This window comes from Variovorax sp. GW821-FHT10D07, assembly GCF_059415325.1.
Genome location: NZ_JBWKMZ010000020.1, coordinates 1 through 54,896, shown reverse-complemented (window position 1 = coordinate 54,896; position 54,896 = coordinate 1). Strand labels below are relative to the sequence as shown.

The following is a 54,896-nucleotide window of genomic DNA, read 5'->3' as shown; positions in this document are numbered from 1 at the left end:
CTTCTACGAGGCGCTGGGCCGCAAGACCCGCGCGCTGGTCGACGGTCTGAAGGCCGCGGCCGCCGCCGAGGGCCAGCCCTTCAGCGCCGACAGCGAGGGCGGCATGTTCGGCTTCTTCCTGATGAACGAGCTGCCGCAGAACTACGCCAAGGTGATGACCACCGACAACGCGCAGTTCAACGCGCTGTTCCACGGCCTGCTCGAGCGTGGCGTGTACATCGCGCCCGCGCTCTACGAAGCCGGCTTCGTGAGCGCCGCGCACAGCGACGCGGACATCGCGGCCACCGTCGAGGCGGCGCGCGAGATCTTCAGCAAGCGCTGAGCGGGAGGCTCAGGCCGGGTCGATGGGCATCACCGGCCCGGCCTCGGCCTCGAGCACCTCGGCCGCCGCCAGGCACAGGTCCTCGCGGAAGCGATCGCTCACGAGCTGCACGCCCGTGGGCAGGCCCTGGCGCAACCCCATCGGCACCGACAGCCCAGGCAGGCCCAGGATCGCGGTCGCCAGCAGCGGGCTCTGCGCATCGAGCAGGTCGCGCATCGCGGCCGCGCCGCGCTGGTCGGCATCGACCGGGAACGGGTGGCGCCACGACACCGGCATCAGCAGCAGCGGATGGCGCTGCAGGAACAGCGCCCAGTCGCGCATCAGCCCGGTGCGCGCGGCCAGCGCGCGCATGTAGGCCTCGGTGTCGAACGACGGCGCATGCGCGTCCATCGCGCGGTAGGCCTGGCGGATGGTTTCGTCGCCGTCGCGCAGCAGCGCCGGTTCCACCAGCAGCCGGCTGTCGGCCATGGTCAGCGCGAGCCACAGCTCGGCCGCCTCGCGCAGCCGCGGCGGTTCCACCGGCTCGACGCGGTAGCCCGCGCCTTCGAGCCGGCGCGCGGCGCGCTGCAGGGCATCGGTCACCTCCGGATCGCAGGCGTAGCCGGGCAGCGCGGTGCACAGCGCCACGCGCAGCGGGCCGGCCGGCGGCGCGCCCTCGAGCGGCGCGGGCACCCACCACGGGTCGCGCACGTCGCGCGCGGCCATCGCGGCGAAGGCCAGCCGCAGGTCGCGCACGCTGCGCGCCAGCGGCCCCTGGACCGAGCTGAGCTGCACCACCGGCGGCCGCTCGCCGGTGCCCGACGGGTTGAAGGCCGGCACGCGGCCGAAGCTCGGGCGCAGGCCGTAGACACCGCAGGCATAGGCCGGGTAGCGGATCGAGCCGCCCTGGTCGTTGCCGTGCGCGATGGCGCCGATGCCGACCGCGACCGCGGCCGCCGCGCCGCCGCTCGAACCGCCGGGCGTCAGCGCCGCGTCGTGCGGATTGAGGGTGCGCCCATGGGCCGCGTTGTCGGTGAACCAGCGCATCGAGAACGCGGGCGTGTTGGTGCGGCCGATCAGGATCGCGCCCGCGCGCCGCAGGTTCGCGACCACCGGGCTGTCCTCGGCGGCCACGACCTGGCGGTAGGCCGCCACGCCGTTGGTGGTGGCATGCCCGCGCTGGTCGACATTGACCTTGATGGTGACCGGCACGCCGTGCAACGGCCCGGTCGCCTCGCCGCCGGCCAGCGCGGCGTCGGCCTGCCGCGCGGCCTGCAGCGCTTCCTCGGCGCCGCCGTCGACGACAGCATTGAGGCGCGGATTGACGGCCTCGAGCCGTTCCAGGCTGCTGCGTAACGCCTCCACGCACGAGAGCTCGCGTGCCGCGATGCGCCGCGCGAGTTCGGCGGCCTCCAGTTGCCAGGGATGCATGGCTTGTCTCCTCGAAAAAGATGGATGGATCAGTCGCCCTTGACGCCCGCGCGCCGCACCGCCTCGGCCCAACGCGGCTTCTCGCGCTTCATCAGCGCGCTGAGCTCCTCGGGGCTCGAGGGCAATGCCTCGATCGACAGCGCGGCATTGGCGCGCACCACGGCCGGGTCGGCCAGCGCGGCGCGCAGCGCGGTGTTGAGCCGGTCGACGGTCTTGCGCGAGGTGCCCGCGGGCGCCATCAGCGCGCCCCAGGCCACCACCTCGAAGCCCGGCACGCCGCTCTCGGCCACGGTCGGCACCTCGGGCAGCACCGCGGCGCGCTTGGCGCTGGTCACGGCGATCGCCTTGACCCGGCCCTGCTGCACGAAGGGCAGCACCGCCGAGATGTTCTCGATGGTCACGTCGAGCTGGCCGTTGACCATGTCGGCGACCGCCTGGGTGCCGGTCTTGTAGGGCACCTGCACCATCGTGAGCCCGGTCTCGGTCTTCAGCAGCTCGCCGGTCAGGTGGCCCGCGCTGCCGATGCCGGGCGTGCCGACCGAGAGCTTGCCCGGGTGCTCGCGGCCGTAGGCGACCAGCTCCTGCAGGCTGCGCACCGGCAGGTCCTTGCGCACGATCAGCACGTAGGCGTTGCTCGAGATCAGGCCGACCGGCACCAGGTCCTTCTCGGGCACGTACGACAGCTTCGAGAAGAAGGCCGGGTTGATGCTCAGGGTCACGAGGTTGCCGTAGCCGACCGTGTAGCCGTCGTTCGCCGAGCTCACCAGGGCCTGCGTGCCGACGATGCCGCCCGCGCTGGGCCGGTTGTCGACGATCATGGCCTGGCCCAGTTCGCGCGCCATCGCGTCGGCCACCGGGCGCATCGCGACGTCGACGCCGGAACCGGCGGCATAGGGCACGATGAATTTCACCGGGCGCTCGGGGTACTGGGCCGAGGCGGCCAGCGCGGCGGCGGCCAGGGCGGCCAGGACGGCCACAGCGGCGCGGCGGGTCCATGCGAATGACAGGGCGGGCACGAAGCATCTCCTCTTGGGGAATCCCGCCGTTCACCACGAGCCGGCTGGTGGCCGAAGTCTAGGAACGGGGCCCGCGCCGCAAAAGACAATCGCTTGTCGCGATGACAACCTGCGTTTGTCGGTAGATTCCCGCGCACGGCCGGGCGGCAGAATGCCCGCATGAAGGATCACCAGCTCAAGGCCTGGCTGCGGCTGGCCGACACCGGCAGCATCCGCGCCGCCGCGCGCAGCCTGCACCTGAGCCAGGCGGCGGTGACCAAGGCGATCCGCGAGCTCGAGGCCGAGGTCGATGCGCAGCTGGTGCTGCGCAGCTCGCGCGGCATCGAGTTCACCGAGTCCGGGCGCCAGCTCACGGTGCGCGCGCGGCTCGCGCACCAGCAGCTCGAGCTCGCGCGCCAGGACATCCGCATCCTGCAGGGCAGCCAGCACGGCCGCGTGGCGGTGGCGGTTACGCCGATGGTGTTCCTCGGCGTGCTGCCCGAGGTGGTGCGCGCCTTCCGCAAGGCCATGCCGCAGGCGCAGCTCAAGCTGTTCGACGGCCTGATCCCGCAGGTGCTGCCGCTGCTGCGCGAGGGCGCGGTCGACTTCGCGGTGGCGGGCCCGGTGGCCTCGGCCCTCGATGCCGACTTCGCGTTCGAGCGGCTCGACATGATCGAGATGGCCGTGCTGTGCCGGCGCGGCCATCCGCTGCGCCACGCCACGCGCTGGGAGGAGATCGCGGGCGCCGAATGGCTGATGCACCTGGCACCCGGCAGCCAGCACAGCTTCCTGCTCGAGCAGTACGCCGCGCAGGGACTGCCGCTGCCCGAGCACCGCATCGAGGTTGCCTCCTTCGGCGTGAGCTGGGGCCTGTTGACGCGCAGCGACGCGCTGATGGTGGGCCCTGCGGGCATGCTCACGATGCCGCCCTACGACGCGCTGGTGGAGCGCGTGCCGCTCGCGATGCCGGTGCCGCCGCTCGAGCTGGGCATCGTCTCGCCGCGCGGCAAGCCGCTGTCGCTGGCCGCGCTGCGGCTGGCCGAGCTGTTTCGCAAGTACCTGGCGCGGCCGGCCTGAGCAGCGGCCCCTCGCTTGCGCACGGCCGTGTGCCACGGCGATGACAGCAGGCCCAGAAAAATCGTCGCGTGCGCTCGCGCTTCGGACCGTGCCCGCGTGTATATTGCGCCCGCGTCCGGCAAAGCCGGCGCCAACGATCACAGGGTAGAAGCCATCGCGGCCAGACTCGAGCCGCACGAGATCTCCAGAACATCCAGCCATGAAATCCCTGCGCCTGCTGCCGGTCCTGAGTGCCGCCCTCCTCCTCTGTGGTCCGGCGCTCGCGCAGTCGGTGGACTTCACGCTGCCGACCTTCGACCAGCCCTTCGAGATCCAGAAGACCTGGATCAACGTCGGCTTCTACTCGGCCCACTTCGACCGCGACAAGGGCCTCGAGAACAAGAACCCCGGCCTGGGTTTCGAGTACCCGCTCAACGACGTCTACCGCGTCACGCTCGGCACGTTCCACAACAGCGACCGGCGCCAGTCGCACTACCTCGGCCTCTACGTGCTGCCCTTCGAATTCCACGGCGTGCGCTTCGGCGCCGTGGTCGGCGGCTTCGACGGCTACCCCAACTACCGCAACGGCAACTGGTTCCCGGCGCTGATCCCCACCGCGGCGATCGAGGGCAAGAACTGGGGCCTCAACATCGCCTACGTGCCGACGATCAAGAACCGGCTTTATGGCGCGCTGAGCTTCCAGCTCAAGTACCGCTTCGAATGAGCGGCCGTCGGGGCCCATGAAAAAAGGCGGCCGAGGCCGCCTTTGCTTTTCGAACCGCGCCCGGCTCAGTGCCGGAAGTGGCGCACGCCCGACAACACCATCACCACGCCGCGCTCGTCGGCCGCGTCGATCACTTCCTGGTCGCGCATCGAGCCGCCCGGCTGGATCACGCAACCCGCGCCCGCGTCGACCACCACGTCGAGGCCGTCGCGGAACGGGAAGAAGGCATCGCTGGCCACCGCCGTGCCCTGCAGCGACAGGCCCGCATGCTCGGCCTTGATGCTCGCGATGCGCGCCGAGTCGAGGCGGCTCATCTGGCCCGCGCCCACGCCCATGGTCATGCCGTCGGCGCAGAACACGATCGCGTTGCTCTTCACGTACTTGGCGACCTTCCAGGCGAACAGCAGGTCCTGCAGCTGCTGCGGCGTGGGCTGCTTCTTGCTCACGACCTTGAGGTCGGACAGCGCGAGCTCGTGGTTGTCGGCGGTCTGGATCAGCAGGCCCGAGCCGACGCGCTTCACGTCCGTCGCGTTGCGGCCGTTGTCCCAGTCGGTGGCACCGCCCGGCGGCAGCGCGATCTCGAGCACGCGCACGTTGAGCTTGGCCTTGCTGGCCTGGAACACCTCGAGCGCCTCGTGCGTGTAGCCCGGGGCCATCAGCACCTCGACGAACTGCTTGGCCACGGCCTGCGCGGTGGCGGCATCGACGGTGCGGTTGAAGGCGATGATGCCGCCGAAGGCCGAGGTCGGGTCGGTCTTGAAGGCCTTGGCATAAGCCTCGGCCGCGTCCTTGCCGACCGCCACGCCGCAGGGGTTGGCGTGCTTGACGATCACGCAGGCCGGCACGTCGAAGCTCTTCACGCATTCCCACGCCGCATCGGCGTCGGCGATGTTGTTGTAGCTGAGCTCCTTGCCCTGCAGCTGCTTCGCCGACACCAGCGAACCGGGCGCCGGATGCAGGTCGCGGTAGAACGCGGCCTGCTGGTGCGGGTTCTCGCCGTAGCGCAGGTCCTGCACCTTCACGAAGCGGCCGTTGCTCTGCGCCGGGAACAGCGAGCGCGTGGGCGTCGATTGACCCTGGCTGGTCTCGAAGTCGATCGCCGAGAGGTAGTCGCTGATCGCGCCGTCGTAGTCGGCGATGCGGTTGAAGGCGGCCACCGAGAACGCGAACTTGGTCTTGTCGCTGAGCTTGCCGTCGGCCTTGAGTTCGGCCAGTGCCGTCGCGTACTGCGAGGCATCGGTCAGCACGCCCACGTCCTTCCAGTTCTTGGCGGCGCTGCGCACCATGGCCGGGCCGCCGATGTCGATGTTCTCGATCGCGTCTTCGAGCGAGCAACCGGGCTTGGCCACGGTGGCTTCGAACGGATAGAGGTTGACGATCAGCAGGTCGATGGTGTCGATGCCGTGCTGCTCGATGGCCGCCACGTGCGCCGGCAGGTCGCGCCGCGCGAGCAGGCCGCCGTGGATCTTCGGATGCAGCGTCTTCACGCGGCCGTCGAGCATCTCGGGAAAGCCGGTGTGGTCGGCCACCTCGGTGACCGGCAGGCCGGCATCGGCCAGCAGCTTGGCGGTGCCGCCGGTGGACAGCAGCTTGATGCCCAGCGCATGCAGCGCCTGCGCGAATTCGAGGATGCCGGTCTTGTCGGAGACGGAAATCAGTGCGGTCTTGGCCATGGTGTCGTTACGCCGTGCGTTCTCGTTCATTTCAAAAGTTTGTGTTCGACCAGCTTCTTGCGCAGCGTGTTGCGGTTCAGGCCCAGCCACTGGGCGGCCTTCGACTGGTTGCCCTCGGCGCGCGTCATCACGACATCGAGCAGGGGTTTCTCGACCACGCGCACGAGCATCTCGTACATGCCGTCGGGTTCGGTGCCGCGCAGGTCGCGGAAGTAGCTCTCCAGACTGGTGCGCACGCAGTCCTCGATGTGTTTCTTGCTCATGCTTTTCTTCTCTTCTCTCAATCGGCGGCGCAGGCCGCCTCCTCTTCGCCGGACAGCTCTTCGGCCGCCTGGTGCTGCGGGATGCGGTCCATCTGGTCCGCGAGCCCGTCGAAATACTCGCCGACCGCGCGCAGCTGCGCCTCGCAGTCCTCGATGGCGTTCATGCGCGAACGGAATTCCTCGCCGCCGGGCAGCGCGCGCACGTACCAGCCGATGTGCTTGCGCGCGGTGCGCACGCCGCTGTAGTCGCCGTACAGCGCGTAGTGCTCCACCAGGTGGTCGAGCAGCAGCCGGCGCACTTCGGCCACCAGCGGCGGCGCGCGGTGCGTGCCGGTGTCGAGGAAGTGAGCGATCTCGCGGAAGATCCACGGCCGGCCCTGGGCCGCGCGGCCGATCATCACCGCGTCGGCGCCGGTGGCCGCGAGCACCTCGCGCGCCTTCTCGGGCGAACGCACGTCGCCGTTGGCCACCACCGGCACGCGCACCGCGGCCTTCACGGCGGCGATGGTGTCGTACTCGGCCTGGCCCTTGTAACCCTGCTCGCGCGTGCGGCCGTGCACCGTGAGCATCTGCACGCCGGCCGATTCGAAATCGCGCGCGAGCTTGACCGCGTTGCGATGCTCCATGCTCCAGCCGGTGCGCATCTTGAGCGTGACCGGCACGCCATGCGGCTGCGCCGCATCGACCACCGCACTCACGATCTCGAGCGCCAGCGGCTCGTCGCGCATCAGCGCCGAACCGGCCCACTTGTTGCAGACCTTCTTGGCCGGGCAACCCATGTTGATGTCGATGATCTGCGCGCCGCGCTCGATGTTGTAGACCGCGGCCTCGGCCATCATGGCCGCGTCGGTGCCCGCGATCTGCACCGCGATGGGGCCCGGCTCGCCGTCGTGGTTGGCACGGCGCGAGGTCTTGAGCGAATTCCAGAGGTCCTTGCGCGAGGTCACCATCTCGCTGACCGCGTAGCCCGCGCCGAGCGCGCGGCACAGCATGCGGAAGGGCCGGTCCGTCACGCCGGCCATGGGCGCGACGAACAGGCGGTTCTCCAGCGTGTGGTTGCCGATCTGCAAGGTCATGACGGAGGAAGGCTGTGCGCGTCGGCTGCTGAAAAATGAGGCACGATTGTAGCCACCTGCCATTTCAGTGACTGAAACGATTTGCGCCGATTCGCGCCGCTGGTACGGGTGTAAACACGGGTGGAAATCCCATGCGCGGCGGCGCCTTTTCCGACTCGGCATCGCGAACCCGCTGCCTATACTGCGCCGACCTTATGCAAGCCTGGCTCGACGCACTCCTCGCGCTTCTCGCGCTGCCGCAATACGGCCTCTCCACGCTGTTCATCGCCGCCTTCATCTCGGCGACGCTGCTGCCCGTGGGCTCGGAGCCGGTGCTGTTCGGCCTGCTCAAGCTCAATCCCGAGCTGTTCTGGCCCGCGATCGCGGTCGCCACCGTGGGCAACACGCTCGGCGGCGCGGTCGACTGGTGGATGGGCTACGGCGCGCACAAGGTGGCCGACAAGTACTCGCACTCGAAGCACCACGTGCGCGTGCTCGGCTGGCTCGAGCGGCTCGGCCCGAAGGCCTGCCTGCTGAGCTGGCTGCCGCTGGTCGGCGATCCGCTGTGCGCGGTCGCGGGCTGGCTGCGGCTGCCGTTCTGGCCCTGCCTGGCCTACATGGCGATCGGCAAGTTCCTGCGCTACGTCACGATGACGGTGGCGCTGCTCTACATCTTTCCGTCCTGAGCGAGGGACTCAGTTCAGCAGTTCGTACGGGCCACCGCGCTCGAGCGCCTGCTGGTAGGCGGGGCGTGCATGGATGCGCGCGAGCCAGTCCATGAGCTTCGGGCGTTTCGCATCGAGCCCGCCGCGCGCATGCGCGGCCTCGACCACGAAGCTCATCTGGATGTCGGCGCCGCTGAACGCATCGCCCGCGAACCATTCGCTCTTGCCGAGTTCGGCCTCCATGTAGTTGAGGTGGCTCGCGATGTTCGGCAGGATGAATGCCGACTTGGCCTTGGCGGCGATGGCCTTGGCCACCGGCTTGGCGAAGAAGGGCATCTTGCTGCTCTCGATGCGGTCGAACACCAGCTTGAGCAGCAGCGGCGACATCGCCGTGCCCTCGGCGAAGTGCAGCCAGTAGCGGTAGCGCAGCGCCTCGGGCGTGAGCGGCGCGGGCGCGAGGCGGCCCTGGCCGTAGCGCTCGATCACGGTCTCGATGATCGCGCCCGATTCCGCGAGCACCAGTCCATCGTCGGTGGTCACCACCGGCGACTTGCCCAGCGGATGCACCGCGCGCAGCGAAGCGGGCGCCAACATGGTGTTCGGATCGCGCTGGTAGTGGACGATCTCGTAGGGCAGGCCCAGTTCTTCGAGCAGCCAGAGCACGCGCTGCGAGCGCGAGTTGTTGAGATGGTGGACGGTGAGCATGGCGAGGTTGGAATGAAGCGAGGGCGACGGGGCGCGGCAGTCTAGCGTGACGCGCGGCAAAGCGCAGCCCTGTCAGCGCGGTCGCCTACAGGCGCGGGCGAAGCCGCTTCCTACACTGGCCGCATGACACCGACCACCACGCCGACCCCGCCGCGCCGCATGCACGGGGGCTGGCGCGGCGCGATGTTCGCGCTGTTCTTCACGGCCGCCGCCGTGGCCCACCGTCCCGCGCAGGCCGCGCTCGATCCCGAGGCGCTCTACCAGCACGCCTCGCCCGCGGTCTGGACCGTCAAGGGCGACCGCGGCGACAACCAGGTGACCGTGGGCAGCGCCGTGGCGGTCACGCCCACCGCGCTGGCCACCGCCTGCCACGTGGTCGACGGTGCCGCGGCCGTGACCGTGATGCAGGGGCAGACCACGATCAAGATCGGCAGCATCCTGCGCGACCCCGATGCGACGCGCGACCTCTGCGTGCTGATGACCGAGACACCGTTGCAATTGCACGCCGTCGAGATCGCGCCGGCCGACAGCCTGCGCGTGGGCCAGCGCGTGTTCGCCATCGGCAGTCCGCACGGCCTCGAGCGCACGCTCAGCGAGGGCCTGATCTCGGCGCTGCGGCCGCGCGCGCCGGGGCAGTTGCCGATCGTCCAGACCTCGGCGCCCGTGTCCTCGGGCTCGAGCGGCGGCGGCCTCTTCGACACCGACGGCCGGCTGATCGGCGTCACCGACCGCATCTCGCCCGGCGGCTCGAACCTGGGCTTCGCCTATCCGGCGCAATGGGTGATGGAACTGCCGCAGCGCGTGATGGCCGAGCGCGAGACCTGGCGCGAACTGCTCAAGACCGTGGGCGTGGTGCTGCAATCGAACGGCGAGCCCACGCCCTCGGGCCATGCCGACATCGCCGACGAGTCCGCGCTGCCGGCGGTCGGCGCCGATCCGCAGCAGATCCGCGTCGCCTACCGCCAGTTCCTGCTGCAGGCGCGGCCGCGCGCCTTCCTGATTACCAGCGACAGCCGCTTCGGCACCGCCACCAGCTCGGCCGCGCTGACCGAGCATCTCAAGGGCTGCACGCAGCGCAAGGTGGTGTGCGCGGCCTATGCGGTGGACAACACGGTGGTGTGGGGCAAGCAGCAGGCGGCGCGCTGAACCGCCCGCCCTCGACTCAGCTCAGCGCGCGAAGAGGGGGGCCGCGATCAGGCGGTGGAACGACTCCCAGCTGTCCGAGACGGTCCACACGCCATTCACCCGCGCCACGGCAAAGACCAGCGGCTGCATCACCGCTTCGGGCAGTTCGACCTGGACATAGATCCGCCCTCGTCCCCGCTGGTACAGGACGGTCGACACGGCGACCACATCGTCGCGCTGCCCGACGATGGCGCGAAGACGCTCGTGCACCCGCTCCTGGAGCCGCTCGCCATCGAGGTTCTTCGCCCGGTCTTCTTCCTGCGGATTGACCAGCAGGACATCGGCGCCCTCGCGCAGGAACGCGAGACCCAGCGGAGGCAGCGCCCCGTCCCTGCGCATGAGCTTCTCGCCCGCCTGGGTCGAGGCGAACACGGCCTGGGCGAAGAGTTCGTCGTTCGACATCGAGGCCATGGCCGTTCGCGGCGAGCTCAGCCGCCGCTGCTTTCCCTGCGGATCAGCCACTGGCCGCCCGAGCGCTGCAACTCGAGCGTCTTGCGGCTCACCTCCCTCAAGGTGTCCGCACGGTAGTTCTGCCGGAACCGGACGCTCGCGTTCTCGCCATCGACGCTGATCACCAGATCGTCGAGCGTGACGCCGATGCTCGACTTGCTCGTGATGCGGGCCCGGCGCTCTTCTTCCCACCGGAAGCGGCTCTGGCCGCGAGCCGGCGTGAAGTCCGGCGCGTAGGCCGCCAGGTAGCGATCCACGTCCCGCGCCGACCAGGCCTGGGCCCAGGCGCGCACCGCGGTCTCGACCTCGGCGGCGCCGGCTTGACGCACCGCAGGCGCCGCCGGCTGAGTTGCGGGCTGGGTTGCGGGCTGAGTTGCGGGCTGAGTTGCGGGCTGGGTTGCGGGCTTGGCGGGCGCCGCCGACGTGTCCTGCGTCGCGGAGGTATCCGGTGCCTCCCGCGCTATCGCATAGCCCGTGAAGATCCAGCGGTTGTTCTCCCGCGCGAAGCTGATTCTTTCGGAGGCTTTCCTGCCGCTGTCCAGTTGGGTGGAGAACACGACATTGGCATAGAGGCCCGCGGGAAAACCGGACTCGTTGTCGGCCTGGTACTTGAGGCGCGTCACGCTCGACCACTCGCGATCCGTGACGGGCCCCATCGACAGCCGCGCCTTTCGCGTGGCCCGCACGAAGGCGGTCTTGCCCATGCGGCTCTTCAGCACGCTCGAGCCCGAATCCCAGAGCTCGCTCACCTGGTCGGCGTCGGCCTTGCGAAGGATGTCGGTCGCGGCGCGCAGCAATTCGTCGGACGCCGCATCCGACACCGGTGGCGCCGCGGCGGCGATCTGCAAGCCCGCGGCCACGAGGCAGGCGGCAAGCAGGCGCGTGAATATCCGGTTCATTGAATTCCCTCCCCTTTTTTATTCCTGGATGTTTGAGCATCCCTCGAGAATTCCAAATCGAGCCCGGCTCAAATCAATGGAATGATTTGGCTTGGATTTCAATCAGAATTTGTCGGATTCCAAAGAGAATTCACCTCGCAGGAATCCAAAAACGCCCGGGATAATACACACGCAGGATTTCATCAATTGCCACTCAATTCGGAGACATCCGAATTTCCGAGAAGCAAATCACGCTCTCCTGTCGAACCGGTTTTGAAATGAACAGGAATGGGCCGGATGCGCCGGCGCGAGCAGAAGGCTGCGCCGCTGGCAAGCGTGAAGCGGGGGAGGTGGAGACGGCGCCGGACCCGTGACGCTGCGGATCACGGCGCTCTTTTCATCGCGCAGGGCGCGAAAGGTTCAGGAGCTGAACAGGAAGTTCATCACGTCGCCATCCTTGACGACGTATTCCTTGCCTTCCGAGCGCATCTTCCCCGCGTCCTTCGCGCCCTGCTCGCCCTTCAGCGCGATGTAGTCGTCGAAGCCGATGGTCTGGGCGCGGATGTAGCCCTTCTCGAAATCGGTGTGGATCACGCCGGCCGCCTGCGGGCCGGTGTCGCCGACGTGGATGGTCCAGGCGCGCACTTCCTTCACGCCGGCGGTGAAGTAGGTCTGCAGGCCCAGCAGCTTGAAGGCGGCGCGGATCAGGCGGTTGAGGCCCGGCTCGTCCTGGCCGATCTCGGCCAGGAACATCTTCTTGTCCTCGTCGTCCATCTCGGACAGGTCGGCCTCGATCTTGGCGCAGATCGCCACCACGGGCGCGTTCTGCCTGGCGGCGTACTCGCGCAGGCGGTCGAGGTAGGGGTTGTTCTCGAAGCCGTCTTCCGCCACGTTGCCCACGAACATCGCGGGCTTGGCGGTGATCAGCGTGAAGCTCTTGACCAGCGGCAGCTCTTCCTTGGTGAACTCGAGCGCGCGCACGGGCTTGTTCTCGTTGAGCGCGGCCTGGCAGCGCTCGAGCAGGCCGACCAGCTTCTGCGCGTCCTTGTCGCCCGAGCGGGCCACCTTGGTGTGGCGCTGCAGTGCCTTCTCGACCGTCGACAGGTCGGCCAGGCACAGCTCGGTCTGGATCACCTCGATGTCGGAGATCGGGTCGACCTTGCCGGCCACGTGGATCACGTTGTCGTCGTCGAAGCAGCGCACCACGTTCACCGTGGCGTCGGTTTCGCGGATGTGGGCCAGGAACTTGTTGCCCAGGCCTTCGCCGGTGCTGGCGCCGGCCACCAGGCCCGCGATGTCCACGAACTCGACGATGGCGGGCACCACGCGCTCGGGCTTGACGATGTCGGCGAGCTGAGCGAGCCGCGGATCGGGCACCTCGACGATGCCCACGTTGGGCTCGATGGTGCAGAAGGGATAGTTTTCCGCTGCGATGCCGGCCTTGGTCAGCGCATTGAAAAGGGTGGATTTACCGACGTTGGGCAGGCCGACGATGCCGCACTTCAAGCTCATGGGGGGTCCTCAGGTGAACCGGCGATTTTAGGCGAGGCGCCCCGCCCGGCGGTTCGGGCAGGCCGCTAAACAGGGCCGGCGGGTCAGGGTAAAACCCGATGAAAACCCGATAAGCAAACGTTTGCGCAAACGTTTTCGTCCATTACCATCGGCGCCGGGCCGCCAGATCGGTCATCGTTCGTTCCAACACACCTCAGGAGACACGCACCATGAAGTTCACCCGCCGCACCGTGCAGACCGCCGCCGCTCTCGCCCTGCTGGGCACCTTCGCCGCCACGCCGGCGCTCGCGCAGGACAAGCCCAAGGTCGCGCTGGTGATGAAGTCGCTGGCCAACGAGTTCTTCCGCACCATGGAAGACGGGGCCAAGGCGCACCAGAAGGCGAATTCGGGCAAGTACACGCTGGTGACCAACGGCATCAAGGACGAGACCGACACCGCCGCCCAGATCAAGATGGTCGAGCAGATGGTCGCGCAGAAGGTCAATGCGCTGGTGATCGCGCCGGCCGATTCGAAGGCGCTGGTGCCGGTGGTCAAGGCCGCCATCGACAAGGGCATCCTGGTGGTCAACATCGACAACCGCCTCGACGCGGCCGCGCTGAAGGAAAAGAACATCCAGGTGCCCTTCGTCGGCCCAGACAACCGCGCCGGCGCCAAGCTGGTGGGCGACTACCTCGCCAAGAGCCTGAAGTCGGGCGACAAGGTCGGGATCATCGAAGGCGTGTCGACCACCTTCAATGCGCAGCAGCGCACCCTCGGCTACCAGGACGCGATGAAGGCCGCCGGCATCAACGTCGCGGGCGTGCAGTCGGGCCAGTGGGAAATCGACAAGGGCAACACGGTGGCGGCCGGCATGATGCGCGAGAACCCCGACCTCAAGGCCCTGCTGGCCGGCAACGACAGCATGGCGCTGGGCGCGGTGGCCGCCGTGAAGGCCGCGGGCAAGGCCGGCAAGGTGCAGGTGGTGGGCTACGACAACATCGGCGCCATCAAGCCGATGCTGGCCGACGGCCGCGTGCTCGCCACGGCCGACCAGTTCGCCGACAAGCAGGCCGTGTTCGGCATCGAGACCGCGCTGAAGGCGATCGCCGACAAGAAGAGCCAGGCCGACATGCCGGCCGAGATCAAGACCGACGTGGTGCTGGTGACCAAGGACTCGAAGAAGTAAGCACCGCGCCGCTTCCACCGCTGTCACACACCTCGAGAAACCACCCTTGCCGGCGCCCATGTCCGCAACCCCCGCCACGCCGCTCTTCGCGCTCCACGACATCGGCAAGGACTACGCCGCGCCGGTGCTCGACGGCGTGAGCCTCACCTTGGAGGCCGGCGAGGTGCTCGCGCTGACCGGAGAGAACGGTGCCGGCAAGAGCACCCTCTCCAAGATCGTCTGCGGCCTGGTCACGCCGACGCGCGGCACGATGCTGCTGGGCGGCGCGCCGTTCCAGCCGGGCTCGCGCCGCGACGCCGAGGCGCACGGCGTGCGCATGGTGATGCAGGAGCTGGGGCTGGTGCCCACGCTCACGGTGGCAGAGAACCTGCTGCTCGACCGGCTACCTCAGCGCATGGGCTGGCTGCAGCGCGCCGAGCTGCACGCGGCCGCGCGGCTGCAGCTCGCGAAGATCGGGCTCTCGCACATCGATCCGGCCGTGCCGGTCTCGCGCCTGGGCATCGGCCAGCAGCAGATGGTGGAGATCGCGCGCAACCTGCTCGACGACACCCGCGTGCTGATCCTCGACGAGCCGACCGCGATGCTGACGCCGCGCGAGACCGAGCACCTGTTCGAGCAGATCGCGCTGCTGAAGGCGCGCGGCGTGGGCATCGTCTACGTCTCGCACCGGCTCGAGGAACTGCAGCGCATCGCCGACCGCGTGGCGGTGCTGCGCGACGGCCGGCTGGTCGACGTGCGGCCGATGGCCGGCGTGCGCGAATCCGAGCTGGTCGAGCGCATGGTCGGCCGCGCGGTGCACGAGCACGACGGCCGCCCGCGCCGCGTGGCCGGCGCGCCGATGCTGAGCACGCACGGCATCGGCCGCGGCAGCGCGGTGCGCGACGTCGACCTGCAATTGCGCGCGGGCGAGGTGATGGGCATCGCCGGGCTCGTGGGCTCGGGCCGCACCGAGCTCGTGCGGCTGCTGTTCGGCGCCGACAAGGCCGAGCGCGGCACGATCGAACTCCACTGGCCCGGCGCGCAGCAACCGGCCGCGGGCCGCTGGCGCTCGCCGATGCAGGCGATCCGCGCCGGCATCGGCCTGGTCACCGAGGACCGCAAGTCGCAGGGTCTGCTGATGACGCAGTCGATCCGCGTCAACGCCACGCTCAGCGACCTCGGCGCGGTCTCGCGCCTGGGCTGGCTGCGCGCGGCCGCCGAACGCGGCATCGCGCGCCGGCTGGTGCAGACGCTGCGCATCCGCTCGCGCAGCGAGGAGCAGAGCGTGGCCACGCTCAGCGGCGGCAACCAGCAGAAGGTGGTGTTCGCGCGCTGGCTGCACCGCGAATGCAAGGTGCTGCTGCTCGACGAGCCGACGCGCGGCGTCGACGTGGGCGCGCGCGCCGACCTCTATGCCGAGCTCGACCGCATGGCCGAGGCCGGCAAGGCGCTGCTGATGGTGTCGAGCGACCTGCGCGAACTCATGGCCATGTGCGACCGCATCGGCGTGATGCACGCCGGCCGCCTGGTGGCGGTGTTCGAGCGCGGCGCCTGGGACCAGCAGTCGATCCTGGCCGCGGCCTTCGGCGACACCGGCCGCGCCACCTCCGCAGCCCCCACCGCTCACGCTCTCGCGGCCGCCGCCTGAGCCTCATCCTCCTTCGCCCCATGACGACCACCACCGCTTCCGCTCCCCCCGCCTCCGGCGCCGGCTCCCTCAAGGGCCAGCTCGGCACCTACATCGGCCTGGCCGTGGTGCTGCTCGGCATGATCGCGCTGTTCGGCAGCCTCAGCGAATACTTCCTCACGGTGGAGACCTTCGTCACCATCGCCAACGAGATCCCCGCGCTGGCCGTGATGGCCGTGGGCATGACCTTCGTGCTGATCATCGCGGGCATCGACCTCTCGGTGGGCTCGGTGCTGGCGCTCAGCGCGGCGGTGGCCGCCGCCGCCATCCTGCAATGGCACCTGCCGGTGCCGCTGGCCGCGCTGCTGGGCCTGGCCACGGGCCTGATCTGCGGCGCGATCACCGGCGCCGTGTCGGTGGCCTGGCGGCTGCCGAGCTTCATCGTCTCGCTCGGCATGCTCGAGGCCGTGCGCGGCGGCGCCTACCTCGTGACCGACTCGCGCACCCAGTACGTGGGCGACGCCATCTCGGGCCTGGCGGCGCCGTGGATCGGCGGCATCTCGGCGGCCTTCGTGCTCGCGGTGGTGCTGGTGATCGTGGGCCAGCTGGTGCTGTCGCGCACCGTGTTCGGCCGCTACGTGGTGGGCATCGGCACCAACGAGGAAGCGATGCGCCTCGCGGGCATCGACCCGCGGCCGATCCGCATCGTGGTGTTCGCGGTCACGGGCCTGCTGGCCGGGCTGGCGGGGCTGATGCAGTCGGCGCGCCTCGAGGCGGCCGATCCGAACTCGGGCGTGGGGATCGAGCTGCAGGTGATCGCCGCGGTGGTGATCGGCGGCACCAGCCTGATGGGCGGGCGCGGCTCGGTGGTCAACACCTTCTTCGGCGTGCTGATCATCGCGGTGCTCGAGGCCGGTCTGGCGCAGGTCGGCGCCAGCGAACCGAGCAAGCGCATCATCACCGGCGCGGTGATCGTGGTTGCGGTGATCATCGACACCCTGCGCCAGCGCCGCGCCGACCGCCGGCTGGCCTGACGCACCCCCCTCCCCACGAAGCAGCACCCCGCAACAGGAACACCCAGGCCATGGCCACCATCAAGGACGTCGCACTGCGCGCGGGCGTGTCGGTCACCACCGTCTCGCACGTGGTCAACGACACGCGCCACGTCAGCGCCAAGGGCCGCGAGCGCGTCGAGCTCGCGATCCGCGAACTCGGCTACGTGCCCAACGCGATGGCGCGCAGCCTCAAGAGCAACACCACCTCGACGCTCGGGATGCTGATCCCGAACAGCTCGAACCCCTACTTCGCCGAGATCGTGCGCATCATCGAGGACCGCTGCTTCGGCGCCGGCTACACGCTGATCCTGTGCAACACCGACGACGAGCCGCACCGCCAGAGCGTGTACCTGCAGGTGCTGGCCGAGCGCCGCATCGACGGGCTGATCGTGGTGTCGACCGGCGACGACGACTCGCTGGCCAGGCAGCTCAACGGCCTCAAGGTGCCGACCGTGCTGCTCGACCGCGAGATCGCCGACCCGCACTGCGACCTGGTCGAGACCGCCCACATGCAGGGCGGCCTGCTCGCGGTGCGCCACCTGCTGTCGCTGGGCCATCGCCGCATCGCCTGCATCGGCGGGCCGCAGGGCGTGTCGCCGAGCGAGCAGCGCATCGCGGGCTGGCGCATGGCGCTGGCCGAGAGCGGCAACAGCACGGGCGCGGCCGACGCCGACGCGCTGCTGTGGCGCGGCGGCTTCACCAGCCAGGGCGGCTACGAGGCGATGCACGCCATCCTGCGCGCCGGCACCAACGACATTCCCTCGGCGGTCTTCGTCTGCAACGACCTGATGGCGATCGGCGCGCTGCGCGCCGCGCACGAGAGCGGCGTGCGGGTGCCCGACGAGCTCTCGATCGTCGGCTTCGACGACATCGAACTCTCGGCCTACACCAGCCCCGCGCTCACCACCGTGGCCCAGCCCAAGGAGCGCATCGGCGCGCTGGCGGTCGACATGCTGCTCGAGCGCGTGGGCGGCCGCCGCCGCGATGCGCGCAAGGTGGTGCTGCAGCCCGAACTGCACGTGCGCGCCTCGACCGCGCGCTATTCCGGAGCGCCCGCGGCCGCACCGGTATCCGTCCCCTCTTCCGCCGACACCCGAAAGTCCCGCACCCCGTGAGCCCGACGTCTTCCTCCCGCCCCGCGGCACCGCGCATCGTGGTGCTCGGCAGCCTCAACATGGACCTGGTGCTGCGCGTGCCGCATGCGCCCGCCGCGGGCGAGACCCTGCTGGGCCGCTCCTTCGCCACCATCCCCGGCGGCAAGGGCGCCAACCAGGCCGTGAGCTGCGCGCGCGAGGGCGCGCAGGTGCGGATGATCGGCTGCGTGGGCGACGACGACCACGGCCGCGCGCTGCGCCAGGCGCTCGAGCGCGACGGCATCGACACCGAGGCGCTGCGCACCGATGCCGCCGAACCCACGGGCACCGCGCTGATCATGGTCGAGGACAGCGGCCAGAACCGCATCGTGATGATCGCGGGCGCCAATGCCGGCGTCGACCTCGACGCGACGGACCTGCGCACCCGGCTCGAGGGCGCGGCCTTCCTCGTGACCCAGTTCGAGACCCCGATGGCGCAGGTCGAGCGCGCGATCGCGGTGGCGCACGAGGCCGGCTGCAAGGTGCTGCTCAATCCCTCGCCGGTGCAGGCCATCGCCGAGCCCCTGTGGCCGAAGATCGACACGCTGGTGGTCAACGAGATCGAGGCGCGCACGCTCAGCGGCCTGGGCGCCGACAGCCCGCTCGAGGCCGCGGCCGCCGGGCAGGCGATGCGCGCGCGCGGCATCGCGCGCGTGGTGGTCACGCTCGGCGCGCGCGGCGCGGTGGCGGTCGATGCCGACGGCGCGCGCCACCATCCGGCGCTGGTCGTGCAGGCGGTCGACACCACGGCCGCCGGCGACACCTTCCTCGGCGCGCTCGCCACCGCGCTCGGCGAGGGCCAGTCCTTCGACGAGGCCGTGCGCCTGGGCATCCGCGCCGCCGCGCTGTGCATCCAGCAGCCCGGCGCCCAGCCTTCCATCCCGCAGCGCGAGGCCGTGCTGCGCAGCCCCCTGCCCCCCGACTGGATTCCGCTGTGAAACGTACCGCCCTGCTGCACTCCGAACTGTCCCAGATCATCGCCACCATGGGCCATGGCGACATGCTCGTGATCGGCGATGCCGGCCTGCCGATTCCCGACGGCCCGCGCCGCATCGACCTCGCGCTCACGCCCGGCGTGCCGCGCGTGGCCGAGGTGCTGAAGGCGGTGCTGAGCGAACTGCAGGTGGAGCGCGCGCTGCTCGCGCGCGAGGCGGTCGAGGGCCGCGCCACGGGCGAACTGCCCGAATGGTGCGCGGGGCAGCTCGCGGTCGTGCCAGAGACGGTGTCGCACGAGGAACTGAAACGCCTGAGCGCGCGCGCCAGGGCGGTGGTGCGCACGGGCGAATGCACGCCCTACGCGAACATCATCCTGTGCGCGGGCGTGACGTTCTGACCATTCACTCGAACTTGTAGTTCGCCCCGACTGGCTGCCCGACCTTGAGCATCTGCTCCACGCCCTGGATCACGATGCAGTTCATGCCGAAGGTGATGCCGCCGTCGACGCGCGGATCGGCGCGGTAGGTGCGCAGCGTGTCGTTGACCTCGGGACTGCTGAGCGCGGTGGCCGGGTCGATGTCGGGAATGGGGCAGCGGGTGCAGGGCTTGACCGGCAGCAGCTGCGCGCCGTCCGCCGAACCGCCGTCACCGCTGGCCACGTGCAGCATCTCGACGCGGTCCTCGTCGTGCGACTCGATGCCGGCCAGCACGATGTTGGGCCGGAAGCGCTCGATGCCCACCGGGCCATGGCCGTCGCGCGCCAGCCGCTCGTTGAGCTCGGCCAGCGAGCCCTCGCTGGCCACCAGCAGCGCGAAGCCGTCGGCGAACTGGGTCTGGGCCTCGATGCCGCCGGTCCACTTGAGGCTCGACAGCCGCTTGACCTCGGGATCGAAGCGCACCAGGCGCAGCTTCTGCGGCTTGCCGGGCTCGGAGAGGAAGTCGCTGAACCACTGGGCCGCGATGTCGCCCATGTCGTAGGCATCGACCTCGTCCTTCCAGACCCGCACCCGCATCGGCTGCTCGACCCGGTCGAAGGCCAAGTGCAGCGCCAGCATGCCGGGCGCGCGCAGCACCACCTCGGTGTGCTTCATCTGCGGCTTGATCAGCGCCATGCGCGGCAGCTGCCGCTGCGTGACGAACTCGCCCTGTGCGTCGACCACCATCCAGGCCCGGTCGAATTCGAGGCCGGTCTCGGTCAGCAGCGCTTCGGGCAACTCGACGCCGGCGCACGACTTGACGGGGTACACGAACAGGCGCGCGATGGTGGCCTGGAGATCGAAATCTGTCACGGGGGCTCCTCGGATGGGGGCTCGATTGTCCTCGCTCCCGGCATACCCCCAATGGCCGGTTTCCCCACGGGGTCGGCCCCAAGAGCCTCCTCCTACAATGCCGCGATGGCCCTCCCCCCCGAAGTCTGTATCCGCGGCGCCGGCATCGTCGGCCGCACGCTGGCCCTGCTGCTCGCGCGCGAACGCGTGCGCGTGGCGCTGGTGGCGCCGCCCGCCGCCGTCGAGCGGGAAGACGTCCGCGCCTATGCGCTCAACGCCGCGTCGCGCGAACTGCTGGTCTCGCTGCGCGCCTGGCCCGAAGGCATCAGCGCCACGCCGGTGCGCGAGATGGTGGTCGACGGCGACGAGGGCGGCCGCGTGCAGTTCAGCGCCGCGCGCCAGAAGGTCGAGGCGCTGGCCTGGATCGTCGACGTGCCGGCGCTCGAGAAGCAGCTGGCCGACGCGGTGCGCTTCCAGCCCCAGATCGAGGTGGTGAGCGAACCGGTCGCCGCGCCGCTCACCGTGGTCTGCGAAGGCAAGGCCAGCGCCACGCGCGAGGCGCTCGGCGTGAGCTACGCGGTCACGCGCTATCCGCAGCATGCGATCGCGGCGCGGCTCGAGGCCGAGCAGTCGCACGACGGCACGGCGCGCCAGTGGTTCAACGACAAGGGCGAGGTGTTCGCGCTGCTGCCGCTCGACGGCGTGCACGGCCGCCGGCTGGCGCTCGTGTGGTCGGTCGACCAGCTGCGCGCGCCGGCGCTGCTCGCGCAATCGGCCGAGGAATTCAATGCCGCCGCGACCGAGGCCAGCCACCAGGCCTTCGGCGCGCTGCGGCTGGCGAGCGAGCGCGCCGCCTGGCCGCTCGCGCGCGCCATCGCCGACCGTTGGACCGGCACCCTGCCTGCCTCCGCACAGACTGCGGCGCAAACCAGCGGCCAGGCGCCGCGCACCTGGGCATTGGCCGGCGACGCGGCCCACACCGTGCATCCGCTCGCGGGCCAGGGCCTGAACCTCGGCCTGGCCGACGCGGCCGCGCTGGCCACCGTCATCAAGGAGCGCGACTACTGGCGCAGCGTGGGCGATCCGCGCCTGCTGCGCCGCTACGAACGCGCGCGCCGCACCGAGGTACTGCAGATGAGCCTGGCCACCGACGGGCTGCAGCAACTCTTCTCGCACGGCCTGGGCCCGCTGCCCGCGCTGCGCAACTGGGGCATGCGCGGTTTCGACCGCACGCGCCTGGTCAAGCACTGGGTCACGCGGCAGGCCATGGGCCTGAAAGCCTGAAGGCCTGAAGACCCGATTCCGGACGAACCGAACAACGACCTCCCTCGAACCCATGAAGACACTCGCACGCCACCTGCTTCCCGCCGCCTTCGCGTCGCTCGCGCTCTTCGCGGCCTTCGGCGCCCATGCCGGCGAAGCCGAGATCCGCAAGAACCTCAAGGAACGCATCCCGCAGTTCCCGACCATCGACGAGGTCAGCAAGTCGCCGATGCCCGGCCTCTACGAGGTGCGCGTCAACGGCGCGCAGATCTACTACACCGACGAGCAGGGCAACTACCTGCTCGAGGGCAACATGATCGACGTGAACGCGCGCCGCAACCTCACCGAGGAACGCGTGGCGAAGCTGTCGGAGGTGGCCTTCGACAAGCTGCCCGTGAAGGACGCGATCAAGATCGTGCGCGGCAACGGCAAGCGCAAGCTCGCGGTCTTCGAGGACCCGAACTGCGGCTACTGCAAGCGCTTCGAGAAGGACATGAAGTCGGTCGACAACGTCACCGTCTACCTGTTCCTCTACCCGGTGCTGGGACCCGATTCGACCGTCAAGTCGCGCGACATCTGGTGCAGCAAGGACAAGGGCAAGGCCTGGAGCGACTGGATGGAAGCGGGCACGCGCCCGGCCACCGCGCCCGGCAGCTGCGACGTGACCGCGCTGCAGCGCAACGTCGAGTTCGGCCGCCGCTACAACATCACCGGCACGCCCACCCTGATCTACAGCAACGGCACCCGCACCCCGGGCGCCGTGCCCGCCGAGCAGGTCGAGAAGCAACTCGCCGCCTCCGCCAGCTGATGGCGACGAAGTCCCCCTCGCGGCGCGCGGCCGCGACGCCCGCGGCCGTGGCCGCGCCCGGCGTGCACTACCGCGTGGAATGCGCCGACCTGCATGCGCGCCTGTTCGAGGTCACGCTCACCATCGACCGCCCCGCGGCCGAGCAGCAGCTGACGCTGCCGGTGTGGATCCCGGGCAGCTACCTCGTTCGCGAGTTCGCCAAGAACCTGCAGGGGCTGCAGGCCTCGCAGGGACGGCGCAAGGCACCGGTGCTGACGCAGCTCGACAAGTGCAGCTGGCGCGTCGAATGCACGGCCGGCCAGCCGCTGGTGCTGCGCTACAAGGTCTGCGCCTACGACAACTCGGTGCGCACCGCCTGGCTCGACGCCGAGCGCGGCTTCTTCAACGGCACCAGCCTGTGCCTGCGGGTCGAGGGCCAGACCGATGCGCCGCATGCGCTCGAGATCGTCGCGCCCGCCGCCTCGGCGCTGCCCGAGGGCGCCGCGCCCTGGTCCTGCGCCACCGCGCTGCCGCCGCTGAAGACCGACCGCCATGGCTTCGGCCGCTACCTCGCGGCCGACTACGACGAACTGGCCGACAGCCCGGTCGAACTCGGCGCCTTCTGGAGCGGCGAGTTCGAAGCCGGCGGCGTGCCGCACCGCTTCGTGGTCGCGGGTGCCGCGGCCTCGTTCGACGGCGATCGGCTGCTGGCCGACACGAAGGCCATCTGCGAAGCCGAGATGCGCTTCTGGCACGGCGACAAGGTCGGCAAGCGCGGCGGTCCGAAGCCGCCGATCGACCGCTATGTGTTCATGCTCAACGCGGTCGACGACGGCTACGGTGGCCTCGAGCACCGCCATTCGACGGCGCTGATCTGCAACCGGCGCGACCTGCCGCAGCTCGGCATGAAGAAGTCCGCAGACGGCTACGTCACGCTGCTGGGCCTGATCAGCCACGAGTACTTCCACACCTGGAACGTGAAGCGGCTGCGGCCGGCCGAGTTCGCGCGCTACGACTACGGCCGCGAGAACTACACGCGGCTGCTGTGGTTCTTCGAGGGCTTCACCAGCTACTACGACGACCTGCTGCTGCGCCGCGCCGAACTGATCGACGACGCGGCCTACCTGCGGCTGGTCAACAAGACCATCAACCAGGTGCAGCAGACGCCGGGCCGGCAGGTGCAGTCGGTGGCCGACGCGAGCTTCGACGCCTGGGTCAAGTACTACCGGCAGGACGAGCAGACGCCCAACGGCACGGTCAGCTACTACACCAAGGGCGCGCTGGTCGCGCTGTGCCTCGACCTCAAGCTGCGCGCCGAAGGCCGCGGCACGCTCGACGACGCGATGCGCCACCTGTGGAACGCGAGCGGCGGCGGGCCGGTGAGCGAGGCCGACATCGCGGCCGCGCTCGAGGCCGCCGGCGGCCGCTCGTACGCGGCCGAGCTCGCGGCCTGGGTACATTCGACCGCCGAGTTGCCGCTGTCGGAGCTGCTGCGCCTGCACGGCGTGGCCACGCTCGACGATCCCTCGCAGCCCGCGCAGACGCTGGGCCTGCGCGTGGCGGAGAGCGGCGGCAGCGTGCAGGTCAAGGTGGTGCTGCGCGGCGGCGCGGCCGAAAAGGCCGGCTTCGCGGCCGGCGACGAATGGATCGGCATCGAGCTGCCGGCCGCGGGACGCAAACCCGCGCAGGGCTGGCGCATCGGCCGGCTCGACGATCTCGCGCTCTACCTCGGCGCGGGCAAGCGCTGCACCGCGCTGGTCGCGCGCGACCGCAAGCTGGTGAAGCTGCCGCTGGTGCTGCCCACGGGCGTCACGACCTGGCGCCTGCTGGCGCAGGACACGGGCCGGGTCTCGAAGTGGCTGGCGCCGGTGGCGATCGCGGCGACGAAGGCTTAAGGCCGGACACGCACCATGAAAAACGGGCCGTCGTCGGCCCGTTTTCTTTTGGCACTTCAGCCCGCTGGCAAGGCCCGTTCGGCCGCGGCCTCCTCGGCCGTCTCGCGCCGCACGAAATGAATGGGCTGCGACTCGCCCACCATCACGCAGGGCTTGCCGGTGCGGCGGCAATGGTCCTGCACGCGCCAGTAGGCGTCGTGGCTCAGGCAACCGGTCTGGCAGATGACGAGGTCGGCCGCGCGCAGGCTGGCCTCGAACGCGGGATCGTCGGTGCCGCCCGTGCCTTCGAGGTGCAGGAAGCGGCCGCCCGCGATCTCGACCAATTGGCGCGCAAGCGAGGGCGTGCGCTCGTCGCCGCCCACGCAGAGCACGGCCTTCTCGCGCAGGTCGGCAGGCACCGGCACCGGCACGGCCAGGCGGCGCGCGGCGCCCGGCGCGAGCAGCGCATGCAGCCGCTTGGGCAGCGCCGCGCCGACGGCCGCGCGCGCGGCCAGCTCCTCGCGCACCATCGCCATCGCCGAATCGCGCGCCACCAGCGCACCACGCAGGCGCACGATCTGCGCCTCCAGCCGCTCCACCAGCGCGGCCTGCTCGGCCAGCAGCTGCGAGCAGCGCTCCTGCACGCGGGCATAGGCCCGCAGCAACACGGCATGTTCTTGCATCGGGAACTCCATGGCCGCGGATTCTAGTTGAGAACAATTCTCAACAAAGCCATGAAGCAGGAAGGGCGAAGGCACCGGCCAGCAGCCCCGTGCCACGGTGGCGCACGGCACCGTGGGTATAGTGAAGCGCGTTTTTCTTCCCTTCCCCGGAGACACCATGAGCTACGAGAACATCGAAGTGCGGACCGAAGCTGGCAAGGTCGGCATCATCACCCTCAACCGACCGAAGGCGCTCAATGCGCTCAACGACGCGCTGATGACCGAGCTGGGCCAGGCCCTGAAGGCCTTCGACGCCGACGACGCCATCGGCTGCATCATCCTCACCGGCAGCGAGCGCGCCTTCGCGGCCGGCGCCGACATCGCGGCGATGGCCAAGTACAGCTTCATCGACACCTACCGGGGCGACTACATCACGCGCAACTGGGAGACCATCCGCTCGATCCGCAAGCCGGTGATCGGCGCCGTGGCCGGCTTCGCGCTCGGCGGCGGCTGCGAGCTCGCGATGATGTGCGACTTCATCATCGCGGCCGACAACGCCAAGTTCGGCCAGCCCGAGATCAAGATCGGCGTGATCCCCGGCGCCGGCGGCACGCAGCGCCTGCCGCGCGCGGTGGGCAAGAGCAAGGCCATGGACATGGTGCTGACCGCCCGCATGATGGACGCCGCCGAAGCCGAGCGCGCGGGCCTCGTGAGCCGCGTGGTACCGTTCGAGAAGCTCGCCGACGAGGCGCTGGGCGCCGCGCTGGTGATCTGCGGCTTCTCGCAGATCTCGGTGATCGCGGCCAAGGAGTCGGTCAACCGCGCCTTCGAGAGCGGCCTGAGCGACGGCGTGATGTTCGAGCGCCGGCTGTTCCATGCGCTGTTCGCGACGCAGGACCAGAAGGAAGGCATGGACGCCTTCCTGACCAAGCGCCAGCCGGACTTCAAGAACGCCTGATGGCGGGCGGGCCGGACGGCCCGCTTTTTTTTGCCCTGGAACTTGATGCCTTCAGCGCTGCGGCGTCGAAGGCGTTTCGCGTGCGCGCTCGAGCGCGGCGCGCAGCGAGGCCAGCGCCTGCACGGGCGGCGTGCCGATGAAGGCCGAAGTACCGGGCTGCAGCGACCAGCGCACCTGCTCGCCCGCGATCTCCAGCAGCGCGACCAGGGTGCGGCCGCGGTACAGCGCGATGCGCGCTTCGACCGGCGCGGCCAGCGCCGCATCGGGCTGGATGGCCGAGCGCGCCACCGCGCCCAGCAATGCGGGGAAGGCTTCGATGTCGGCACGGCCGTGGCGCGGTGCCGCGTCGCCCGAGTCCGACCAGGCGGTCCAGCGATCGAGCGCGGCAAAGGACGGCGCGCGCTCGACGGCGGGCGCCGGCGCGCCGGCCAGCCGGGCACGCGAGGGCGGCGGGAGCGCGGCGGACTCGGCCTGCGAGAGCTGCGCGGACGGCGCGGCGGCCGATGGCTGCGGCGGTGCGTACGAGAGTGCCGGCGGGACGGACTGCAGGGCGGAGGCCGCACCGCGGACCGAGGCCCGTTCGCTTTCGCTCTTCTTGTACGACTGTTCGGCCGCCAGCGGTGCGGCGCCGGGTGCGGCATCGGCGACAGGCGGCGCTGCGCCGGGTGCGGGTGGTGCAGCGGCGATCACGGGCGCGGGCGCCGAAGGCGGTGGTGGTGCCGCGGCTGCGGGCGGCGCGGCGACGGCTGCTGGAGGCGGAGGCGCTGGCGCCACGGGTGCTGCGGCGACTTCGGGCGGCGGTGGCGGCGCGACGGCCGCAGCCGGTGGCGGTGTCGCGGGCGCCGGCGTGGCCCGCTCCAGCGAGGCCGACTCGCGCGACTTGGCGGCCGGCTCGGCCGGGGCCTGCCGCCGCTCGGCTTGCGGTGCCGGCGCGCGTTGCGCAGCCGCGGCGGGCGCGGACGGTCGACGCACCGTGTCGGCATTGCCGGCCGCATCGGCCGCCGCACCAGAAGGCGCAGCGGGCGCGGCAGCTTCGGGCCGTGCCTCGGGCACCACCGCGGGCGCCTCGCGCGGTGCCGGCGGCGCTTCGGCCACCGTGCCACCCACGCGCGCCTCGCCATCGAGCCGCGCATCGGGCACCGGCTCCTGCCGCCACAGCACGGTGACGAAGCCGACCACCAGCAAGGTCGCGAAAGCCGCGTTCCAGGGCATGCGTCCGCGCGCTTCGCCACCGCCGAACAGGCGTCGCCACCACGGCTGCGCGGCCGGCGCGTTGGCGGCGGCCGGCGGCGTGGCGGCCGCGAGGTTGTGCGCCATCTTGCGGATCGCCTCGCGCGTGCGTACCTCGGGCAGCGCCTCGTTGTCGGGCGCGTGCTCGAGCGCGCGGCGCAGGCGCGCGTCGCGCAGGTCGTCGTCGTCGAACCCGGCGCTCATCGCGCGCCCTCCAGCACCGCGAGGTAGCGTTCCATGCAGCCGCGCAGCTTCTGCAGCCCGTAGCGCAGGCGGCTGCGCACGGTCTCGAAACCGATCTGCAGGCTGGCCGCCAGCGCCTCGACCGTCAGGCCGTCCTCGTGGTGCAGCAGGAAGGCCGCGCGCTGCTCGGTGGGCAGCTCGTCGAGGCAGGCCAGCAGGCGCCGGCCCGCGGCGCGCCAGAACGCGAGCTCCTCGGCCGAGGGATGGGTGGCGACGTCGTCCGAGGCGCCGTGCACGCCGCGCTCGAGCGCGGGAATGGCCTCGTCGTCCTCGCCCGCGTGGCCGTCGAGCGTCACTTCGCGCCCGCTCACGCGCAGCCGGTCCATCGCGAGGTTGTGCGCGATCGTGAAGGCCCAGGTGCGCCAGGCCGCGCCCTGCGGCGAGAAGCTCTCGCGCGCCGTGATGATCCGCACCCAGGTGTCCTGGAACACCTCGTCGGCCTGCGATGCGAGCCGCGCGCCCAGCAGCCGCCGCACGAAGCGGAACAGCCCGCCCTCGTGGCGCGCATAGAGCACGTCGAAGGCGGCGGCGTCGCCGCGCGCGTAGGCCAGCATCAGCTGATCGTCGGGCATGGCGTCGCGGCCGGTCGCTTCGGGCGCGGCTTGGCTGGCGGTGGCGGAACGGGCGCGGGGCAGCGCGGACATCGGTGGATTCTCACCTCAGCTGGTACGCGGGAAGGCGCCGGTCGGGGTTGGCGCGGCACGAAAAAAAAAAGATGCACCGGCTTAACCCCGCCGGCGGCGGCGGGCCGTAACAGCCTGCACCGATTCACTTCACGGAGCCGTTCCATGATCCCGTCACCGGCCTTTCGCCCTCGCCGCCCGCTCGTCGCGCTGCTGTGCGCTTCCCTGGTCCTGAGCGCCTGCGGCGCCACCGAGCCGCAAGCGGCGGGCCACAACGATGCCGCCGTCGCCACCCCGGCCACGCGCTGGCCCGCGCCGGCGCTGCAGACCACTGACACCGCCACGCCCGCGCGCAGGATCGAGCCGGCGATGCCGAACTTCGAGGCGCCATCGGCCAAGCATTGCGCGCGCCCGATCCGGACCAGCGAGACCCCGGGCAGCGGCGGGAGCGCGCGGCACCGGTCCGCCCTGGCCGCCGTCGGCGCGCCCCACGCGATGCCCGCGCCCGTCGCGCCGGGCATGGCACCGCCGGCCATGCCTACCCCGCCCCTCGCGTCGATGGCGGCGCCGGTGGCCCCGGCACCCAGCGCCGCCCCCATGGCCGAAGCCCGTTCCAGCGCGAAGATGGCGCGCTCGGCCATCGTGGAGTCGGCCCCGGCGGCCGTTCCGGCCCCCCTCGCGGCAGCCGCGCCGCGCGACGCCCGCGCGGCCGCCGTCGCCCAGCGCCCGGCCCACGAGCCCGTCACCGCCGGCATGGTCGACGACAACGCCGACTTCGGCGAGTACCTGGCCTTCCGCAACCGCACCCAGGTCGCGCACCGCGAGCGCGACATCAGCGAGCGCTACCTGCTGCAGGTGCGCGATGCGCAGGGCAGCGTCGTGCCCGATGCCGAGGTCGCCGTGCAGGCCGCGAACGGCGCCGCGATGTGGGCCCGCACGGATGCGGGCGGACGCGTCTGGCTGCATCCCAAGGCCTTCGATGCCGAGCCGAGCCCGGTCTATGAAGTGACGGTGCGCAAGAACGGCCGCCAGGCGACCTCGTTCCTGCGCCGCGGCCAGAAGAACGCGGTCGACGTGGTGCTCGAGCGTCCCGGCGCCCGCCCCGCGCGCGCGCAACTCGACCTGGTGTTCCTGATCGACGCCACCGGCTCGATGGGCGACGAGATCGCCCGGCTGCGCAGCACGCTGCGCGACATCGCCGACCAGGTCGCGCGCCTGCCGAGCCGTCCCGACACCTGCTTCGGCCTCGTCGCCTACCGCGACCTCAGCGACGAGTTCGTGGTGCGCCGGCACGACTTCACCAACGACCTCGATGCCTTCCAGGGCGTGCTCGACGCGCTGCAGGCCGCGGGTGGCGGCGACTATCCCGAGGCGATGAACGAGGCCTTGCACGAGACGGTGCAGCGCCTGAGCTGGCGCGGCGACGACACCACGCGGCTCGTCATGCTGCTGGCCGACGCGCCGCCGCACCTGGATTACCCCGGTCCGCAGTACGACGACAGCATGGCCGCCGCGCTCGGCAAGGGCATCAAGGTGCTGAGCGTGGGCGCCTCGGGGCTCGACAAGCAGGGCGAATACATCCAGCGCCAGATCGCGCAATACACCGGCGGTCGCTTCGTGTTCCTGACCTACCGGAACGCCGCCGATTCCGCGAGCGGCCCGGGCACGCAGACCGTGCACGACGTGGGCAACTACTCGGTGCAGACGCTCGACAAGCTGGTGGTGCGGCTGGTGTCCGAGGAACTCGGCAAGCTGCCCGGCGCGCAAGCTTCGCGCGGTGGTTGAACTGTGCCAAAAGCCTGGGCTATAATCGCAGGCTCGGCTCTTTAGCTCAGTCGGTTAGAGCGATGGAATCATAATCCACAGGTCCGCGGTTCGAGTCCGTGAAGAGCCACCACACAAAAGAGAAGCCCGCTGTCCATCGGACAGCGGGCTTTTTCTTTGCTCCTGCCGCTGGCTTGCACCAGCGACTGGTCTGCACATCAGTTCACATCGGGACTGCGCTTGGGCACATCGTTGAGCACGGGAGCCTTGCGCTCGCCCGGCCGAGCCCCCGGGTGGCGCGCGGCCCTCGACGCATGGGCCGCCAGCGCCTCATTGACCGCCCGCGGCGACAGCAGCTGCACCTTGCGGCAGTTGCTGCACTGGTAGGCGCGCAGCCAGGGAAAGAAGCGCATCCAGGTGCTGCGCTCGATCCGGTTCAGATGGGTCACGCTGCATTGACAGCAGGTAAAAACCGACATTGTGTTGATACCTGAGTATTAATGGTGAACCCTTATTATTGCGCTCCAATGTGACAAAAGTCACGGTGTGAATGCCATCAAGACGTAAAGTCTGTTTCGTGACGCTCGAGTCTCTTTTCGGGCGTCCAGTCTGCGCGGCAGGTGCGCGCAGCAGCCTTGGAGACGTGAAATGCCCATGGACTTTCTTCGCCGCATCGAAGACGCCTCGTTCCCGCTGGTCATCGCCGACGAAAAAGACGTCCGCAGCGCGATCGTTCTGGAAGCTGCCGGGATGATCAAGGCGCAGTTGCCGAATCCGGAGCGGCCGGACGCCCGCCCGGCGGTGATCTTCGCCATCACGCCGCTGGGCCGTCGACGCCTCAACGAGGGCGCCGCCCCACCCTGAGCGCGGCGCGCGCACCTCACCACGCCACCGTGCGCCCCCGGTAGTCCAGGTACTCCAGCCCGGGCCGCCCGCGCTTCGCGAGCATCACTTCGACCAGGCTCGGCACGCTCTGCTCGATCGTCAGCCGGCCCTCGGGTCCGCCCAGCTCGGTGCGCACCCAGCCGGGCGCCATCGCCAGCAGGGCGCGCGACGTTCCGGCCTGGCGCGCGGCGAAGCTGCGCAGCAACTGGTTCAGCGCCGCCTTGCTGCCGCGATAGACCTCGCGCTGGCCCGTCTCGTTGTCGGCGATGCTGCCCTGCCCCGACGACATGACGCCGATCAGGCCGTCCGGCGGCACGTTGCCCGCGAGGCTTTCCACCACCCGCATCGGGCTCAGCGCATTGGCGACCATGAGGTTCACGAAGTCCTCGGTCGAGACCTCGCCGATGGTCTGGGTCGGATCGGGGTTGGTGGTGCCGGCATTGACGAACAGGATGTCGAACAGATGGCCCGACAGCCGCTCGCGCAGGGCCTGGATCTGCCCGGGGTGCGTGATGTCGAGCGACTCGATCTCGACGCGGCCGGGATGCGCGTCGGCCAGGTCGTGCAGCAGGGTGCGGGCCGTTCCGCGGACCGTGCCCATGACCTTCCAGCCCTTGTTCAGGAATTCGGCCGCGATGGCATGGCCGAGGCCGCGCGAGGCGCCGACGATGAGGATGCTGTGTTGCGGATGGGACATGAGGCGTGCTCCTTTTCTTGGGGACTGCGATGCCACGAATTCTGGGCACGCCCTCTTCCTTGCACCAGACGCCTGGCCTGCAACCAACGATTGCATTGAACGCCACGCCTGGCCACTCCTGCCCTATGCTGGCGCCATGCCCCGCGTCGACCTCAACCTGCTGCCCGCCCTCGATGCCCTGCTGACCGAGGGCAGCGTGACCGGCGCCGCGCGGCGGCTCGAACTCAGCGTGTCCGCCATGAGCCGCACGCTCACGCGCCTGCGCGAGGCCACGGGCGACCGGCTGCTGCTGCAGGCCGGCCGCGGCCTGGTGCTCACGCCCTATGCGATGCAATTGCGCGAACGCATCCCGGCGCTGGCGCGCGAGGCGCAGGCCGCGCTGGCACCGGCCGACCATGCGCTGCAGATCGCCACGCTCGACCAGTGCTTCACGCTGCGCGCCGGCGAGGGCTTCATCGACCTGCTCGCCGCGCCCCTGCTGGCGCGGATCCGCCAGGCCGCGCCGCAGGTGCGGCTGCGCTTCGCGCCCAAGCCCGACTGGGACGCCCGGCCGCTGCGCGAGGGCGGGATCGACCTGGAGATCGGCACCCTCAGGACCACGGCGCCCGAACTGCGCACGCGCCGGCTGTTCCGCGACCGCTACGTAGGCGTGTGCCGCAGCGGCCATCCGCTGCTCGACGAGACGGAGATCGCCGCCGAACGCTATGCGGCCTGCGGCCACGTGGTGGCCTCGCGCGCCGGCGAGATGGACCACCCGGTCGACGAAGCACTGGCCTCATTCGGTCTTGCGCGGCAGGTGGCGATGGTGGTGCCGGCCTACACCCACGCGATGCAGGTCGCGCGGCATTCGGACCTGCTGGCCGTCATCCCGCACTCCTGCCTCGGCAATCGGTTCACGCCCGGCCATGCCGCGGCCCTGGGCCTGCGGCACTTCGAGCTGCCCGTGCCGACACCGCCCTTCAACGTCTCGGCGATCTGGCATCCGCGGCTCGACCAGGATGCCTCGCACCGCTGGCTGCGCAGCGAGGTGCTGGCGCTGTGCGAAGCCGCCTATCCCTGAACGGAAAGGGGCTCAGGCCGCCACGGCCTCGCGCGCCGGCGCGACCTTCGACGGCACCGGCATGTGCGCCGACCACTCGATGATCTCGAGCCGTCCGTCCGCATGCTCGGCCAGCGCCGTGAGGCTCTCGACCCAGTCGCCGTCGTTGCAGTAGAGGATGCCGTCGATGTCGCGCATCTCGGCATGGTGGATGTGGCCGCAGACCACGCCCTGCGCGCCGCGGTTGCGGGCCTCGCGCGCCACGGCGTTCTCGAAGTCGCCGACATAGCTCACGGCGCGCTTGACCTTGCCCTTGAGGTACTTCGACAGCGACCAATACGGCAGCCCCAGCCGCGCGCGCAGCGAGTTGAGGTGGCGGTTGAGCTTGAGCGTGAATTCGTAGAGCGAGTCGCCCACGTAGGCCAGCCACTTGGCGCACTGGATCACGCCGTCGAACAGGTCGCCGTGGATGATCCAGAGCTTGCGGCCGTCGGCGGTCTCGTGGATCCATTCCTCGGCCACGTCGATGCCGCCGAAGTTGTGGTTCAGGTACTTGCGCGCGAACTCGTCGTGGTTGCCCGGGATGAAGATCACGCGCGTGCCCTTGCGGGCCTTGCGCAGCAGCTTCTGGATCACGTCGTTGTGCGCCTGCGGCCAGTACCAGTGCCGCTTGAGCTGCCAGCCGTCGATGATGTCGCCGACCAGGAACAGGGTCTCGCACTCGGTGTGCTTGAGGAAGTCGAGCAACGCCCGCGCCTGGCAGCCTGGCGTTCCGAGGTGCAGGTCGGAGATCCACAGCGTTCGAAACCGCTGCATCGGCCGCGAAACGTCCTCGTCCTCCGCCTCGGGGGGGCGGGCATCGGTGTCGCGCCATGCGCGCAGAAAAGCATCGTCGCGTTGCATGGACCGATAGGTTGGCTGTCTTGCGTGACCTGGCCATGGCAAGTGCGTGACATCCCGATGACGTCCCCACGCGCGCGCGGCCCACAATCGCGCGATGCGCCCTGGCCAGATCATCGTCCTCGCGACCCCCGTCTTCTTCCTGCTGATCGCGATCGAGTTCGCGGTCGGCCGCGTGCGCGCGCGCCGCGGCACGGGGCAGGACACCTACCGCCTCGCCGACGCGGTCAACAGCATCGGCCTGGGCATGCTGAGCCAGATCAGCGCGGTGCTCACCGGCCTGCTGCGCATCGGCATCTACACCGCGGTGTACTCGGCCGTGGCGCTGTTCCCCGACACCGACTTCTGGACCACCTGGTACGGCTGGCTGCTGGCGCTGGTGTTCTACGACTTCTGCTACTACTGGCTGCACCGCATGGGCCACGAGTCGGCCGTGCTGTGGGCCGCGCACGTGGTGCACCACCAGAGCCAGCACTACAACCTGTCGACCGCGCTGCGCCAGACCTCGAGCGGCGCGCTGCTGGGCTGGATCTTCTACCTGCCGATGGCGGCCGCGGGCGTGCCGCCGCTGGTGTTCGCCGTGGTGTCGCTGGTCGACCTGCTCTACCAGTTCTGGGTCCACACCGAGCAGGTCGGCAAGCTCGGCTGGTTCGACCGCTGGTTCTGCTCGCCCTCGAACCACCGCGTGCACCACGCGGTCAACGACCGCTACCTCGACCGCAACTACGGCGGCATCCTGATCGTCTGGGACCGGCTGTTCGGCAGCTTCAAGGAAGAGGACGAGCGCTGCGTCTACGGCACGCGCAGCCCGCTCGCGAGCTGGGACCCGCTGTGGGCCAACGCCGAGGTCTACTGGGGCCTGGCCAAGGATTCGTGGCATGCGCGCAGCTGGGGCGACAAGCTGCGCGTGTGGCTCAAGCCGCCGGGCTGGCGGCCGGCCGACGTGGCGGCGCGCTTTCCGAAGCCGGCCTTCGACATCGCGCAGGTGCGGCGCTACGAGCCCGAAGTGGGCCGCGGCGTGCAGTGGTTCGCGGGCGTGCAGTTCCTGCTGCTGCTCGCGGCCGTGGCGGTGTTCCTCTGGTTCTCCGACGGCATGCCGCTCTCGCGCTCGAGCGTGTGGCTGGCCGCGCTCACCGCCGCGCTGTGGGCCATCGGCGGCGTGCTGCAGGGGCGGCTCTCGATCGCCGAGGCCCTGCTGGTGGAAGCCGCCGCGCTGGCGACCGCGAGCGCCGCGCTCGGCCTGCCCTGGCTGCACCACGCGACCAAGCCGCTGGCGCTCGCGATCGCGGTCTTCATCGCCGCGCGGCGCGCGCTGGCGCGGCCCGGCGGCATGACGCGCTTCGACCTGCTGCTGGTCGCGGGCCTGGTCGGCTCGCTCGCGGGCGACGTGCTGCTGATGGGCCCGGCCTCGATGTTCGTGCCCGGCCTCGTGTGCTTCCTGCTCGCACACCTGGCCTACATCGGCGTGTTCCGCCTCGGCGTCGGCTTCTTCCCGCGGCCGGCGGCGCTGGCGGTCACGCTGGCGATCGGCGCGGCGATGTACGCCTTCCTGTGGCAGGGCGGGCTGCCGGCCGCGCTGCGCATCCCGGTCGCGCTCTACGTGCTGGTGATCGCCTGCATGGCGGCCCAGGCGTTAGGCCGGGCCTTCGTGCTGCGCGACACAGCGGCTGGATGGCCCGCGGGCTGGGTGGCGGCGGGCGCCTGCTGCTTCATGCTGAGCGACGCGCTGCTCGCGACCAACCGCTTCGTGGCGCCGCTGCCGCTGGCACAGCTGTGGGTGCTCGCGACCTACTACGTGGCGCAGACGCTGATCGTGCGGCATGCGCGGCCGCCGGGCTGACGCCGTGCGCCAGCGGTCGCGTCAGTCGTGGCAGCGCTGGATCTCGACCGTCGAGTGCCGGATCTCCTCGTGCATCGAGAAGCAGGCCCGCACCTGGTCGGCCGTGAGCGTGGCCGAATGGGTGACCACCGTGAGCGCGCAGGCATAAGCCTCGCGGCCCACGCGCCACACGTGCAGGTCGGCCACTCGGGTCAGCGAATCGGCCAGGCCGGCCTCGATGCCCTCGCGGATCTCCTCGGCCACCGGGTGGTCCATCTCGCGGTCGAGCAGCACCTTGCCGGTTTCCTTCAGCAGCCCCTTGGCCCAGACCGCGACCAGCACCGCGCCGACGATGCCCATTGCCGGGTCGAGCCAGGCCCAGCCGTAGAACCAGCCGCCCAGCAGCGCCGCGATCGCGAGCACCGAGGTCGCGGCATCGGCCACGACATGGATGTAGGCCGAGCGCAGGTTCAGGTCGTGGCCATGCTCGCCGTGCGCGTGGTGATGGTCGTGATCGTGGTCGTGCGCATGCCCGTGGTCGTGGCCAGGGTGGTGGTGCGCCCCGCCCAGCAGCCGCGCGCAGACCAGGTTGACCACCAGCCCCAGCACCGCCACCGAGATCGCCTCGGGATAGTGGATCGCCGACGGCGACCACAGCCGCTCGAGCGAGCCCACCACCATCAGCGCCGCGATGCCCAGCAGCACCAGCGCGCTCGCGAAGCCGCCGAGCACCTCGATCTTCCAGGTGCCGAAGGCGAAGCGCGGGTCGCGCGCATAGCGCCGCGCGGCCGCATAGGCGAAGGCGCTCAGGCCGATGGCCAGCGCGTGCGAGCTCATGTGCCAGCCGTCGGCCAGCAGCGCCATCGAGTTGAACCACCAGCCGGCGCCGATCTCGATCGCCATCATCGCGGCGGTGATCCACATCACGAGCCGCGTGCTGCGCTCGGCGCGTTCGTTGTCGCTGCCGAAGTGGTGCTCGTGCTGCCACGCGCTCAGGTCATGGGTGTGCATGGTGAAAAGTCTCTCAGCTGCCGAACAGGTCCTGGCCCTCGGCGCGGCTCGACGGCGGCGTCACGCCGAGGTGGCGGTAGGCCGCCAGCGTGGCGATGCGCCCGCGCGGCGTGCGCTGCAGGTAGCCCTGCTGGATCAGGTAGGGCTCGATCACGTCCTCGATGGTGTCGCGCTCCTCGCCGATGCTGGCCGCGACGTTGTCGAGTCCCACCGGGCCGCCGTCGAAGCGGTGCACCACGGCCTCGAGCAGCTTGCGGTCCATCAGGTCGAAGCCCTGCGGGTCGACGTCGAGCATGGCCAGCGCCTTGTGCGCGATCTCCTCGGTGATGCGGCCGTCGCCCTTGACCTCGGCGTAGTCGCGCACGCGGCGCAGCAGCCGGTTGGCGATGCGCGGCGTGCCGCGCGAGCGGCGCGCGATCTCGAAGCCGCCGGTCTCGTCGGTCTCGACCTTGAGCAGGCCGGCGCTGCGGCGCACGATCAGCGCGAGCTCCTCGGGCGTGTAGAACTCCAGCCGCGCGACGATGCCGAAGCGGTCGCGCAGCGGGTTGGTGAGCATGCCCGCGCGCGTGGTGGCGCCCACCAGCGTGAAGGGCTGCAGGTCGAGCTTGATGCTGCGCGCGGCCGGGCCCTCGCCGATCATGATGTCGATCTGGTAGTCCTCGAGCGCCGGGTAGAGGATTTCCTCGACCACCGGACTGAGCCGGTGGATCTCGTCGATGAACAGCACGTCGTTGGGCTCGAGGTTGGTCAGCAGCGCCGCCAGGTCCTTGGGCTTCTCGAGCACCGGGCCCGAGGTCTGGCGCAGGTTCACGCCGAGCTCGGCCGCGATGATGTGCGACAGCGTGGTCTTGCCCAGGCCCGGCGGGCCGAACAGCAGCACGTGGTCGAGCGCCTCGCGGCGCTTGCGCGCGGCGCCGATGAAGATTTCGAGCTGCTCGCGCACCTTGGCCTGGCCGACGTACTCGTCGAGCAGCTTGGGGCGCAGGGCCCGCTCGATCGCCTCCTCGTTGGGCGAGGCGGGCGCGGCGGACACCACGCGTTGCGGGGCGGGGGCGAAGTCGTCGGTCTGGATGGTCATGGGCGCGGGGGGTGCGGCGAGTTTAGTGGCTGCATCGCCGCAACGGACGGCCCGCGGCCCCGGCGCCACGAGGGCCTTTCGCGGGTTTTCGCGGGCTTTTGCAGGCGGGACCTGCGCCTACAGGAGCGCTCGCCTGCACTGGCAGAATGCCCCGACCAGAATGAAGAGGGGATCACAACAGTGTCGATCTACGAACTGAAGCCGCGTTTCCAGGCCCTGCTTCGGCCGCTCGTGGTCGGACTGCATGCACGGGGCGTCACCGCCAATCAGGTCACGCTGAGCGCCTGCGTGGTCTCGGTGGCCATCGGGCTGTGGCTCTACCTGGCCGCGCCCTCGCTCGCGGCCTTCGGGCTGATCCCGGCCTGGATGTTCCTGCGCATGGCCTTCAATGCCATCGACGGCATGCTGGCGCGCGAGCACCACCAGCAAAGCCGGCTCGGCGCCTTCCTCAACGAACTCACCGACGTGGTCTCCGATGCCGCGCTGTACCTGCCCTTCGTGCTGGTGCAGCCCTTCAGCCCGTTCTGGGTCGGCACCGTGATCGTGCTGGCCGGACTCAGCGAATTCGCCGGCGCGCTCGGCCCCACGGTCGGTGCATCGCGCCGCTACGATGGGCCGCTCGGCAAGAGCGACCGCGCCTTCGTGTTCGGCGCGCTCGGCCTCTACGTGGCGCTCGGCGGCCCGCTGCCGGGCTGGACCGCGGTGCTGATGCCGCTGCTGGCGCTGCTGGTGGCCTGGACCGTGGTCAACCGCGTGCGCCGCGCGCTCGCCGAAGCCGAGGCCGCGGACGGCGCCACACCAAAACAAACAACAGGGATTCAATGAACGACAACACCACCGACACCGGCGCCTCGCCGTCTCCCCTCACGCAACGGCCGCTGGCCGAGCGCCAGTTCCGCACCCACGACGGCGAATCGCTGTTCTACCGCCACTGGCCGGCCACCGGCCCCGCGCGGCGCGGTGCCATCGTGCTGTTCCACCGCGGCCACGAGCACGGCGCGCGCATGGCGCACCTGGTCGACGAGCTCGACCTGCCCGATTTCGACGTCTTCGCCTGGGACGCGCGCGGCCACGGCCGCTCGCCGGGCCAGCGCGGCTACAGCCCCAGCTTCGGCACCTCGGTGCGCGACGTGCAGACCTTCGTGCAGCACATCGTCGGCGCGCACGGCGTGGCCGAGCACGACATCCACGTGATCGCGCAGAGCGTGGGCGCGGTGCTGGTCGCGACCTGGGCCCACGACTACGCGCCCAAGGTGCGCGGCCTCACGCTGGCCTCGCCGGCCTTCAAGGTCAAGCTCTACGTGCCCTTCGCGCGGCCGGGCCTGGCGCTGATGCACAAGCTGCGCGGCCTGTTCTTCGTCAACAGCTACGTCAAGGCCAAGTTCCTCACGCACGACCCCGCGCGCATCGCGAGCTACGAGAGCGACCCGCTGATCACGCGGCCGATCGCGGTCAACATCCTGCTGGGCCTGTACGAGGCGGCCGACCGCGTGGTGGCCGACGCCAACGCGATCACCTTGCCGGTGCAGCTCCTGATCTCGGGCGCCGACTGGGTGGTGCACCACAAGCCGCAGCACCAGTTCTTCGAACGGCTGGGCAGCGCGGTCAAGACCAAGACGGTGCTGCCGGGCTTCTTCCACGACACGCTGGGCGAGAAGGACCGCGCACCCGCGGTGCAGGCCATCCGCGAATTCGTGCTGCGCCTGTTCGACGAGGCACCCGCGCCGGTCGACCGCCGCGGCGCCCACCTCGAGGGCGAGACCGCCGAGGAATCGCGCGCGCTGGCCGCGCCGCTGCCGGCGCTGTCGCCGCGCGGCCTCTACTGGTCGCTCACGCGCGCCGGGCTGCGCTTCGGCGGCGGGCTGTCCGAGGGCGTGAAGCTGGGCCACGACACCGGCTTCGACTCGGGCAGCACGCTCGACTACGTCTACCGCAATGTCGCGCAGGGCAAGGGCGCGCTGGGCCGCGCGATCGACCGCAACTACCTCGAGGCCATCGGCTGGCGCGGCATCCGGCAGCGCAAGATCCACGTCGAGGAGCTGCTGCGCATCGCGATGGAGCGGCTGGCCGAGATGCACCGCGAGGTGCGGCTGATGGACATCGCGGCCGGCCATGGCCGCTACGTGCTCGACGCGGTGCTCGCGAGCCCGGTCAAGGCCAGCTCGATCCTGCTGCGCGACTACAGCGAGATCAACGTGCGCGACGGTCGCGCGCTGATCGCCGAGAAGGGCCTGGAGGACGTCGCCCAGTTCGTGCAGGCCGACGCCTTCGACCGCATGAGCCTCGCGAGCGTCACGCCGCGGCCCACGCTGGCGGTGGTGTCGGGGCTGTACGAGCTGTTCCCCGACAACGAGATGGTGCGACGCTCGCTCGCGGGCGTGGGCGACGCGGTGGAGGACGGCGGCTGGCTGGTCTACACCGGCCAGCCCTGGCATCCGCAGCTCGAGATGATCGCGCGCGCGCTCACCAGCCACCGCCAGGGCGAGGCCTGGGTGATGCGCCGCCGCACGCAGGTCGAGATGGACCAGCTGGTGGAGGAGGCGGGTTTCCGCAAGATCGACCAGCGCAGCGACGAGTGGGGCATCTTCACCGTCTCGCTGGCCCGGCGCACCGAGCACTGAGCGGGCCCGCAACGCCATGCGCGCCTGGTTCGCGGCAAGACCCTGGAAGCGTGCCGCCGGCTGGCTGGTGCTGCTGGGGCCGCTGTTCTACCTGACCTACGGCCTCGCCAACTGGTGGGCCACCACGCGCGCGCAGGTGCCCTCGATGGCCTTCGCGTGGGAACGCCAGGTGCCGTTCTGGCCCTGGACCATCTTTCCCTACTGGACCATCAACGTCTTCTACGCGCTGTCGCTGTTCCTCGCGCGCGACCGCCACACGCTCGACCGCCACGGCGCGCGGCTGGTCAGCGCCACGCTGATCGCCTGCAGCTGCTTCGTGATCTGGCCGCTGCACTTCAGCTTCGGCCAGCCCGCGGTCGAGGGCGCGCCAGCCTTCCTGTTCGCGGCGCTGCGCGGCTTCGACCAGCCCTACAACCAGGCGCCCTCGCTGCACATCGCGCTGGCGGTGATCCTGTGGGACTGGTATCGGCAGTTCATCCGGCCGCGCTGGGCGTGCGCCGTGCTGCACCTGTGGGCCTTCGCGATCTGCGCCTCGGTGCTGACCACCTGGCAGCACCATTTCATCGACATCCCGACCGGCGCGCTGTTGGGCCTGGTCTGCACCTGGCTGTGGCCGCTGCGGCGCACGGTCTCGCTGCCGTGCGCCTGGCGGCTCGCGCGCGATCCGCAACGCTGGAAGCTCGCGGCCTGCTATGCGCTGGGCGCCCTGGCCTGCCTTGCGCTCGCGCTGTGGGGCGGCGGCTGGGCGCTGTGGCTGGCCTGGCCCGCGGCCTCGCTGGCGCTGGTGGCGCTCAACTACGCGGGCTTCGGCGCGCGCGGCTTCCAGATGGACGGCCAGGGCCGCATGGGCTGGGCCGCGCGTTGGCTGTTCGCACCCTACCGGCTCGGCGCGGCGCTCAACGCACGGCTGTGGACGCGCGGACTGCCGCCCGCGGCCGAGGTGGTGCCCGGGCTCTGGCTCGGCCGCCTGCCCACGCCGGCCGAATGGCAGGCAGCGGGCCGGCCGCGGCTGGTGAGCCTCTGCGCCGAGCTGCAGGTGCCGGGCGGCACCACCGGCGCGCGCTGCGTGCCGCTGCTCGACCTCGTGGTGCCGGCCTCGCAGCGGCTGCGGCGCGCGGCCGCGGTGATCGAGGGCCAGCGGCGCGCCGCGCGCGGCGGCCCGGTCTGGGTCTGTTGCGCGCTCGGCTTCTCGCGCAGCGCGGCCGCGACCATCGCCTGGCTCGGCACGCACGGCGTGGCGAGTGCCGCCGACGGGCTGGCGACGGCCGAGGCCGCGGTGCGCCGCGCGCGGCCGCAGATCGTGCTGCGGCCGGCCTGGTTCGCCGCGCTCGCGCCGCTCGGCACCCCCAGCGTCCCCACCGGAGCAGCGCCCCATGAATGACACCGACCGCGCCACCTGCGCCGCGCTCGCCGGCCTGCTGCGCGCGGCCGGCGTGCTGGCCCTCTGGGGTTTCGCGCTCAGCGCGATCGCGGCACTCGTGCTCGCGCTCACCTTGCGCTCGCTGCCCACCACGCCGAGCATGGCCTTCGGCGCCGTCGCCATCCTCGGCGTGCTCGAGCGCTATTTCGCGTTCCGGCTGCGGCTCGACCAGGCGCTGTTCGACGACCTCGCGCGCGGCACCATCGCCTCGCTCGAGGCGCTCGACCAGGCGCTGGCGCGGCTCGGGCTGCGCGCCGACGACGCATCTTCCGCCGCGCGGCCGCTGGCCGACCGCGCGCAGGGCACCCGCCAGCTGCTGCAGCGCCACGCCATCGTGGTCGCCTGCCAGAGCGCGATGTTCCTGCTCGCCCTCATGACACAGGACCTCACTTGAACGACGTCTCTCCTCCCCCAGAAGAAAAGCGCCCCGACAGCGGCATCGTGCGCCGCGCGCTCGCCGTGGTCGCGGGCAAGCTGATCATCGGCGCCGCGGGCCTCCTGACCGGCGTGCGCGCCATCTGGTCGGGCACCAGCCCCAAGGCCGAGCAGACGCTCTACTTCGCCAACCACACCAGCCATGGCGACTTCGTGCTGCTGTGGGCCACGCTGCCGAGCGACCTGCGCGCGCTCACGCGGCCGGTGGCGGGGCTGGACTACTGGATGGCCTCGAAGCTGCGCCAGTTCATCGGCGCCGACGTGTTCAACGCGCTGATGATCCGGCGCGACGGCTCGGGCCAGGGCGACAACCCGGTCGAGCAGATGAAGGCCGCGCTCGAGGCCGGCGACTCGCTGATCATGTTCCCCGAGGGCACGCGCAACACCGGCGACGAGATCCTGCTGCCGCTCAAGAGCGGGCTGTTCCACCTCGCGCGCGCCTGCCCCAACGTGCGGCTGGTGCCGGTGTGGATCGAGAACCTCAAGCGCGTGCTGCCCAAGGGCACGCTGGTGCCGATCCCGCTGGCCTGCACGGTGCGCTTCGGCACGCCGATCGTGCTGGCCGAGGGCGAGGACAAGCTGAGCTTCCTGGCGCGTGCGCGCACCGCCATGCTCGACCTGCGGCCCGAGTACGACCGCCTCGACGAGAAGCCCAAGGCGGCCTCCGGGAGCGCCGCATGATCGAACTCTCGCCCTTCGCGCAGACCACCCTGCAGCTGTTCGGCGGCGTGCTCGGCGTGCTGCTGCTGGCCTCGGGCATCGGCGCCGTGCTCAAGTGGCGCGTGGCACACGGCCAGCCGCATTCGGTGATCGACAACCTCAATGCGCGCGTCAATGCCTGGTGGGTGATGGTGGCGGCGATCGGCCTGGCCTTCGCCTTCGGCAAGGGCGGCGTGATCGTGCTGTTCTACCTGATCTCGTTCTACGCGCTGCGCGAGTTCATCAGCCTGGCCTACACCCGGCGCGGGGACCACCACGCGATCGCGGCCGCCTTCTACATCGGCCTGCCGGTGCAGTACTTCCTGGTCTGGATCGACTGGTACGGCCTCTATTCGATCTTCATCCCGGTCTATGCCTTCCTGGTGCTGCCGATCCTCGCGGCCGTGGGCGGCGACACGCAGCGCTTCCTCGAGCGCACCTCGAAGATCCAGTGGGGCCTGATGATCTGCGTGTTCTGCATCAGCCACGTGCCGGCGCTGCTCACCCTGCAGATCCCGGGCTTCGAGGGCCGCAACCTGCTGCTGATCGCCTTCCTCGTGATCGTGGTGCAGGGCAGCGACGTGCTGCAGTACATCTGGGGCAAGCTGTTCGGCAAGCGCAAGGTGGCGCCCGAGCTCTCGCCCTCGAAGACCTGGGAGGGCCTGATCGGCGGCATCGCGAGCGCCACCGCGCTCGGCGCCGCGCTGTCGTGGGCCACGCCCTTCAACCCCTGGCAGGCCGCGCTGATGTCGCTGACCATCTGCCTGATGGGCTTCTTCGGCGGCCTCGTGATGTCGGCCATCAAGCGCGACCGCGGCGTGAAGGACTGGGGGTCGATGATCGAGGGCCATGGCGGCATGCTCGACCGGCTCGACTCGGTGATCTTCGCGGCGCCGATCTTCTTCCACGCGCTGCGCTACTGGTGGGTGCCGTGACGGCGGCGAAGAAGGCCCCGGCGAAGAAGGCGGCCGCCACGGCCGAGCGCATCGTCGACGACACGCCCATCGAATGCGCCGACGCCGCCGCGCTCGCGCGCTGGTACGAGCGACACCATGCGAGCCACGCCGGCGTCTGGCTGCGGCTCGCGAAGAAGGTCAGCGGCATCGCCTCGGTCGATACCGCGCAGGCCCTCGATCTCGCGCTGTGCCATGGCTGGATCGACGGCCAGCGCAAGAGCGACAGCGACACGCACTTCCTGCAGCGCTACACGCCGCGCACGAAGCGCAGCACCTGGTCGCAGATCAACCGCGCCAAGGCGCTGCAGCTGATCGAGGAAGGCCGCATGCAGCCGGGTGGCCTGGCCGAGGTCGAACGCGCCAAGGCCGACGGCCGCTGGGAGGCCGCCTACGAGGCCTCGCGCGTGGCGACCGTGCCGCCCGACCTGCGGGCCGCGCTCGACGCCAACAGGAAAGCCGCGAAGTTCTTCGCCGCGCTCGATGCGCGCAACCGCTTCGCGGTGCTGTTCCGCACCCAGAGCGCGAAGAAGCCCGAGACCCGCGCGCGGCGCATCGCGCAGTTCGTCGAGATGCTCGCCAAGGGCGAGAAGATCCACCCCTGATTCAGGTGCCGGCCGCGATGCGCGCGAGCCGTTCGGCGTCGACGATGCGGATGCGCTTGTAGCGCATGTCGATCGCGCCCTCTTCCACCAGCCGCCCCAGCTCCTTGTTGACGGTCTGGCGCGACAGGCCGAGCATGGCCGCGAGGTCGGTCTGCGACAGCCGCACCAGCGGCGGCGCGCCGTCCTCGCCCTGGCCGCTGTAGAAGTGCACCAGGTTCATCAGCGCGGCCGCCACCCGGCCATGGATCGAGTTGAGCATCTGGTTCTGCAGCAGCACGATGCTCAGCCGCTGGCGCTGCAGGCCGAGCTTGGCCACGTCGCGCCACAGCAGCGGCTCGGCATCGAGCACCGCCAGCACCGCGTCGCTCGGCAGGTGCACGATCACCGAGTCCTCGTGCGCGTGGTAGTCGTAGGCCAGCGGCACCTCCTCGAGCAGGCGCACCAGCGGCGCCACCTGCCCGGGGCCGAGCAGCGCGTTCACGTACTTGCGGCCGTTCGGACTCATGCTGCTGATCTCGAGGCAGCCCGACACCACCACCAGCAGCTCGCGCCGATGGCGGTCGTGCGCGAGCACCTGCGTGCGGCGGCCGTAGCGCTCGAGCCGCGCCGACTTCATGAGCTCGGCGCGGCGCGCATCGGGCCAGCGCGAGAACAGCTCGTTCCAGCGCAGCGCGCGCTCGAGCAGCGCGGCGTTCTCCTCGGCCTCTCGTTCGGTGGTCTTGCGCGGTCGGGTCAGCGGGTTCTCCCTGCGGCGATGTTCGGGAATCTGTCAACGCTTTGACAGATTCGGGGGGCGGTCGTTTCTATCGTAAGCACCGGACACCGACAAGCACGCAAGCGGCAGCCGCCCTCGAGGGGCGGCAAGCCCCACCGGAGACAACACGACATGAAGAAGACAGCCGCCGCGGGCCTCGCGCTCGCGGCCTCCTCCTCGCTCGCGCTTGCACAGGGCAGCGTGACGATCTTCGGCACCGCCGACCTCTACCTGGCCCATGCGAAGTCGGGACCGAGCTCCTCGACGCGGCTCGAGGACGGCGGCCAGACCGCGTCGCGCCTCGGCTTTCGCGGCGCGGAGGACCTGGGCGGCGGGTTCGATGCGCACTTCACGCTCGAGGCCGGCTTCGCACCCGACACCGGCAAGGGCACGCTGGCCGGTCCCGAGATCGCGTTCACGCGCCAGTCCTTCGTCGGCCTGTCGACGCCCTGGGGGCAGGTCGACGCGGGCCGCATGTACACGCCGATGTTCTACACGCTGTTCAAGGCCGATCCCTATGGCGTGAACTCGGTGTTCTCGCCGATCAACCTGGTGGCCGCCAACGACGCGCAGCCCGGCCTGCTGCCCTTCGCGGCGCGCGCCAGCAACATGGTGCGCTACCGCACGCCGGCCATCGCCGACTTCTACGCCGACATCGCCTATGCGCCCGGCGAAGCCAGCGCCGCGAGCCACCGCAGCGGCACGCTCTACGGCGGCAGCCTCAGCTGGGGGCGCAAGCCCTACTACGTGGGCTATGCCTTCCAGCGCGCGCGCTCGGGTTCGGCCGCCGCGCCCGTGGCCGAGCCGAGCACCAGCACCTACCAGGCGCTGAGCGCGGCCTACGACTGGGAGGCGATCGGGCTGCAGCTCTACGCCAACTACGTGCGCAACAGCTCGAGCCTGCCCGGCGTGCCGAGCGCGAAGCTCGCGAGCCTCGGCCTCACCTACAACATCACGCCGGCCTCGAACCTGATGTTCGAGGCCATGCAGCGCAAGGTGGACGCGAGCGAGCGTTCGCAGCTGGCCTGGACCCTGGGCTACGACTACTACCTGAGCAAGCGCACCGTGCTCTACGCGCGCTGGCTGCGGCTGCTCAACCGGCATGGCGCCTCGGCCACGCTCGCCACGGTCGCGGTCGCGCCCGACAGCGGCAACGGCGTGCGCGTGCTCGCGACCGGCATCCGCCACAACTTCTGAAACCCCTCGTCGCCTCTTCCATGGATTTCTTCAGCTCCCAGACCGAATCCCTGTCGGCCCTGTTCGCGCCGCGTTCCATCGCGGTGGTCGGCGCCTCCTCCAACCCGCAGAAGATCGGCGGCATCCCGGTCGACTACCAGCGCCGCTTCGGCTTCGACGGCGCGCTCTACCCGGTCAACCCGAACGCCGAGCGCATCCAGGACCTGCGGGCCTGGCCCAGCCTGCGCGCCATCGGCCAGCCGGTGGACCTCGCGATCCTCTCGGTGCCGGCCGCGCTGGTCGATGCGGCGCTCGACGACGCGATCGAAGCGAAGGTCAAGGGCGTGGTGCTGTTCTCCTCGGGCTTCGCCGAGACCGGCGCCGAAGGCACGGCCACGCAGGCGCGGCTCGGCGCCAAGGCCCGCGCGGCCGGCCTGCGGCTCATCGGGCCCAACTGCCTGGGCTTCATGAACATCGCGCACAAGGTCTACGCCACCTTCTCGCCCGCGCCCGGCGTGGGCCGCGTGGCGCCGGGGCGCATCGGGCTGGTGAGCCAGTCGGGCGCCTTCGGTGCCTACGCCTACGCGATGGCGCGCGAGCGCGGCGTCGGCCTGTCGCTGTGGGCCACCACCGGCAACGAGGCCGACCTGCAGTTCGCCGACTGCCTGGCCTGGCTCGCGCAGGACCCGGCCACCGACGTGATCATGGGCTACATGGAAGGCTGCCGCGACGGCCCCCGGCTGCGCGCCGCGCTGGCGCTCGCGCAGGCCGCGGGCAAGCCGGTGGTGATGGTCAAGGTCGGCCGCACCGCGCTGGGCGCGCAGGCCGCGGCCTCGCACACCGCGGCGCTCGCGGGCGACGACGCGGTGTACGACGCGGTGTTCCGCCGCTACGGCGTGCTGCGCGCGCGCAGCCTCGGCGAGTTCTTCGACCTGGCGCACAGCGCCGCCGTGGCCGGCCGGCCGCGCGACCGCTCGATCGGTCTGTTCACGCTGTCGGGCGGCGTGGGCGCGCTGATGGCCGACGACGCCTCGGCGCAGGGCCTCGACGTGCAGCCGCTCGGCGAGGCCGCGCAGGCCACGCTGCGCGACTGGGTGCCGTTCGCCGCGCCGCGCAACCCGGTCGACATCACGGGCCAGGTCACCAACGACATGAGCCTGCTCGAGCGCAGCGCGCGCCTGATGCTCGACGACCGCGGCTTCGCCTCGTGGCTGGGCTTCCTCGCGGCCGCGGGCGCGTCGGATGCATTCTGGCCCACGCTGCGCGCGCTGGTGGCGTCGCTGCGCGCGGCCTATCCCGACACGCTGCTCGCGATCAGCACGCTGCTCTCGCCCGAACGCCGCGCCGAACTCGAAGGCCTGCGCTGCCTGGTGTTCGCCGATCCGTCGGACGGCATCCGCACCATCGCCGCGCTCGCGGGATTGAAGACCGGCGCCCTGCCCGGGCCCGATGCACGGCCCGCCGGCGATCCGATCGTGCTCGCGCCCGGCGCGATGGCCGAGCCCGCGGCGCTCGCGCTGCTCGCCGGGGCCGGCGTGCCCGTGGTCGCGCACCGCGTGGCGCACAGCGCCGACGAGGCCGCGGCGGCGGCCGAGGCCTTCGACGGTGCCGTGGCGCTGAAGATCGTGAGCGCCGACATCCCGCACAAGTCGGACGTCGGCGGCGTGGCGCTCGACCTGCGGGGCGCGGCACAGGCGCGCGCGGCCTTCGAGCGCACGCGCGACCATGCGCTGAGCGCGCGGCCCGAGGCACGGCTCGACGGCGCGCTGGTGGCGCGCATGGCGAGCGGCGGCGTCGAATGCATCGCGGGCGTGCACCGCGACCCGGTGTTCGGGCCGGTGCTGATGTTCGGCCTCGGCGGCATCCACGTCGAGACCCTGCGCGACGTGGCGCTGCGCGTGCTGCCGGTCACGCGCGAGGACACGCTGGCGATGGTGCGCGAGCTGCGTGCCTTCGCGATCCTCGACGGCGCGCGCGGCAAGGCGCCGGTCGACCTCGCGTCGATCGCCGATGCGCTGTGCGCGCTCGCCGACTTCGCGCTGCGCGCCGGCGATTCGCTGGCGAGCGCCGAGATCAATCCGCTGATCGCGCGGCCGCAGGCCGAGGGCGGCTGCGTGGCGGTCGATGCGCTGATCGTGGGCCGCGACCCATCGTCGTCGGAAGGAGCCATCGCATGACGCCCTCGAAGCGACGCCTGCTGCTGTGCGCGCTCGCGGTCTTCGCGGCCGCCGGCGCCCGCGCCGAATTCCCGTCGAAGCCGCTGCGCATCGTCGTGCAGTACCAGGCCGGCGGCTCCTCCGACATCCTCGCGCGCCTGGTCGCCGAGGGGCTGTCGAAGCGGCTGGGCCAGCCCGTGGTGGTCGAGAACCGCAGCGGCGCGGGAGGGATCATCGGCACCGACTACGTCGCCAAGAGCGCGCCCGACGGCCACACGCTGCTGCTGACGGTGCCGGGCCCGGTCACGGCCAACATCGTGCTCTACGGCAAGCTGCCCTACGACCCGCGCACCGACCTGCGCATGGTCTCGGACATCGCGACCACGCGCACCGTGCTCGCGGTGCATCCCTCGGTGCCGGCCAAGGATGTCGCCAGCCTGATCGCGGTGCTGAAGGCCGCGCCCAGCAAGTACGCGATGGGCTCCTGGGGCCCGGGCACGCAGCCGCACCAGATCCAGGTCTACATGGACCGCGCCTACGGCCTGCGCACGCTGCACGTGCCCTACAAGGGCGAGAGCCCGATGGCGATCGACCTGATCGGCGGCGTGATCCAGCTGACCGTGGGCTCGATCGCCACGCTGCAGCCCTACATCGCGGCCGGCAAGCTGCGCGCGCTCGCGGTCGCCGGGCCGCGCCGCGCCAAGGCGCTGCCCGAGGTGCCGACCTTCGCCGAGCAGGGCTTCGCCGACGAGGTCTACGCGCTGACCGGGCCGACCTCGCTGATGGCGCCCGCGAAGACGCCCGACGCGGTGGTCGAGCGGCTCGGGCGCGAGGTCGCCGCGGTGGTGCACCAGCCCGAGGTCGCGCGCCGCATCGAGGAACTCGGCGCCGAACCCGTGGGCAATCTGCCTGCGGAAGCCAGCGCCGCCTACCGCGCCTTCCTGCCCGTGACGCTGCGGCTCACGCAGGCCACGGGCGTGAAGCTCGATTGATTGCCCTCCCTTTCCTTCATCGCCACCAGCCAAGAGGTTCCGTCCCCATGAATGCTCCCGCCTCCCAGGCCACCGTCGACGCCGCGCGCCAGGCGCTCGCGCGCTCGATCGGCCTCGCCGCCTTCGTCTACGGCTATCCGCTGACCGAGACCTATCGCACCTGCGCGCTGCAGACCGCGCCGTGCGCCGAACGCCGCATCGGCACCTCGGCCGGCTCGGACGTGCGCGCGCCGATCAACACGCTGCACCATGCGCCGCGCCCCTCGACCCACGAGGACCGCGACGTGGTGACGCCGGCCAACGACCTGCTCTACACCATCGCCTGGATCCACCTCGCCGACGGCCCGATGCTGCTGAGCGTGCCCGCGGCCGCGCGCCATCCGGGGCGCTACTTCGTGCTGCCGCTGTACGACGCCTACACCGAGAACTTCGAGAACCTCGGGCCGCGCAACTGCGATCCCGCGGGCGAGACCGTGGTGCTCGTGGGCCCGGGCGACACGGTGCCCGAGACGCTGGCCGCGCACCGCGTGGTGCGCTGCCCGACCGACCTGGTGTGGCTGATCGGCCGCATCCTGGTCGGCGACGAGGCCGACTGGCCCGCGGCGCGCGCGCTGCAGTCCGAGATCCGGCTCGCGCCCGCGCCCGGCACGGTGCCGCGCGGCCGCCCGGCGGCGATCGAGCGCTGGGTCGGCGAACCGGTCGATGCCATGGCGGCCGCCTTCGAGAACGGCGAGCCGGCCGCGCAGGTCGCGCCGCGCTTTTTCGCCAACCTCTGCCAGGCGCTCGCCGAGGCGCCGGGCCGCGTCGAGGACCGCGCGCTGGTGGCCTGGTTCGGCCAGGCCGGGCTGCGGCCCGACGCGGCCTTCGCGTGGGACACGCTCGACGCGCCGCTGCGCGAGGGCCTGGTCGAAGGTTTCGCCGAGGGCGTGCGCGCGGTCGGCGCGGTGGGCCGGCACCACCGGCCCAAGGCCTGGGCCATGACGCCCGCCACCGGCCGCTACGGCAGCGAGTTCCTCGGCCGCGCGCGCACCGCCTACCTGGGCCTGGGCGCGCTGGCCACCAGCGAGGCGGTGTACGCCGCCTCGCACCACGACGCGACGCTCGAGCCGCTCGACGGCCGGCGCCGCTACGCGATGCGCTTCGAGGCCGACGACCTGCCGCCGGCCGACGCCTTCTGGTCGGTGACGCTCTACGACAGCGACCGCTTCCTCTATCCCAACGCCATCGGCCGCCATGCGATCGGCGACCGCACGCAGGGCCTCGCGCGCGGCGCCGACGGCAGCCTGGAACTGGTGCTGGGCCATGCACGGCCCGCCGATGCCGCCAACTGGCTGCCCGCACCGGCCGGCCGCTTCTACCTGATCCTGCGCATGTACCACCCGCGCGAAGGCGTGCGCGCCTGGCGCATCCCGGCCCTGCAGCCGCAGGAGGACTGAGGCCATGGCCGCGACGATCGACGCCGTGACCGACACCCTGGCCGAGGAGGCCGTGGTCTACGCCTGGCCGCTGTACGAGATGTGCCGCATGCGCGCGGCCACCTCGCCGCAACGCTGCGAGACCGCCGGCGAGGCACCGGCGCCGCGGCGCTGGTGCAACGTGTTCACCCATGCGCGCAAGCTGCTGGGCCCGGGCAAGAGCCGCGTCGTGACGCCGAACAACGACACGCTCTACACCAACGCCTGGCTCGACCTCGGCGCGGGCCCGCTGGTGATCGACGTGCCCGACACCGCGGGGCGCTACTACGTGCTGGGCCTGCTCGACTTCTATACCAACCCCTTCGCCCACATCGGCCAGCGGCTCACGGGCACGGCGGCGCGGTCCTTCGTGCTCGTGCCGCCGGGCTGGCGCGGCGAGCTGCCGACCGCCTTCGACGCGCCCGGCGCGCGCATCGAGGCGCCCACACGCTGGCTCTGGGTCATCGGCCGCATCCTGGTCGACGGGCCGCACGACCTGCCCGCGGTGCATGCGCTGCAGGACGGCTTCGTGGTGCGCACGCTGGCCGACTGGCAGGCCGGCAAGGCGCCCCGGCCGATGGCCTTCGATCCGGCCTGCGATCCGCAGGCACCGCCGGACGCCGGGCATTTCGCGACGCAGGTGCAGCGCGCGCTGCGCGAGAACCCGCCGCCCGCGCGCGATGCCGACCGACTCGCACGCTTCGCCGCGCTCGGCCTGCACCCCGATGCCGGTGCGCTCGACGACACGCAGCGCGACCGGCTGCAGGACGCGCTGGCCCGCGTGCTGCCACGGCTGCGTGCCACGGAAGCCGGCCGCGCGGCCGCCAGCGGCTGGGTGGCCATGCCGCCGGTCGAAGCGAGCTTCGGCGACGACCACCGGATGCGCGCGCTGGTCGCGCTCAAGTACATCGGCATGCTCGAGAGCCGCGAGGCCACCTACCCGCTCGCCTGGCACGACGCCGCGGGCCGCGCGCTGCACGGCAGCCACCGCTACACCTTGCGCTTCGGGCCCGGCGAGCTGCCGCCGGTCGAGGCCTTCTGGTCGCTCACGATGTACGACAGCCGCGACTGCATGCTGGTCGACAACCCGATCGACCGCTACGCCATCGGCGACCGCACGCCGGCGCTGCGCCACGACGCCGACGGCGGGCTCACCCTGCACATCCAGCATGCGGCGCCCGCGGACGAGGCCGCGCGCGCGAACTGGCTGCCCGCGCCCGCGGGCGCCTTCTACCTCTGCCTGCGCGCCTACGTGCCGCGCGCGGAAATGCTCGACGGCCGCTATGCGCTGCCGCCGCTTCAACGACTGGGAGACGACGCATGAGCAGCACACAGGAACAGGAGAAGCCCTTCCTCATCGTCGGCAGCGGCACCGAGACGGTGGCGCCGGGCCTGCACATCCTGCGCGGGCAGGGACAGTCCTTCGTGGCCGAGACCGACGTCGGCCTGGTGGTGATCGACGCCGGCCCGGGCGGCGCGGTGACGCAGGGCATGATCGACGCGGTGCGCGAACTCAGCGACGCGCCGCTGCATGCGCTGTGCTACAGCCACGGCCATGTGGGCTACAACGCCGGCGTGCCGATGTGGCTGGCCCATGCGGCGCAGCGCGGCGATGCGCCGCCGCGCGTGATCGCGCACCGCAACGTGCCGCGGCGCCTCGCGCGCTACCGCGAGACCGAGGCGCTGCAGCACCGCATGGCCGAGATCCAGTTCAACCGGCCCGCGGGCTTCTTCGCGCAGCGGCTGTCGATGCATGCGCCGACCGAGACCTTCGACGAGCGGCTGGCCATCGGCCACGGCGAGCGCGCCATCGAGCTGCGCTGGGCGCCCTCGGAGACCGACGACGCGATCGCGCTGTGGAGCCCCGCGCAGCGCGTGCTCTACGGCGGCGCGGCGCTGATCGATTCGATCCCCAACATCGGCACGCCCTTTCGCACCCTGCGCGACACGGTGCGCTGGGCCGACACGCTCGAGGCGCTGGCCGCGCTCGGCGCGCGCAAGGCGGTGCGCGAGTTCGGCGCCACGCTCGAGGGCGAGGACCAGGTGCGGCACGTGCTCACGCACACGGCGCGCGCCCTGCGCTGGCTGCGCGCCGAGGTGGTGCGGCTGATGAACGAGGGCCTCAACGAGCGCGAGCTGCTGGCGCGCATCCGCTGCCCCGACGAACTGTTCGCGGTCGACTGGATGAAGCCCACCTACGGCGACCCGGCCTACATCGTGCGCGACATCTACCGCTCGGAGAACGGCTGGTGGGACCGCAACCCGACCAGCCTGCATCCCGAGCCGCCCGAGGCCGTCGGCCAGGCCGTGGCCGAGGCCATCACCGACAAGGCCGGCCTGATCGCGCGGGCACGCGCGCTGGCGCAGCAGGGGCAATGGCAGCTCGCGCTGCACGTGATCGACCTGCTGGCCACCGCGCGCGGCGACGCGCCCGAGCTCGCCGAGGCACGCGCGCTCAAGGCCGAGTGGCTGCGCCAGCGCGCGCGGCAGGTGCCCAGCTACGTGTCGCGCAACCTCTACCGCGTGAGCGCCGACATGATCGAGCAGGGCACGCAGGCGCGCTTCGGTATCCAATGACTTCCCGAGGACCCGCATCCATGACCGCATCCCTTCTCCGCACCGGCCTGTTCCTTGCCGGCCTCGCCGGCCTGCTGGCCACGACCGCCGCGCAGGGCGCCGAGGCCTATCCCGACAAGCCCGTCACGCTGGTCGTGCCCACGGCCGCCGCGGGCGGCACCGACACCATCGCGCGGCTGGTCGCCGACGCATTGGGCAAGTCGCTCAAGCAGCCCTTCGTGGTCGACAACCGGCCCGGCGCCAACGGCATCCTCGGCACCGAGCAGGTGGCGCGCGCGGCGCCCGACGGCTACCGGCTGCTGTTCACCTATGCCGCCGCGATGGTGGTGAACCCCAGCCTCTACCGCAAGCTGCCCTACGACCCGGTGAAGGACTTCGCGCCGGTGGCGCAGATCGGCCGCGGCGGCAACCTGCTGCTGGTGCGCAACGACCTGCCGGTGAAGACGCTGGCCGACTTCGTCGCCTATGCCAAGGCACGGCCCGACAAGCTCAGCTACTGCTCCTGGGGCAACGGCTCGGGCGGCCATCTGGCGATGGAAAGCCTCAAGAAGCAGGCCGGCCTGGTGATCGAGCACGTGCCCTACAAGGGCAGCGGCCCCTGCGTGCAGGACCTGATGGGCGGCCAGGTCGAGGCGGCCTTCGCCGACATGTCCTCGACGGTGGAGCTGGTGCGCGCCGGCCGGCTCCGGGCGCTGGCCAACAGTGGCCCCTCGCGCATCCCGATGCTGCCCGAGGTGCCGACGATGACCGAGTCCGGCTACCCGTTCACCACCTATGCCTGGTACGGCGTGCTGGCGCCCGCGAAGACGCCGCCGGCGGTCGTGAAGAAGCTCAACGAGGCGGTGAACCGCGCGCTGCGCGACCCGGCCGTGGTGCAGCGCCTGCGCGAGCTCAACTTCACCGACCTGCCGCAGAACACGCCCGAGCAGTTCGCCGCGACCCTGCGCCAGGACCTGCGCGACTGGGGCGCGCTGGTCAAGGACATCGGGCTCCAGCCCGAATGAGGCGGCGGCCGGACCGAGGGTAAGCAAGATGGTCAAGCGCCCGCGCTTCTTGCAGACTGCGCGCTGATCGGCACGGTTCCTGCTCGTCGGCTCGACGACGGCCGCCGTGCCAGCGTCCGCGCCGACCATGACCGAGCTTCACTTCTCCCGCCACCTGAACGCCGAGGCCCAGGCACAGGCCTCGAGCCTGGACCACTGGGACCAGCACTACGAGCAGCTGTCGAACGGCCGCTTCGAGGGCCTGTCCGAGGACCTGCACCTGGGCTTCGTCCAGGTCTTCCACGAGCATGCGAACCAGACCCTGCTGCAGAACGGCCAGGGCCGCCCGGGCACGGTTTCGTTCGCCGTCACCGAGGTCGCGGGCAGCGGCAGCTGGTACTGCGGCCACGAGATCGAGGGCCGGCGCCTGATCGCGCTGTCGCCGCAGCGCGAGTTCGAACTGCTGGCCGGCGCCGGCATGGACCTGATGGCGGTGTGCATCGACACCGCGCCGCTGGCCGAGCTCGCGGCCACGCTGTTCGGCGCCGACTTCGAGCTGCGCCTGCCCGAGCCCGCGCCGGTGCGCCAGCCGGGCTTCGACGAGAGCGAGCTGTCGAAGCTGCTGGGCGCGGCGCTGTCGCTGGCGCGCGGCAACCTCGCGCAGCTCGAGCAGCCGGCGGCGCGCCACATGCTGTCGCTGTCGCTGGCCGACGCGGTGCTGCACTGCATCGGCTGCGACGCCTTCGAACCCCGGCTGCCGCCCGGCACGGTGGCGCGGCGCCACATCGTGGCGCTGGCGCGCGAATACATGCGCGCCCATGCCGACGAGGCCATCAGCGTGCCCGACCTCTGCGCGGCCACCGGCGTGTCGCGCCGCGCGCTGCAGTACGCCTTCGAGGACGTGGTGCACCTGAGCCCCGTGACCTACCTGCGCGTGATGCGCCTGAACCGGGTGCGGCGCGAGCTCCAGACGCACCGGCGCGACAGCATCGGCGACGTGGCGGCGCGCTGGGGCTTCTGGCACCTGTCGCGCTTCGCCGCCGACTACAGCCGGCTGTTCGGCGAACTGCCTTCCGCCACGCGCGCCAGGGCCTGTTAACACTATCCAAGGGGTCGCGTTGCCCCGCAAAGGGGCTGGATGCAAGGCGCCCGCGCGCAGCAAGGCTGATGCCTTGCAAGCG

At 71.1% G+C, this 54,896-nt stretch carries 53 protein-coding genes and 1 tRNA gene (1 of these 54 running past the window's edge); 35 read left to right on the top strand and 19 right to left on the bottom strand.

All coding sequences use genetic code 11. The annotated features are described in order from the left end of the window. Positions 1-322 carry the 3' end of a glutamate-1-semialdehyde 2,1-aminomutase gene (gene hemL, locus AC07PU_RS37510; RefSeq protein ID WP_495323058.1) on the top strand. It extends 965 nt beyond the left edge of the window, so 322 of the gene's 1,287 nt are visible here — the last part of the coding sequence; its start codon lies off the left edge, out of view; it ends in the stop codon at positions 320-322. A gap of 9 nt (positions 323-331) precedes the next feature. On the opposite strand, the gene AC07PU_RS37505 is transcribed toward hemL, so the two are convergent. Together AC07PU_RS37505 and AC07PU_RS37500 are read right to left on the bottom strand one after the other, a co-directional pair. Further along, positions 332-1,732 (bottom strand): amidase family protein, encoded by a 1,401-nt coding sequence (locus AC07PU_RS37505; protein ID WP_495323057.1) that lies wholly within the window; start codon positions 1,730-1,732, stop codon positions 332-334. A gap of 29 nt (positions 1,733-1,761) precedes the next feature. Continuing rightward, complete coding sequence (locus AC07PU_RS37500; protein ID WP_490879780.1) at positions 1,762-2,748, bottom strand: Bug family tripartite tricarboxylate transporter substrate binding protein; 987 nt, start codon at positions 2,746-2,748, stop codon at positions 1,762-1,764. Positions 2,749-2,907: 159 nt separating this feature from the next. Here AC07PU_RS37500 and AC07PU_RS37495 point away from each other — a divergent pair, with 159 nt between their 5' ends. Next, on the top strand, positions 2,908-3,804 hold the full coding sequence (locus AC07PU_RS37495) for a LysR substrate-binding domain-containing protein (protein WP_093347924.1): 897 nt from the start codon (positions 2,908-2,910) through the stop codon (positions 3,802-3,804). A 199-nt stretch (positions 3,805-4,003) separates the two neighbouring features. Next, a complete protein-coding gene (locus AC07PU_RS37490; RefSeq protein WP_208513914.1) occupies positions 4,004-4,507 on the top strand; it encodes a hypothetical protein in 504 nt (167 codons plus the stop codon). Between the two features lie 65 nt (positions 4,508-4,572). Here the strand turns inward: AC07PU_RS37490 and purH are convergent, their stop codons facing one another. Genes purH through dusB form a run of 3 tightly spaced genes read right to left on the bottom strand, consistent with a single transcriptional unit; the run spans position 4,573 to position 7,519 of the window. Further along, positions 4,573-6,180 carry a bifunctional phosphoribosylaminoimidazolecarboxamide formyltransferase/IMP cyclohydrolase gene (gene purH / locus AC07PU_RS37485; protein WP_296782911.1) on the bottom strand — a complete coding sequence of 536 codons (1,608 nt, stop codon included), beginning with the start codon at positions 6,178-6,180 and terminating at the stop codon, positions 4,573-4,575. A 26-nt stretch (positions 6,181-6,206) separates the two neighbouring features. Then, positions 6,207-6,443: a Fis family transcriptional regulator gene (locus tag AC07PU_RS37480; protein ID WP_057590811.1), complete on the bottom strand. Its 237-nt coding sequence runs from the start codon at positions 6,441-6,443 to the stop codon at positions 6,207-6,209. Between the two features lie 17 nt (positions 6,444-6,460). Further along, the gene (gene dusB, locus AC07PU_RS37475) at positions 6,461-7,519 is read right to left on the bottom strand and encodes a tRNA dihydrouridine synthase DusB (RefSeq protein ID WP_093347929.1); all 1,059 of its coding nucleotides are present in this window, start codon (positions 7,517-7,519) and stop codon (positions 6,461-6,463) included. 194 nt (positions 7,520-7,713) lie between these two features. Between dusB and AC07PU_RS37470 the strand changes: the two genes are divergently transcribed. After that, a complete protein-coding gene (locus AC07PU_RS37470) occupies positions 7,714-8,184 on the top strand; it encodes a YqaA family protein (RefSeq protein WP_093347931.1) in 471 nt (156 codons plus the stop codon). Positions 8,185-8,193: 9 nt separating this feature from the next. Here the strand turns inward: AC07PU_RS37470 and AC07PU_RS37465 are convergent, their stop codons facing one another. After that, entirely contained in the window at positions 8,194-8,868 is a 675-nt protein-coding gene (locus AC07PU_RS37465; RefSeq protein ID WP_093347934.1) for a glutathione S-transferase family protein, read from the bottom strand. A gap of 123 nt (positions 8,869-8,991) precedes the next feature. Between AC07PU_RS37465 and AC07PU_RS37460 the strand changes: the two genes are divergently transcribed. Continuing rightward, a complete protein-coding gene (locus AC07PU_RS37460) occupies positions 8,992-10,014 on the top strand; it encodes a trypsin-like peptidase domain-containing protein (protein WP_495323056.1) in 1,023 nt (340 codons plus the stop codon). A 21-nt stretch (positions 10,015-10,035) separates the two neighbouring features. On the opposite strand, the gene AC07PU_RS37455 is transcribed toward AC07PU_RS37460, so the two are convergent. The 3 genes from AC07PU_RS37455 to ychF all read right to left on the bottom strand — a co-directional run bounded on the left by AC07PU_RS37455 (position 10,036) and on the right by ychF (position 12,893). After that, positions 10,036-10,455: a hypothetical protein gene (locus AC07PU_RS37455; RefSeq protein WP_093347937.1), complete on the bottom strand. Its 420-nt coding sequence runs from the start codon at positions 10,453-10,455 to the stop codon at positions 10,036-10,038. A gap of 26 nt (positions 10,456-10,481) precedes the next feature. Further along, positions 10,482-11,402, bottom strand: a complete 921-nt coding sequence (locus tag AC07PU_RS37450; RefSeq protein ID WP_495323055.1) for a DUF4019 domain-containing protein — start codon at positions 11,400-11,402, stop codon at positions 10,482-10,484. Between the two features lie 399 nt (positions 11,403-11,801). Further along, on the bottom strand, positions 11,802-12,893 hold the full coding sequence (ychF, locus tag AC07PU_RS37445; RefSeq protein ID WP_093347939.1) for a redox-regulated ATPase YchF: 1,092 nt from the start codon (positions 12,891-12,893) through the stop codon (positions 11,802-11,804). A 209-nt stretch (positions 12,894-13,102) separates the two neighbouring features. On the opposite strand from ychF, the gene AC07PU_RS37440 reads away from it, so the two are divergent. Genes AC07PU_RS37440 through rbsD form a run of 6 tightly spaced genes read left to right on the top strand, consistent with a single transcriptional unit; the run spans position 13,103 to position 19,186 of the window. Then, positions 13,103-14,059, top strand: coding sequence for a sugar ABC transporter substrate-binding protein (locus tag AC07PU_RS37440; protein WP_208513906.1), 957 nt, complete (start codon positions 13,103-13,105; stop codon positions 14,057-14,059). Between the two features lie 58 nt (positions 14,060-14,117). Further along, a complete protein-coding gene (locus tag AC07PU_RS37435) occupies positions 14,118-15,686 on the top strand; it encodes a sugar ABC transporter ATP-binding protein (protein WP_495323054.1) in 1,569 nt (522 codons plus the stop codon). Between the two features lie 20 nt (positions 15,687-15,706). Further along, positions 15,707-16,699, top strand: a complete 993-nt coding sequence (locus AC07PU_RS37430; RefSeq protein WP_093347945.1) for an ABC transporter permease — start codon at positions 15,707-15,709, stop codon at positions 16,697-16,699. Positions 16,700-16,749: 50 nt separating this feature from the next. Then, positions 16,750-17,835: a LacI family DNA-binding transcriptional regulator gene (locus AC07PU_RS37425; RefSeq protein WP_203202931.1), complete on the top strand. Its 1,086-nt coding sequence runs from the start codon at positions 16,750-16,752 to the stop codon at positions 17,833-17,835. Next, a complete protein-coding gene (rbsK, locus tag AC07PU_RS37420) occupies positions 17,832-18,791 on the top strand; it encodes a ribokinase (RefSeq protein ID WP_495323052.1) in 960 nt (319 codons plus the stop codon). The genes AC07PU_RS37425 and rbsK overlap by 4 nt, the downstream gene beginning before the upstream one ends. Beyond that, on the top strand, positions 18,788-19,186 hold the full coding sequence (rbsD, locus tag AC07PU_RS37415; protein ID WP_495323051.1) for a D-ribose pyranase: 399 nt from the start codon (positions 18,788-18,790) through the stop codon (positions 19,184-19,186). Before rbsK ends, rbsD begins: the two co-directional genes overlap by 4 nt. Positions 19,187-19,190: 4 nt before the next feature. Here rbsD and AC07PU_RS37410 read toward each other — a convergent pair whose 3' ends face one another. Next, on the bottom strand, positions 19,191-20,078 hold the full coding sequence (locus AC07PU_RS37410) for an MOSC domain-containing protein (RefSeq protein ID WP_495323050.1): 888 nt from the start codon (positions 20,076-20,078) through the stop codon (positions 19,191-19,193). Positions 20,079-20,183: 105 nt separating this feature from the next. Here AC07PU_RS37410 and AC07PU_RS37405 point away from each other — a divergent pair, with 105 nt between their 5' ends. Genes AC07PU_RS37405 through AC07PU_RS37395 form a run of 3 tightly spaced genes read left to right on the top strand, consistent with a single transcriptional unit; the run spans position 20,184 to position 24,002 of the window. Further along, positions 20,184-21,341, top strand: coding sequence for an FAD-dependent monooxygenase (locus AC07PU_RS37405; RefSeq protein WP_495323049.1), 1,158 nt, complete (start codon positions 20,184-20,186; stop codon positions 21,339-21,341). Between the two features lie 52 nt (positions 21,342-21,393). Then, a complete protein-coding gene (locus AC07PU_RS37400) occupies positions 21,394-22,128 on the top strand; it encodes a DsbC family protein (RefSeq protein WP_093347960.1) in 735 nt (244 codons plus the stop codon). Next, the gene (locus AC07PU_RS37395; RefSeq protein ID WP_208513899.1) at positions 22,128-24,002 is read left to right on the top strand and encodes a M61 family metallopeptidase; all 1,875 of its coding nucleotides are present in this window, start codon (positions 22,128-22,130) and stop codon (positions 24,000-24,002) included. The genes AC07PU_RS37400 and AC07PU_RS37395 overlap by 1 nt, the downstream gene beginning before the upstream one ends. Before the next feature lie 56 nt (positions 24,003-24,058). Here AC07PU_RS37395 and AC07PU_RS37390 read toward each other — a convergent pair whose 3' ends face one another. Beyond that, the gene (locus tag AC07PU_RS37390; protein ID WP_495323048.1) at positions 24,059-24,664 is read right to left on the bottom strand and encodes a DUF2325 domain-containing protein; all 606 of its coding nucleotides are present in this window, start codon (positions 24,662-24,664) and stop codon (positions 24,059-24,061) included. A 157-nt stretch (positions 24,665-24,821) separates the two neighbouring features. Between AC07PU_RS37390 and AC07PU_RS37385 the strand changes: the two genes are divergently transcribed. Continuing rightward, positions 24,822-25,601: an enoyl-CoA hydratase gene (locus AC07PU_RS37385; RefSeq protein ID WP_203202937.1), complete on the top strand. Its 780-nt coding sequence runs from the start codon at positions 24,822-24,824 to the stop codon at positions 25,599-25,601. 51 nt (positions 25,602-25,652) lie between these two features. On the opposite strand, the gene AC07PU_RS37380 is transcribed toward AC07PU_RS37385, so the two are convergent. After that, a complete protein-coding gene (locus tag AC07PU_RS37380; RefSeq protein ID WP_495323047.1) occupies positions 25,653-27,035 on the bottom strand; it encodes a hypothetical protein in 1,383 nt (460 codons plus the stop codon). Beyond that, positions 27,032-27,718, bottom strand: coding sequence for a sigma-70 family RNA polymerase sigma factor (locus AC07PU_RS37375; RefSeq protein WP_495323046.1), 687 nt, complete (start codon positions 27,716-27,718; stop codon positions 27,032-27,034). The genes AC07PU_RS37380 and AC07PU_RS37375 overlap by 4 nt, the downstream gene beginning before the upstream one ends. A 144-nt stretch (positions 27,719-27,862) precedes the next feature. On the opposite strand from AC07PU_RS37375, the gene AC07PU_RS37370 reads away from it, so the two are divergent. Together AC07PU_RS37370 and AC07PU_RS37365 are read left to right on the top strand one after the other, a co-directional pair. Beyond that, entirely contained in the window at positions 27,863-29,482 is a 1,620-nt protein-coding gene (locus AC07PU_RS37370; RefSeq protein WP_495323045.1) for a vWA domain-containing protein, read from the top strand. A gap of 35 nt (positions 29,483-29,517) precedes the next feature. Continuing rightward, positions 29,518-29,594: transfer RNA gene (locus AC07PU_RS37365), tRNA-Met, on the top strand. Positions 29,595-29,679: 85 nt separating this feature from the next. Here the strand turns inward: AC07PU_RS37365 and AC07PU_RS37360 are convergent. Beyond that, positions 29,680-29,910 carry a hypothetical protein gene (locus AC07PU_RS37360; protein WP_093347975.1) on the bottom strand — a complete coding sequence of 77 codons (231 nt, stop codon included), beginning with the start codon at positions 29,908-29,910 and terminating at the stop codon, positions 29,680-29,682. Positions 29,911-30,115: 205 nt separating this feature from the next. Here AC07PU_RS37360 and AC07PU_RS37355 point away from each other — a divergent pair, with 205 nt between their 5' ends. Then, positions 30,116-30,325, top strand: coding sequence for a hypothetical protein (locus AC07PU_RS37355; RefSeq protein ID WP_296782948.1), 210 nt, complete (start codon positions 30,116-30,118; stop codon positions 30,323-30,325). Positions 30,326-30,341: 16 nt separating this feature from the next. On the opposite strand, the gene AC07PU_RS37350 is transcribed toward AC07PU_RS37355, so the two are convergent. Next, positions 30,342-31,043, bottom strand: a complete 702-nt coding sequence (locus tag AC07PU_RS37350; protein WP_495323044.1) for an SDR family NAD(P)-dependent oxidoreductase — start codon at positions 31,041-31,043, stop codon at positions 30,342-30,344. Between the two features lie 136 nt (positions 31,044-31,179). On the opposite strand from AC07PU_RS37350, the gene AC07PU_RS37345 reads away from it, so the two are divergent. Continuing rightward, the gene (locus AC07PU_RS37345) at positions 31,180-32,103 is read left to right on the top strand and encodes a LysR family transcriptional regulator (protein WP_495323043.1); all 924 of its coding nucleotides are present in this window, start codon (positions 31,180-31,182) and stop codon (positions 32,101-32,103) included. Between the two features lie 12 nt (positions 32,104-32,115). Here the strand turns inward: AC07PU_RS37345 and AC07PU_RS37340 are convergent, their stop codons facing one another. Next, the gene (locus tag AC07PU_RS37340; RefSeq protein ID WP_093347983.1) at positions 32,116-32,985 is read right to left on the bottom strand and encodes a UDP-2,3-diacylglucosamine diphosphatase; all 870 of its coding nucleotides are present in this window, start codon (positions 32,983-32,985) and stop codon (positions 32,116-32,118) included. A 94-nt stretch (positions 32,986-33,079) separates the two neighbouring features. Between AC07PU_RS37340 and AC07PU_RS37335 the strand changes: the two genes are divergently transcribed. Beyond that, complete coding sequence (locus AC07PU_RS37335; protein ID WP_495323042.1) at positions 33,080-34,822, top strand: lysoplasmalogenase family protein; 1,743 nt, start codon at positions 33,080-33,082, stop codon at positions 34,820-34,822. 21 nt (positions 34,823-34,843) lie between these two features. On the opposite strand, the gene dmeF is transcribed toward AC07PU_RS37335, so the two are convergent. Beyond that, complete coding sequence (dmeF, locus tag AC07PU_RS37330) at positions 34,844-35,812, bottom strand: CDF family Co(II)/Ni(II) efflux transporter DmeF (RefSeq protein WP_495323041.1); 969 nt, start codon at positions 35,810-35,812, stop codon at positions 34,844-34,846. 13 nt (positions 35,813-35,825) lie between these two features. Then, positions 35,826-36,890: a Holliday junction branch migration DNA helicase RuvB gene (ruvB, locus tag AC07PU_RS37325; RefSeq protein ID WP_208513869.1), complete on the bottom strand. Its 1,065-nt coding sequence runs from the start codon at positions 36,888-36,890 to the stop codon at positions 35,826-35,828. A 180-nt stretch (positions 36,891-37,070) separates the two neighbouring features. On the opposite strand from ruvB, the gene AC07PU_RS37320 reads away from it, so the two are divergent. The 7 genes from AC07PU_RS37320 to AC07PU_RS37290 are packed head-to-tail and all read left to right on the top strand — an operon-like array spanning position 37,071 to position 43,623. Further along, on the top strand, positions 37,071-37,715 hold the full coding sequence (locus AC07PU_RS37320; RefSeq protein ID WP_495323040.1) for a CDP-alcohol phosphatidyltransferase family protein: 645 nt from the start codon (positions 37,071-37,073) through the stop codon (positions 37,713-37,715). Beyond that, entirely contained in the window at positions 37,712-39,511 is a 1,800-nt protein-coding gene (locus tag AC07PU_RS37315) for a bifunctional alpha/beta hydrolase/class I SAM-dependent methyltransferase (RefSeq protein WP_495323039.1), read from the top strand. Before AC07PU_RS37320 ends, AC07PU_RS37315 begins: the two co-directional genes overlap by 4 nt. Before the next feature lie 16 nt (positions 39,512-39,527). Beyond that, positions 39,528-40,892, top strand: a complete 1,365-nt coding sequence (locus tag AC07PU_RS37310) for a phosphatase PAP2/dual specificity phosphatase family protein (RefSeq protein WP_495323038.1) — start codon at positions 39,528-39,530, stop codon at positions 40,890-40,892. After that, positions 40,885-41,325 carry a hypothetical protein gene (locus AC07PU_RS37305; RefSeq protein ID WP_093347998.1) on the top strand — a complete coding sequence of 147 codons (441 nt, stop codon included), beginning with the start codon at positions 40,885-40,887 and terminating at the stop codon, positions 41,323-41,325. The genes AC07PU_RS37310 and AC07PU_RS37305 overlap by 8 nt, the downstream gene beginning before the upstream one ends. Positions 41,326-41,369: 44 nt before the next feature. Next, positions 41,370-42,047, top strand: coding sequence for a lysophospholipid acyltransferase family protein (locus AC07PU_RS37300; RefSeq protein WP_495323089.1), 678 nt, complete (start codon positions 41,370-41,372; stop codon positions 42,045-42,047). Continuing rightward, on the top strand, positions 42,044-43,000 hold the full coding sequence (locus AC07PU_RS37295; protein ID WP_093348006.1) for a phosphatidate cytidylyltransferase: 957 nt from the start codon (positions 42,044-42,046) through the stop codon (positions 42,998-43,000). Before AC07PU_RS37300 ends, AC07PU_RS37295 begins: the two co-directional genes overlap by 4 nt. Continuing rightward, entirely contained in the window at positions 42,997-43,623 is a 627-nt protein-coding gene (locus tag AC07PU_RS37290; protein ID WP_495323037.1) for a YdeI/OmpD-associated family protein, read from the top strand. The genes AC07PU_RS37295 and AC07PU_RS37290 overlap by 4 nt, the downstream gene beginning before the upstream one ends. 1 nt (position 43,624) lies before the next feature. Here the strand turns inward: AC07PU_RS37290 and AC07PU_RS37285 are convergent, their stop codons facing one another. Then, a complete protein-coding gene (locus AC07PU_RS37285; protein ID WP_256222739.1) occupies positions 43,625-44,239 on the bottom strand; it encodes a Crp/Fnr family transcriptional regulator in 615 nt (204 codons plus the stop codon). A 270-nt stretch (positions 44,240-44,509) separates the two neighbouring features. Between AC07PU_RS37285 and AC07PU_RS37280 the strand changes: the two genes are divergently transcribed. The 8 genes from AC07PU_RS37280 (at position 44,510) to AC07PU_RS37245 (ending at position 54,814) form a co-directional block, all read left to right on the top strand. Beyond that, complete coding sequence (locus AC07PU_RS37280; RefSeq protein WP_495323036.1) at positions 44,510-45,574, top strand: porin; 1,065 nt, start codon at positions 44,510-44,512, stop codon at positions 45,572-45,574. A 20-nt stretch (positions 45,575-45,594) separates the two neighbouring features. Next, positions 45,595-47,730, top strand: coding sequence for an acetate--CoA ligase family protein (locus tag AC07PU_RS37275; RefSeq protein ID WP_495323035.1), 2,136 nt, complete (start codon positions 45,595-45,597; stop codon positions 47,728-47,730). Further along, the gene (locus AC07PU_RS37270) at positions 47,727-48,701 is read left to right on the top strand and encodes a Bug family tripartite tricarboxylate transporter substrate binding protein (RefSeq protein WP_495323034.1); all 975 of its coding nucleotides are present in this window, start codon (positions 47,727-47,729) and stop codon (positions 48,699-48,701) included. Before AC07PU_RS37275 ends, AC07PU_RS37270 begins: the two co-directional genes overlap by 4 nt. Before the next feature lie 47 nt (positions 48,702-48,748). Continuing rightward, positions 48,749-50,137, top strand: a complete 1,389-nt coding sequence (locus AC07PU_RS37265; RefSeq protein ID WP_495323032.1) for a DUF1254 domain-containing protein — start codon at positions 48,749-48,751, stop codon at positions 50,135-50,137. 4 nt (positions 50,138-50,141) lie between these two features. Next, positions 50,142-51,479 carry a DUF1254 domain-containing protein gene (locus tag AC07PU_RS37260; protein WP_495323031.1) on the top strand — a complete coding sequence of 446 codons (1,338 nt, stop codon included), beginning with the start codon at positions 50,142-50,144 and terminating at the stop codon, positions 51,477-51,479. Then, a complete protein-coding gene (locus tag AC07PU_RS37255) occupies positions 51,476-52,732 on the top strand; it encodes an alkyl sulfatase dimerization domain-containing protein (protein ID WP_296782975.1) in 1,257 nt (418 codons plus the stop codon). Before AC07PU_RS37260 ends, AC07PU_RS37255 begins: the two co-directional genes overlap by 4 nt. Positions 52,733-52,752: 20 nt before the next feature. Further along, positions 52,753-53,736 carry a Bug family tripartite tricarboxylate transporter substrate binding protein gene (locus AC07PU_RS37250; RefSeq protein WP_495323029.1) on the top strand — a complete coding sequence of 328 codons (984 nt, stop codon included), beginning with the start codon at positions 52,753-52,755 and terminating at the stop codon, positions 53,734-53,736. Between the two features lie 127 nt (positions 53,737-53,863). Continuing rightward, the gene (locus AC07PU_RS37245; protein ID WP_495323028.1) at positions 53,864-54,814 is read left to right on the top strand and encodes a helix-turn-helix domain-containing protein; all 951 of its coding nucleotides are present in this window, start codon (positions 53,864-53,866) and stop codon (positions 54,812-54,814) included. Positions 54,815-54,896: the final 82 nt, after the last annotated feature.

Coding starts and splice junctions, on each gene's coding strand:
- AC07PU_RS37505 (WP_495323057.1), bottom strand. CDS start 1,732: ATGCATCCCTGGCAACTGGAGGCCGCCGAACTCGCGCGGCGCATCGCG.
- AC07PU_RS37495 (WP_093347924.1), top strand. CDS start 2,908: ATGAAGGATCACCAGCTCAAGGCCTGGCTGCGGCTGGCCGACACCGGC.
- AC07PU_RS37490 (WP_208513914.1), top strand. CDS start 4,004: ATGAAATCCCTGCGCCTGCTGCCGGTCCTGAGTGCCGCCCTCCTCCTC.
- purH (WP_296782911.1), bottom strand. CDS start 6,180: ATGGCCAAGACCGCACTGATTTCCGTCTCCGACAAGACCGGCATCCTC.
- AC07PU_RS37480 (WP_057590811.1), bottom strand. CDS start 6,443: ATGAGCAAGAAACACATCGAGGACTGCGTGCGCACCAGTCTGGAGAGC.
- dusB (WP_093347929.1), bottom strand. CDS start 7,519: ATGACCTTGCAGATCGGCAACCACACGCTGGAGAACCGCCTGTTCGTC.
- AC07PU_RS37470 (WP_093347931.1), top strand. CDS start 7,714: ATGCAAGCCTGGCTCGACGCACTCCTCGCGCTTCTCGCGCTGCCGCAA.
- AC07PU_RS37465 (WP_093347934.1), bottom strand. CDS start 8,868: ATGCTCACCGTCCACCATCTCAACAACTCGCGCTCGCAGCGCGTGCTC.
- AC07PU_RS37460 (WP_495323056.1), top strand. CDS start 8,992: ATGACACCGACCACCACGCCGACCCCGCCGCGCCGCATGCACGGGGGC.
- AC07PU_RS37455 (WP_093347937.1), bottom strand. CDS start 10,455: ATGTCGAACGACGAACTCTTCGCCCAGGCCGTGTTCGCCTCGACCCAG.
- AC07PU_RS37450 (WP_495323055.1), bottom strand. CDS start 11,402: ATGAACCGGATATTCACGCGCCTGCTTGCCGCCTGCCTCGTGGCCGCG.
- ychF (WP_093347939.1), bottom strand. CDS start 12,893: ATGAGCTTGAAGTGCGGCATCGTCGGCCTGCCCAACGTCGGTAAATCC.
- AC07PU_RS37440 (WP_208513906.1), top strand. CDS start 13,103: ATGAAGTTCACCCGCCGCACCGTGCAGACCGCCGCCGCTCTCGCCCTG.
- AC07PU_RS37435 (WP_495323054.1), top strand. CDS start 14,118: ATGTCCGCAACCCCCGCCACGCCGCTCTTCGCGCTCCACGACATCGGC.
- AC07PU_RS37430 (WP_093347945.1), top strand. CDS start 15,707: ATGACGACCACCACCGCTTCCGCTCCCCCCGCCTCCGGCGCCGGCTCC.
- AC07PU_RS37425 (WP_203202931.1), top strand. CDS start 16,750: ATGGCCACCATCAAGGACGTCGCACTGCGCGCGGGCGTGTCGGTCACC.
- AC07PU_RS37405 (WP_495323049.1), top strand. CDS start 20,184: ATGGCCCTCCCCCCCGAAGTCTGTATCCGCGGCGCCGGCATCGTCGGC.
- AC07PU_RS37400 (WP_093347960.1), top strand. CDS start 21,394: ATGAAGACACTCGCACGCCACCTGCTTCCCGCCGCCTTCGCGTCGCTC.
- AC07PU_RS37395 (WP_208513899.1), top strand. CDS start 22,128: ATGGCGACGAAGTCCCCCTCGCGGCGCGCGGCCGCGACGCCCGCGGCC.
- AC07PU_RS37390 (WP_495323048.1), bottom strand. CDS start 24,664: ATGCAAGAACATGCCGTGTTGCTGCGGGCCTATGCCCGCGTGCAGGAG.
- AC07PU_RS37385 (WP_203202937.1), top strand. CDS start 24,822: ATGAGCTACGAGAACATCGAAGTGCGGACCGAAGCTGGCAAGGTCGGC.
- AC07PU_RS37380 (WP_495323047.1), bottom strand. CDS start 27,035: ATGAGCGCCGGGTTCGACGACGACGACCTGCGCGACGCGCGCCTGCGC.
- AC07PU_RS37375 (WP_495323046.1), bottom strand. CDS start 27,718: ATGTCCGCGCTGCCCCGCGCCCGTTCCGCCACCGCCAGCCAAGCCGCG.
- AC07PU_RS37370 (WP_495323045.1), top strand. CDS start 27,863: ATGATCCCGTCACCGGCCTTTCGCCCTCGCCGCCCGCTCGTCGCGCTG.
- AC07PU_RS37355 (WP_296782948.1), top strand. CDS start 30,116: ATGGACTTTCTTCGCCGCATCGAAGACGCCTCGTTCCCGCTGGTCATC.
- AC07PU_RS37350 (WP_495323044.1), bottom strand. CDS start 31,043: ATGTCCCATCCGCAACACAGCATCCTCATCGTCGGCGCCTCGCGCGGC.
- AC07PU_RS37345 (WP_495323043.1), top strand. CDS start 31,180: ATGCCCCGCGTCGACCTCAACCTGCTGCCCGCCCTCGATGCCCTGCTG.
- AC07PU_RS37340 (WP_093347983.1), bottom strand. CDS start 32,985: ATGCAACGCGACGATGCTTTTCTGCGCGCATGGCGCGACACCGATGCC.
- AC07PU_RS37335 (WP_495323042.1), top strand. CDS start 33,080: ATGCGCCCTGGCCAGATCATCGTCCTCGCGACCCCCGTCTTCTTCCTG.
- dmeF (WP_495323041.1), bottom strand. CDS start 35,812: ATGCACACCCATGACCTGAGCGCGTGGCAGCACGAGCACCACTTCGGC.
- ruvB (WP_208513869.1), bottom strand. CDS start 36,890: ATGACCATCCAGACCGACGACTTCGCCCCCGCCCCGCAACGCGTGGTG.
- AC07PU_RS37315 (WP_495323039.1), top strand. CDS start 37,712: ATGAACGACAACACCACCGACACCGGCGCCTCGCCGTCTCCCCTCACG.
- AC07PU_RS37310 (WP_495323038.1), top strand. CDS start 39,528: ATGCGCGCCTGGTTCGCGGCAAGACCCTGGAAGCGTGCCGCCGGCTGG.
- AC07PU_RS37305 (WP_093347998.1), top strand. CDS start 40,885: ATGAATGACACCGACCGCGCCACCTGCGCCGCGCTCGCCGGCCTGCTG.
- AC07PU_RS37295 (WP_093348006.1), top strand. CDS start 42,044: ATGATCGAACTCTCGCCCTTCGCGCAGACCACCCTGCAGCTGTTCGGC.
- AC07PU_RS37285 (WP_256222739.1), bottom strand. CDS start 44,239: ATGAAGTCGGCGCGGCTCGAGCGCTACGGCCGCCGCACGCAGGTGCTC.
- AC07PU_RS37280 (WP_495323036.1), top strand. CDS start 44,510: ATGAAGAAGACAGCCGCCGCGGGCCTCGCGCTCGCGGCCTCCTCCTCG.
- AC07PU_RS37275 (WP_495323035.1), top strand. CDS start 45,595: ATGGATTTCTTCAGCTCCCAGACCGAATCCCTGTCGGCCCTGTTCGCG.
- AC07PU_RS37270 (WP_495323034.1), top strand. CDS start 47,727: ATGACGCCCTCGAAGCGACGCCTGCTGCTGTGCGCGCTCGCGGTCTTC.
- AC07PU_RS37265 (WP_495323032.1), top strand. CDS start 48,749: ATGAATGCTCCCGCCTCCCAGGCCACCGTCGACGCCGCGCGCCAGGCG.
- AC07PU_RS37260 (WP_495323031.1), top strand. CDS start 50,142: ATGGCCGCGACGATCGACGCCGTGACCGACACCCTGGCCGAGGAGGCC.
- AC07PU_RS37255 (WP_296782975.1), top strand. CDS start 51,476: ATGAGCAGCACACAGGAACAGGAGAAGCCCTTCCTCATCGTCGGCAGC.
- AC07PU_RS37250 (WP_495323029.1), top strand. CDS start 52,753: ATGACCGCATCCCTTCTCCGCACCGGCCTGTTCCTTGCCGGCCTCGCC.
- AC07PU_RS37245 (WP_495323028.1), top strand. CDS start 53,864: ATGACCGAGCTTCACTTCTCCCGCCACCTGAACGCCGAGGCCCAGGCA.